General features: G+C 70.1%; 55 protein-coding genes and 1 pseudogene (2 of these 56 running past the window's edge). 34 read left to right on the top strand and 22 right to left on the bottom strand.

What is annotated here, in order from left to right:
• The 11 genes and pseudogenes from OXG55_16200 to OXG55_16150 form a co-directional block, all read left to right on the top strand.
• Positions 1 to 322, top strand: the final stretch of a protein-coding gene (locus OXG55_16200; GenBank protein ID MCY4104778.1) for an NADH-quinone oxidoreductase subunit J. It extends 341 nt beyond the left edge of the window; the window shows 322 of its 663 coding nt (coding positions 342-663); its start codon lies beyond the left edge, outside the window; its stop codon occupies positions 320 to 322.
• Between the two features lie 70 nt (positions 323 to 392).
• Positions 393 to 695 carry an NADH-quinone oxidoreductase subunit NuoK gene (gene nuoK, locus OXG55_16195; GenBank protein ID MCY4104777.1) on the top strand — a complete coding sequence of 101 codons (303 nt, stop codon included), beginning with the start codon at positions 393 to 395 and terminating at the stop codon, positions 693 to 695.
• Positions 696 to 707: 12 nt separating this feature from the next.
• Positions 708 to 2588, top strand: a complete 1881-nt coding sequence (gene nuoL, locus OXG55_16190) for an NADH-quinone oxidoreductase subunit L (GenBank protein ID MCY4104776.1) — start codon at positions 708 to 710, stop codon at positions 2586 to 2588.
• The gene (locus tag OXG55_16185; protein MCY4104775.1) at positions 2585 to 4135 is read left to right on the top strand and encodes an NADH-quinone oxidoreductase subunit M; all 1551 of its coding nucleotides are present in this window, start codon (positions 2585 to 2587) and stop codon (positions 4133 to 4135) included. Before nuoL ends, OXG55_16185 begins: the two co-directional genes overlap by 4 nt.
• Before the next feature lie 31 nt (positions 4136 to 4166).
• Positions 4167 to 5633: an NADH-quinone oxidoreductase subunit N gene (locus OXG55_16180; protein MCY4104774.1), complete on the top strand. Its 1467-nt coding sequence runs from the start codon at positions 4167 to 4169 to the stop codon at positions 5631 to 5633.
• A gap of 274 nt (positions 5634 to 5907) precedes the next feature.
• Positions 5908 to 7359 carry a sugar ABC transporter substrate-binding protein gene (locus OXG55_16175; GenBank protein ID MCY4104773.1) on the top strand — a complete coding sequence of 484 codons (1452 nt, stop codon included), beginning with the start codon at positions 5908 to 5910 and terminating at the stop codon, positions 7357 to 7359.
• An 88-nt stretch (positions 7360 to 7447) separates the two neighbouring features.
• Positions 7448 to 8350 (top strand): sugar ABC transporter permease, encoded by a 903-nt coding sequence (locus OXG55_16170; protein ID MCY4104772.1) that lies wholly within the window; start codon positions 7448 to 7450, stop codon positions 8348 to 8350.
• A gap of 98 nt (positions 8351 to 8448) precedes the next feature.
• Positions 8449 to 9273 (top strand): carbohydrate ABC transporter permease, encoded by an 825-nt coding sequence (locus OXG55_16165; GenBank protein MCY4104771.1) that lies wholly within the window; start codon positions 8449 to 8451, stop codon positions 9271 to 9273.
• 5 nt (positions 9274 to 9278) lie between these two features.
• Positions 9279 to 10022, top strand: a pseudogene (locus OXG55_16160) (ABC transporter ATP-binding protein).
• Positions 10020 to 10397 (top strand): TOBE domain-containing protein, encoded by a 378-nt coding sequence (locus OXG55_16155; protein ID MCY4104770.1) that lies wholly within the window; start codon positions 10020 to 10022, stop codon positions 10395 to 10397. The pseudogene OXG55_16160 and the gene OXG55_16155 overlap by 3 nt, the downstream one beginning before the upstream one ends.
• The gene (locus OXG55_16150; protein MCY4104769.1) at positions 10394 to 11218 is read left to right on the top strand and encodes an IclR family transcriptional regulator; all 825 of its coding nucleotides are present in this window, start codon (positions 10394 to 10396) and stop codon (positions 11216 to 11218) included. Before OXG55_16155 ends, OXG55_16150 begins: the two co-directional genes overlap by 4 nt.
• A gap of 46 nt (positions 11219 to 11264) precedes the next feature.
• On the opposite strand, the gene OXG55_16145 is transcribed toward OXG55_16150, so the two are convergent.
• A complete protein-coding gene (locus OXG55_16145; protein ID MCY4104768.1) occupies positions 11265 to 11654 on the bottom strand; it encodes a type II toxin-antitoxin system VapC family toxin in 390 nt (129 codons plus the stop codon).
• Positions 11638 to 11910 (bottom strand): type II toxin-antitoxin system Phd/YefM family antitoxin, encoded by a 273-nt coding sequence (locus tag OXG55_16140; GenBank protein ID MCY4104767.1) that lies wholly within the window; start codon positions 11908 to 11910, stop codon positions 11638 to 11640. The genes OXG55_16145 and OXG55_16140 overlap by 17 nt, the downstream gene beginning before the upstream one ends.
• 348 nt (positions 11911 to 12258) lie before the next feature.
• Here OXG55_16140 and OXG55_16135 point away from each other — a divergent pair, with 348 nt between their 5' ends.
• From OXG55_16135 to OXG55_16040, 20 genes are all read left to right on the top strand, one after another.
• Positions 12259 to 12906: a GPP34 family phosphoprotein gene (locus tag OXG55_16135; GenBank protein ID MCY4104766.1), complete on the top strand. Its 648-nt coding sequence runs from the start codon at positions 12259 to 12261 to the stop codon at positions 12904 to 12906.
• Between the two features lie 59 nt (positions 12907 to 12965).
• On the top strand, positions 12966 to 16793 hold the full coding sequence (locus OXG55_16130; GenBank protein MCY4104765.1) for a PPC domain-containing protein: 3828 nt from the start codon (positions 12966 to 12968) through the stop codon (positions 16791 to 16793).
• A gap of 227 nt (positions 16794 to 17020) precedes the next feature.
• Positions 17021 to 17575, top strand: a complete 555-nt coding sequence (locus tag OXG55_16125) for a MerR family transcriptional regulator (GenBank protein MCY4104764.1) — start codon at positions 17021 to 17023, stop codon at positions 17573 to 17575.
• A 91-nt stretch (positions 17576 to 17666) separates the two neighbouring features.
• Complete coding sequence (locus OXG55_16120) at positions 17667 to 18191, top strand: VOC family protein (GenBank protein ID MCY4104763.1); 525 nt, start codon at positions 17667 to 17669, stop codon at positions 18189 to 18191.
• A gap of 86 nt (positions 18192 to 18277) precedes the next feature.
• Positions 18278 to 18841: a pyridoxamine 5'-phosphate oxidase family protein gene (locus OXG55_16115; GenBank protein MCY4104762.1), complete on the top strand. Its 564-nt coding sequence runs from the start codon at positions 18278 to 18280 to the stop codon at positions 18839 to 18841.
• Between the two features lie 182 nt (positions 18842 to 19023).
• Positions 19024 to 19383, top strand: coding sequence for a clan AA aspartic protease (locus OXG55_16110; protein MCY4104761.1), 360 nt, complete (start codon positions 19024 to 19026; stop codon positions 19381 to 19383).
• Between the two features lie 76 nt (positions 19384 to 19459).
• Complete coding sequence (locus tag OXG55_16105; protein MCY4104760.1) at positions 19460 to 20824, top strand: TrpB-like pyridoxal phosphate-dependent enzyme; 1365 nt, start codon at positions 19460 to 19462, stop codon at positions 20822 to 20824.
• A 167-nt stretch (positions 20825 to 20991) separates the two neighbouring features.
• Positions 20992 to 21357 (top strand): NADH-quinone oxidoreductase subunit A, encoded by a 366-nt coding sequence (ndhC, locus tag OXG55_16100; protein ID MCY4104759.1) that lies wholly within the window; start codon positions 20992 to 20994, stop codon positions 21355 to 21357.
• 50 nt (positions 21358 to 21407) lie between these two features.
• On the top strand, positions 21408 to 21884 hold the full coding sequence (gene nuoB / locus OXG55_16095) for an NADH-quinone oxidoreductase subunit NuoB (protein MCY4104758.1): 477 nt from the start codon (positions 21408 to 21410) through the stop codon (positions 21882 to 21884).
• Positions 21885 to 21903: 19 nt separating this feature from the next.
• Positions 21904 to 22593 carry an NADH-quinone oxidoreductase subunit C gene (locus tag OXG55_16090; GenBank protein MCY4104757.1) on the top strand — a complete coding sequence of 230 codons (690 nt, stop codon included), beginning with the start codon at positions 21904 to 21906 and terminating at the stop codon, positions 22591 to 22593.
• Positions 22590 to 23759 carry an NADH-quinone oxidoreductase subunit D 1 gene (locus tag OXG55_16085; protein MCY4104756.1) on the top strand — a complete coding sequence of 390 codons (1170 nt, stop codon included), beginning with the start codon at positions 22590 to 22592 and terminating at the stop codon, positions 23757 to 23759. The genes OXG55_16090 and OXG55_16085 overlap by 4 nt, the downstream gene beginning before the upstream one ends.
• Positions 23756 to 24790: an NADH-quinone oxidoreductase subunit H gene (locus tag OXG55_16080; protein ID MCY4104755.1), complete on the top strand. Its 1035-nt coding sequence runs from the start codon at positions 23756 to 23758 to the stop codon at positions 24788 to 24790. Before OXG55_16085 ends, OXG55_16080 begins: the two co-directional genes overlap by 4 nt.
• An 18-nt stretch (positions 24791 to 24808) precedes the next feature.
• A complete protein-coding gene (locus tag OXG55_16075; protein MCY4104754.1) occupies positions 24809 to 25378 on the top strand; it encodes a 4Fe-4S binding protein in 570 nt (189 codons plus the stop codon).
• Positions 25375 to 25884, top strand: coding sequence for an NADH-quinone oxidoreductase subunit J (locus OXG55_16070; GenBank protein MCY4104753.1), 510 nt, complete (start codon positions 25375 to 25377; stop codon positions 25882 to 25884). The genes OXG55_16075 and OXG55_16070 overlap by 4 nt, the downstream gene beginning before the upstream one ends.
• A gap of 4 nt (positions 25885 to 25888) precedes the next feature.
• Positions 25889 to 26188: an NADH-quinone oxidoreductase subunit NuoK gene (nuoK, locus tag OXG55_16065; GenBank protein ID MCY4104752.1), complete on the top strand. Its 300-nt coding sequence runs from the start codon at positions 25889 to 25891 to the stop codon at positions 26186 to 26188.
• 16 nt (positions 26189 to 26204) lie between these two features.
• Positions 26205 to 28370, top strand: a complete 2166-nt coding sequence (locus OXG55_16060; GenBank protein ID MCY4104751.1) for an NADH-quinone oxidoreductase subunit L — start codon at positions 26205 to 26207, stop codon at positions 28368 to 28370.
• Between the two features lie 16 nt (positions 28371 to 28386).
• The gene (locus OXG55_16055; GenBank protein MCY4104750.1) at positions 28387 to 30033 is read left to right on the top strand and encodes an NADH-quinone oxidoreductase subunit M; all 1647 of its coding nucleotides are present in this window, start codon (positions 28387 to 28389) and stop codon (positions 30031 to 30033) included.
• Complete coding sequence (locus OXG55_16050; GenBank protein MCY4104749.1) at positions 30030 to 31586, top strand: NADH-quinone oxidoreductase subunit N; 1557 nt, start codon at positions 30030 to 30032, stop codon at positions 31584 to 31586. Before OXG55_16055 ends, OXG55_16050 begins: the two co-directional genes overlap by 4 nt.
• Positions 31587 to 31692: 106 nt before the next feature.
• Positions 31693 to 31923, top strand: coding sequence for a hypothetical protein (locus OXG55_16045; protein ID MCY4104748.1), 231 nt, complete (start codon positions 31693 to 31695; stop codon positions 31921 to 31923).
• Complete coding sequence (locus tag OXG55_16040) at positions 31920 to 32348, top strand: type II toxin-antitoxin system VapC family toxin (GenBank protein MCY4104747.1); 429 nt, start codon at positions 31920 to 31922, stop codon at positions 32346 to 32348. The genes OXG55_16045 and OXG55_16040 overlap by 4 nt, the downstream gene beginning before the upstream one ends.
• 148 nt (positions 32349 to 32496) lie before the next feature.
• On the opposite strand, the gene OXG55_16035 is transcribed toward OXG55_16040, so the two are convergent.
• The 6 genes from OXG55_16035 to OXG55_16010 form a co-directional block, all read right to left on the bottom strand.
• Positions 32497 to 32805 carry a type II toxin-antitoxin system PemK/MazF family toxin gene (locus OXG55_16035; GenBank protein MCY4104746.1) on the bottom strand — a complete coding sequence of 103 codons (309 nt, stop codon included), beginning with the start codon at positions 32803 to 32805 and terminating at the stop codon, positions 32497 to 32499.
• Entirely contained in the window at positions 32802 to 33011 is a 210-nt protein-coding gene (locus tag OXG55_16030) for a type II toxin-antitoxin system CcdA family antitoxin (GenBank protein ID MCY4104745.1), read from the bottom strand. The genes OXG55_16035 and OXG55_16030 overlap by 4 nt, the downstream gene beginning before the upstream one ends.
• Positions 33012 to 33038: 27 nt before the next feature.
• A complete protein-coding gene (locus OXG55_16025) occupies positions 33039 to 34529 on the bottom strand; it encodes a histidine kinase N-terminal domain-containing protein (protein ID MCY4104744.1) in 1491 nt (496 codons plus the stop codon).
• A 167-nt stretch (positions 34530 to 34696) separates the two neighbouring features.
• Positions 34697 to 35986, bottom strand: a complete 1290-nt coding sequence (locus OXG55_16020; protein MCY4104743.1) for a DUF4143 domain-containing protein — start codon at positions 35984 to 35986, stop codon at positions 34697 to 34699.
• 215 nt (positions 35987 to 36201) lie between these two features.
• Positions 36202 to 37197: an aromatic ring-hydroxylating dioxygenase subunit alpha gene (locus tag OXG55_16015; GenBank protein ID MCY4104742.1), complete on the bottom strand. Its 996-nt coding sequence runs from the start codon at positions 37195 to 37197 to the stop codon at positions 36202 to 36204.
• A 14-nt stretch (positions 37198 to 37211) separates the two neighbouring features.
• Complete coding sequence (locus tag OXG55_16010; GenBank protein MCY4104741.1) at positions 37212 to 38192, bottom strand: aromatic ring-hydroxylating dioxygenase subunit alpha; 981 nt, start codon at positions 38190 to 38192, stop codon at positions 37212 to 37214.
• Between the two features lie 298 nt (positions 38193 to 38490).
• On the opposite strand from OXG55_16010, the gene OXG55_16005 reads away from it, so the two are divergent.
• The 3 genes from OXG55_16005 (at position 38491) to OXG55_15995 (ending at position 39978) form a co-directional block, all read left to right on the top strand.
• A complete protein-coding gene (locus OXG55_16005; GenBank protein ID MCY4104740.1) occupies positions 38491 to 39237 on the top strand; it encodes an SDR family NAD(P)-dependent oxidoreductase in 747 nt (248 codons plus the stop codon).
• A 112-nt stretch (positions 39238 to 39349) separates the two neighbouring features.
• Complete coding sequence (locus OXG55_16000; protein MCY4104739.1) at positions 39350 to 39583, top strand: antitoxin; 234 nt, start codon at positions 39350 to 39352, stop codon at positions 39581 to 39583.
• Positions 39580 to 39978: a type II toxin-antitoxin system VapC family toxin gene (locus OXG55_15995; GenBank protein ID MCY4104738.1), complete on the top strand. Its 399-nt coding sequence runs from the start codon at positions 39580 to 39582 to the stop codon at positions 39976 to 39978. The genes OXG55_16000 and OXG55_15995 overlap by 4 nt, the downstream gene beginning before the upstream one ends.
• A gap of 139 nt (positions 39979 to 40117) precedes the next feature.
• Here the strand turns inward: OXG55_15995 and OXG55_15990 are convergent, their stop codons facing one another.
• From OXG55_15990 to OXG55_15925, 14 genes are all read right to left on the bottom strand, one after another.
• The gene (locus tag OXG55_15990; protein ID MCY4104737.1) at positions 40118 to 41338 is read right to left on the bottom strand and encodes a helicase-related protein; all 1221 of its coding nucleotides are present in this window, start codon (positions 41336 to 41338) and stop codon (positions 40118 to 40120) included.
• A complete protein-coding gene (locus tag OXG55_15985) occupies positions 41338 to 43320 on the bottom strand; it encodes an SNF2-related protein (protein MCY4104736.1) in 1983 nt (660 codons plus the stop codon). The genes OXG55_15990 and OXG55_15985 overlap by 1 nt, the downstream gene beginning before the upstream one ends.
• 119 nt (positions 43321 to 43439) lie before the next feature.
• A complete protein-coding gene (locus tag OXG55_15980; GenBank protein ID MCY4104735.1) occupies positions 43440 to 46523 on the bottom strand; it encodes a DUF1156 domain-containing protein in 3084 nt (1027 codons plus the stop codon).
• A gap of 3 nt (positions 46524 to 46526) precedes the next feature.
• Positions 46527 to 46952, bottom strand: coding sequence for a hypothetical protein (locus OXG55_15975; GenBank protein MCY4104734.1), 426 nt, complete (start codon positions 46950 to 46952; stop codon positions 46527 to 46529).
• Positions 46953 to 46977: 25 nt separating this feature from the next.
• A complete protein-coding gene (locus OXG55_15970; protein ID MCY4104733.1) occupies positions 46978 to 48297 on the bottom strand; it encodes a hypothetical protein in 1320 nt (439 codons plus the stop codon).
• Positions 48243 to 50279, bottom strand: coding sequence for a DUF499 domain-containing protein (locus tag OXG55_15965; protein MCY4104732.1), 2037 nt, complete (start codon positions 50277 to 50279; stop codon positions 48243 to 48245). Before OXG55_15965 ends, OXG55_15970 begins: the two co-directional genes overlap by 55 nt.
• A 107-nt stretch (positions 50280 to 50386) precedes the next feature.
• A complete protein-coding gene (locus OXG55_15960) occupies positions 50387 to 51772 on the bottom strand; it encodes a hypothetical protein (GenBank protein ID MCY4104731.1) in 1386 nt (461 codons plus the stop codon).
• A 218-nt stretch (positions 51773 to 51990) separates the two neighbouring features.
• Positions 51991 to 53034, bottom strand: a complete 1044-nt coding sequence (cobT, locus tag OXG55_15955; GenBank protein MCY4104730.1) for a nicotinate-nucleotide--dimethylbenzimidazole phosphoribosyltransferase — start codon at positions 53032 to 53034, stop codon at positions 51991 to 51993.
• A complete protein-coding gene (gene cbiB, locus OXG55_15950; protein MCY4104729.1) occupies positions 53031 to 53963 on the bottom strand; it encodes an adenosylcobinamide-phosphate synthase CbiB in 933 nt (310 codons plus the stop codon). Before cbiB ends, cobT begins: the two co-directional genes overlap by 4 nt.
• 115 nt (positions 53964 to 54078) lie before the next feature.
• Entirely contained in the window at positions 54079 to 54777 is a 699-nt protein-coding gene (locus OXG55_15945) for an adenosylcobinamide-GDP ribazoletransferase (GenBank protein ID MCY4104728.1), read from the bottom strand.
• Complete coding sequence (locus tag OXG55_15940) at positions 54771 to 55292, bottom strand: bifunctional adenosylcobinamide kinase/adenosylcobinamide-phosphate guanylyltransferase (GenBank protein ID MCY4104727.1); 522 nt, start codon at positions 55290 to 55292, stop codon at positions 54771 to 54773. Before OXG55_15940 ends, OXG55_15945 begins: the two co-directional genes overlap by 7 nt.
• A complete protein-coding gene (locus tag OXG55_15935) occupies positions 55289 to 55975 on the bottom strand; it encodes an adenosylcobinamide amidohydrolase (protein MCY4104726.1) in 687 nt (228 codons plus the stop codon). Before OXG55_15935 ends, OXG55_15940 begins: the two co-directional genes overlap by 4 nt.
• A 112-nt stretch (positions 55976 to 56087) precedes the next feature.
• Positions 56088 to 56663 carry a cob(I)yrinic acid a,c-diamide adenosyltransferase gene (cobO, locus tag OXG55_15930; GenBank protein ID MCY4104725.1) on the bottom strand — a complete coding sequence of 192 codons (576 nt, stop codon included), beginning with the start codon at positions 56661 to 56663 and terminating at the stop codon, positions 56088 to 56090.
• Positions 56660 to 56745, bottom strand: partial view of an ABC transporter ATP-binding protein gene (locus OXG55_15925; GenBank protein MCY4104724.1) — the 3' portion only. Its footprint extends 736 nt past the window's final position; 86 of the gene's 822 nt are visible here — the last part of the coding sequence; its start codon lies beyond the right edge, outside the window; it ends in the stop codon at positions 56660 to 56662. Before OXG55_15925 ends, cobO begins: the two co-directional genes overlap by 4 nt.

Below are 56745 nucleotides of genomic sequence, written 5' to 3'. Positions count from 1 at the left end.
CTCCGGCGGCTTCGGCGGCGAGGGGGTGGCCACCGGGCAGCCGGCCGCGGTGGCGCCTGAGTTCGACAGCTGTACCGGCGTTCCCAAGGCCCTGGAGGACTCCGCGCCGCTGGTCGCGGCCTGTGACGGCCCCGAGCCCATCTCCAATATCCGCCAGGTGGCCTGGTGGGTGTTCACCGACTACGTCTGGGCCTTCCAGCTGACCGGTCTGCTGCTCACCGTGGCCGTTGTGGGTGCGGTGGTCTTGGCGCGCCAGCGCGGCGGTTCCGGAGGCGAGGGCGACGAGTCCGTGCCCGACACGGCTCCCGAGGCGGTCGGGTGATGGCCCCCCGGAGGCACGGTCCTGATGGCCCCGGAGGCACGGTCCTGATGGCCCCGGAGGCACGATCCTGATGGTCGCTACGGGCTGGTACCTGGCGCTGGCCGCGGTGGTCTTCGCGCTCGGCGCCGTGGGGCTGCTGGTGCGGCGCAACCCGCTGATCATGTTCATGTGCGTCGAGCTCATGCTCAACGCCGTCAACCTGACCTTCGTGGCGTTCGGCCGCGACCTGGCCGACCTGGGCGGCCAGGTGTCGGTGTTCTTCGTGCTCGTGGTGGCGGCGGCCGAGGTGGTGGTGGGGCTGGCCATCGTCGTGGCGATCATGCGCCGCCGCGCCGGTGCCACCGCCGACGACGTGTCGATCCTGCGCGGCTGAGGCGGGTCGGCGATGGCTTTGGCTGAACTGGTCTGGCTGGTGCTGCTGGCGCCGCTGCTGGGCGTCGTGGTGCTGGCGGCCGGGGGCCGGCGCCTGGGGGAGCCCCGGGCCGGCTGGCTGGGCACCGCCGCGGTGGGGGCGTCCTTCGTGGCCTCGCTGCTGGTGCTGGCCGGGCTGCTGAGCCTCGACTCGCACCACCGCGCCGTGGAGGTGAGCCTGTTCAGCTGGGTGCCGGCGGGCAACCTGGCGGTGGACGCCGCCTTCCTGGTGGACCCCCTGTCGGTGACCATGATCCTCTTCGTCACCGGCGTGAGCGCCCTCATCCACCTCTATTCCATCGGCTACATGCACGGCGACGAGAACTACTCGCGCTTCTTCCTGTACCTCAACCTGTTCGTCTTCTCGATGCTCATGCTGGTGCTGGGCAACAACATGCTGGTGACGTTCCTGGGCTGGGAGGGCGTGGGCGCCTGCTCGTATCTGCTGATCTCGTTCTGGTTCGGCGACGAGGCCAACGCCGTGGCCGGCAAGAAGGCGTTCATCACCAACCGGGTGGGCGACTTCGGGTTCCTCCTGGCGATGTTCTTCGCCTTCGGTGCCTACGGCACCCTCGACTACGCCGGCATCCTCTCGGGCCACGCCGCCCAGAGCACCGCCACGGCGATCCTGCTGTGCCTCATGCTCGGCGCGGCCGGCAAGTCGGCGCAGTTCCCGCTCTACGTTTGGCTGCCCGACGCCATGGCCGGCCCCACCCCGGTCTCGGCACTCATCCACGCCGCCACCATGGTCACCTCGGGGGTGTACCTGCTGGTGCGGTTCAACCCGCTCTTCGAGCAGGCCTCGCCGTGGGTGAGCGAGATCGTCGCCGCTGTCGGGTTGGCAACCGCGGCGGTTGCGGCCACCATCGCCCTGGCCGCCAAGGACATCAAGAAGGTGTTGGCCTACTCCACCATCAGCCAGCTCGGCTTCATGTTCGTGGCGGTGGGCGTGGGCGCCTGGACGGCCGCCATCTTCCACATGGTCACCCACGCCTTCTTCAAGGCACTGCTGTTCCTCGGTGCCGGCTCGGTCATCCACGGGATGGCCGGCGAGCAGGACATCCGCCGCTACGGCGGGCTGGCGCGCGCCATGCCCTACACGGCCACCACGTTCGCGGTGGGCACTTTCGCCATCGCCGGCGTGCCCCCGCTGGCGGGGTTCTGGTCCAAGGACGAGATCCTGGCGCACACCTGGGGGGCCAACAAGCTGCTCTGGGCGCTGCTGTTGCTGGCGGCGGTGCTGACGGCCTTCTACATGACCAGGCTGCTGATTCTCACCTTCGGCGGCAGCCCCCGCTGGCCCGACGGCGTCACGCCGCACGAGTCGCCGCTGCTGATGCGCCTGCCGCTGCTGGCCCTGGCCGGCCTGGCCGCCACCGCCGGGGTGCTGAACCTGCCGTTCACCCATGACACCGAGTTCCTCGGCCAGTGGCTCGAACCGGTCTTCGCCGGGGCGCACGCCGAGGCGCTGGGCTACGCCGGGGGCACCAAGTGGGTGCTGGGCGGTATCGCGATCCTGGCCGCCGCCGGCGGCATCTGGGCGGCCGTCTCGGTCTACGCCCGCCGCCGGGTGCCGGCGGAGAAGGTGGAGCGCCGGCTCTTCGCCGAGGCCTGGGGGTTCGACGAGGCGATCGGCGCCTTCATGGGCGGTCCCGGGCGCCGCACCTTCGACGCCGCGGCCCGCTTCGACGCCGCCGTGGTGGACGGTGCGGTGAACCGGGTCGGCTCCGCGGTGCGCCGCACCGGTGAGCGCCTCCGGGCCACCCAGAGCGGCCTCGTGCGCCGCTACGCCCTGGGTGTGGCGGCCGGTGCGGTGGTGTTGCTGGCCTACTTCGCCAGCAGGGTGTGGCTGTGACCCTGGCGGCCGCCTCCACGCAGGCATTCCCCGTACTGGGGATGCTGGTGGTGCTGCCGTTGCTGGGCGCCGCCGCGGTGCTGCTGCTGCCCCGCAGCCGGGTCGAGTTGGTGCGCCCGGTGGCGGTGCTGTTCATGTCGGCCGCCGCCGCGGTGGCGGGCTGGATCATCGCCTCCTACCCGGTCGGCTCGGGGGGCTTCGAGATGATCGTGGATCAGACCTGGGTGGCCGCCTGGGGGATCAGCTGGAAGCTGGGCGTCGACGGCATCTCGCTGTTCCTGCTGGCCCTGACGGCTCTGCTGTTCCCGCTGGGGGCCCTGGCGGTGGACCCGGGCCACGACCACAAGGCCTACTACGTGTGGCTGCTGCTGCTGGAGTTCGGCTGCCTGGGAGTCTTCTCGGCGCTGGACCTGCTGCTCTTCTTCCTCTTCTTCGAGGTCGTGCTGGTGCCGATGTACTTCCTCATCGGCCAGTGGGGCCACGGCAACGCCCGCTACTCGGCGGTCAAGTTCTTCCTGTTCACGATGTTCGGCTCGGCGCTCATGCTGGTGGGCATCCTGGCCACGGCGTTCCTGCACGCCTCGGCGACCGGCGGCCCGCTCACCTTCGACGTCATCGAGATCGCCCAGGCCCAGTCCCTGGCCACCACCACGGCCCGCTGGATCTTCCTGGCGTTCGCCCTGGGCTTCGCCGTGAAAGTGCCGCTCATCCCGGTGCACACCTGGCTGCCCGACGCCCACACCGACGCCCCCACGGCGGGCTCGGTGATCCTGGCCGGGGTGCTGCTGAAGCTCGGCACCTACGGGTTCGTGCGCTTCGGGCTGTACCTGTTCCCCGAGGCCTCGCGCTTCTTCGCCCCGCTGATGATCACCCTCGGCGTCGTGGGCATCCTCTACGGGGCCGCGGTCGCCACCATGCAGACCGACCTCAAGCGGCTCATCGCCTACTCCTCGGTGGCGCACTTGGGCTTCATCATCCTGGGCATCTTCGCTCTCAACACCGAGGGTCTCAGCGGCGGGCTGCTGCAGATGGTGAACCACGGTCTCTCCACCGGCGCCCTGTTCCTGCTGGTGGGCTACATCTACGAGCGGCGCCGCACCCGCGCCATCGCCGAGCTGGGTGGCCTGGCGCGGCCCGCGCCGGTGCTGGCGCTGACCTTCATGGTGGTCATGCTCTCCTCGGTGGGGCTCCCGGGGTTGAACGGCTTCGTGGGCGAGTTCCTGGTGCTGCTGGGGGCCTTCGAGGCGCACCGCTGGTGGGCGGTGCTGGCAACCGCCGGGGTGATCCTGGCGGCCGTCTACCTGCTGTGGGCCTACCAGCGGGTCTTCCACGGCCCCGCCGCCGGGGAGAACGCCAAGATGGCCGACCTGCGTTGGCGGGAGGGCCTCGTCATGGCGCCGCTGCTGGCGCTCATCATCTTCCTGGGGGTATACCCCCGGCCGGTGCTCGATCGCATGGAACCCTCGGTGGACGTCCTCGTCGCCCATGTGGAGGCGCACCGCAGCCCGGGCGCGGTGGACACCGCCGAACCCGAGGCGGCGCCGTGAGCGCCGCCGGCCTCGAGAGGACGGCGCGCTGATGCCGCAGGTGGACTGGCCGGCCCTGCTGCCGCAGTACTTCCTCGGAGGCGGCGGCTTGGTCCTGCTGACCCTCGGGTCGCTGCTGCGCCGCCGCCTGCCGGCGTGGTTCGCCCCGGTCGGTGCCGCGGGGGCCGCCTTGGGGGCGCTCGGCGGGGTGATCTGGTTGTGGATCAGGGTGCAGGACCCGGCGAGGGGCGCGTTCACGACCATCGCCGGCACCATCGGCATCGACGGGTTCTCGGTGTTCCTCAGCGGCGTCGTCGCCATCTCGGTGCTGCTGGCCGCCGTCCTGGCGTCGGGCACGCTGCGCCGGGCGGGCCTGCCCGTCGACGAGTTCTGCGTGCTGCTGCTGCTGTCGGGGGCCGGCGGCGTCACGATGGCCTCGGCCAACGACCTCATCGTGCTGTTCCTCGGCCTGGAGGTGCTGTCCATCGCCGCCTACGTGCTGGCGGCGCTGGACCTGCGGCGCGGTGCCTCGCAGGAGGCCGGCCTGAAGTACTTCGTGCTGGGCGCCTTCGCGTCGGCGTTCTTCCTGTACGGCGTGGCGCTGCTGTACGGCGCCACCGGCTCCACCAAGCTCGGACTCGTGGCGGAGTTCCTGGCTGGCGGCGGCCCGGAGTCCGACGCCCTGCTGCTCGGCGGTATGGCGCTGCTGCTCGTGGGGCTCTTCTTCAAGGTGGCGGCCGTGCCGTTCCACGCCTGGACGCCCGACGTCTACGAGGGAGCGCCGCCGGTGGCGGTGGCCTACATGTCCGCCGGCGTGAAGGCCGCGGGCTTCGCCGCCCTGCTGCGGGTGTTCAACGCCGCCCTCGGCGCCAACGCCGCCGACTGGCAACCCATCGTCTACGCCATCGCCGCCCTGACGGTGCTGGCCGGCGCCACGCTGGCGGTGGTGCAGTCCGACGTGCGGCGGCTGCTGGCCTATTCGTCGATCAGCCACGCCGGGTTCATCCTGGTGGGCATGGAGGCGGCCACCGAGGCGGGCGTCGCCGGTTCGCTCTTCTACCTGGGCGTCTACGCCTTCCTGGCGCTCGGCAGCTTCGCGGTGGTCACGATCATCGGCTACGGCGCCGACGGCCGCCAGAGCCTCGACGCCTACGACGGCCTGGCGAAGCGCTCCCCCACCCTGGCCGCGGCGTTCACGGTGCTGCTGCTGGCACAGGCCGGCGTGCCGTTCACCACGGGGTTCTGGGCCAAGCTGGAGGTGATCGGCGCCTCGGTGGAGGCTCGCTCCTACTGGCTGGCGGGCATGGCGATGCTGGGCGCGGTGGTGGCCGCCTTCCTGTACCTGCGACTCGTGGTGCGGATGTACCTCACGGCGCCCGCTGAGCAGGGGCGACCCGCCGTCTCCCGCTCGGCCGGCTTCGTCGTCGCCGTGTGCGCGGCGGTGACGGTCGTCTTCGGCGTCCTCCCCGGCCCGCTCGTCGAACTCACCAACGACGCCACGATCCGCCTCGGCGGCTGAGCGCGGGCCCGGACCGAGCGATCGGTGCGGCGGTAGGAGACTGCTGAGCAATGCTGCCGACGTTCCGACACGTCATTCCGGCACAGCCGGAATCCAGGACTCTCGCCACCCGACCGGCATTGCCCGTGGATTGCTCAGCACACTCCTACGGGACAAAGGCGGCCAACTTCTGGACCGGGGCTGTTCATCCTCCTATAATGCATATACTGCACAGCTAGTGCATATATCGCACACCATCGAGATAACTCGATGGGACGATGGGAAGGAGAACCCGATGAGACGAGGTCGGAACAACCACTCAGTGCCGAGGAGGCGCTGCGCCTCGCCGGCGCGATACGTGCTGTCGGTGCTGCTGGCGTGTCTTCTGGTGGCCGCCGCCTGCGGCGACGACGACGAGACCGCGGAACCTCCACCGCCGCCGCCACCCCCGGCCGAGCAGCCGGCGGAACCTCCGCCTGCCCCTCCGGAGCCGAGCCCAGCCCCGGCTGCCGACCCCCAGCCGGCGCCCGAGCCCGCCGCGGCCGAGCCGGCCCCCGCCGCCTCGACGCTCTCGGGCGAGATCTGGATGATCAAGGGACCGCACTCGCCGCGTGAGGCCGAGCTGGAGCAGGAGATCATCGACGCCTTCAATGCCGATGTGGCGCCGGACGTGGACGTGGAGTTCACCACCTACGACTGGCCCAACCATGTGGCCGAACTGACAACCCTGTTCGCGGGTGGGTCTCCTCCCGACGTCCAATACCTGGTGGACCTGATCTACCCTTCTTTCGCCGAGCAGGGCCTGCTGCATGACATGACCGACCTGGTGAACGACCCGGCGTGGGCCGATGAACGGGCCGCCATCGAGCCGTTCGCCTGGGACCTCGCCGAACAGCAGGGCGGCACCTGGGGTGTGCCCGTGCTCGGGGCGGTCTACAACATCTTCATCAACAAGACGTTGCTGGAGGAGGCGGGCGTGCTGGAGACCTGGGACGACTCCTACGAGTCGATGCTGGAGGCGGCGCGGGCTCTCACCACCGACGACGTGTACGGATGGGCCGCCCGGACCTCCGCGGCGGACTTCGCCTGGTGGGACTGGTACCCGTACATGCACAACGCCGGGGGTGACGTGCTCTCGGAGGACGGCGCCTCGTGCGGCCTCGTCGGCAGCGACGTCACCGACGCCATGCAGTTCCTCATCGACATCCACACCGCCGGCGTGTCACCGCCGGCCGGGTCGCTGGACAACCAGGGCCTCTACGACCTGTTCAAGGCCGGGCGCATCGCCATCCTGCATCACGAGACCCCCAACATCCCGGACCTGCTGGCCGACCCGCCCGACTTCGAGTGGGACGTGGCCTTCGCCCCGCCGGGACCGCAGGGACACACCGTGATGGGCAACTTCGGCATCCTGTCCATCGCCGAGGCGAGCGACAACAAGGAGGCCGCCTGGGAGTTCATCAAGCATTGGGCCTCGGCGCCCCAGGTCGGTCAGTTCGCCGAGCAGGTGAGCCTGCAAGTGGTCCGCAGCGACATCCTGGACGACTTGTTCGCCGACAATCCGCCCATGCAGAAGGTGCAGAGCCAGTTGGTGCCCCGGGTGCAGGGCGTGCAGCCGCATCCGCAGATCCTGGAGGCGCTCCAGAGCGCCTGGCCCGTGGCCGAGGACGCGTTCCGCGGGAACCTGGACGGCCGGGAGGCCATCGACGGCATGTGCGACGCCATCGACGCTGTCCTGAGCGGCTAGGCGACGGCGACACTGCGACGTGACCCGCGGCCGACAGTCGGGCTTCCGCAAATCGACGGATTCTCCCCCCGGGGATTCGCCGACCAGGATGCGCCTGTCGGCCGCGGAGCACGAACGCCACCGCCGCCGCTACCGCCGCCGGCGCACCCTCACCGCCTACGGCTTCCTTGCCCCCAACCTGGTTGCCTTCGCGCTCTTCCTGGCCGTGCCCGTGGGGTGGCTGCTGTTCTCCACGTTCCGCACCGGCGGCGTGCTGGGACCGGCGACCTACGTGGGCCTCGACAACTGGAGTGAGACGTTCGCGAGCCCGCTGGTCCGCACCAGCATCATCAACACTCTCGTGTACAGCGCCATGGCCATTCCGGCCGTGTTCATCATCGCGATGGTGTTCGCGCTGGCCCTGCGGACCGTTCCGCGGGGCAAGGCGCCGATCCGGGTGGCGCTGTACGTCCCCACCCTGCAGCCCGCCGTCGTCTCGGCTCTGATCTTCACCTTCGTCCTGCACCCCGACTTCGGGATCATCAACTTCATGGTGCGAGCCTTCGGCGCCAGCCCGATCAACTTCCTGGGCGACACATCGCTGGCGCTCCCCACCATCGCCGGAATCGAGGTGTGGCGCGGCATCGGCTTCTGGACGATCCTCTTCCTGGCAGGCCTGCTGGCTCAGCCCACCGACCTCCACCATGCCGCGGAACTCGACGGCGCCGGCGCCGCGCGCAGGTTCTTCAGGCTCACCCTGCCGCTGCTGCGCCCGACGTTCTACTTCGCGGTCATCTTCGCGACGATCGTGAACCTGCAACTCTTCGACTCGGTGTACGCGCTGACCGACGGAGGACCTGTCAACAGCACCATCACCGTGTCGCTGTACGTCTACCGCAGCCTGTTCTCCTTCGGTGAGATCGGCTTCGGGGCGACGCTGTCGTTCATTCTGGTGCTCACGGTTCTGGCGCTGACCGCCGTGCAGACGCGCCTCCTGCGGGAGCGCCACTGATGCCGACCCGCCCGGACCGCCCCGGCCGGACCGCGCTCGCCGCCCGACCGCACCGACCGCACCGACCGCACCGACCGCGCCGCGCCCGCAGAGGCGTCATGGCGCCGAGGCGCTCCACACTGGCCTCGGCCTACGGGATACTCCTCGCAGGCACAGCCGTCTCCCTGGTGCCCTTCCTGTACCTCGTGTCCACCTCGCTGAAGGACACGAACTCGCTGTTCAGCTACCCGCCGGACTGGATTCCGAGCCCCCTGTTCTGGGGGAACTTCACCGCACTGCTCCAGGACCACCCTTACATCCGCTGGACTGTCAACACCCTCGTGGTCTCGGGGGTCGTGACGCTGCTGAAGCTGCTCTTCGATTCGATGGCCGGTTACGCGCTGGCCAAGATGGACTTCACCGGCAAACGGGGAGTCACCCTGGTGCTGTTGCTCTCGGTGGCCATTCCCGTCTCGGCGCTGATAATCCCGCTGTTCTTCGTGGTGCGCCACCTCGGCCTGCTGAACACCTACTGGGCGCTGATCCTGCCCCCGTTGGCGAACCCGTTGGGCATCTTCATGGCGCGCAGTTTCGTGGCCGGCATCCCCGATGACCTGGAGGCCTCGGCCCGGCTGGACGGCGCCTCGGAGCTGACCATCTACCGCAGGATCGTTCTGCCGCTGATCCGACCCGGCCTGGTCGTCTTGGGCATGTTCATCTTCATGCTGCAGTACACCTCGTTCCTGTGGCCCCTGGTCGCCGTTCAGGACACCGACCTACAGGTGCTGACCGTCGGCATATCCGGGCTGCAGAGCGCCTTCCTGCAGGACTGGGGCCTGCTGTCCGCGGGAATGCTGCTGGCCGCCGTGCCCATCACGATCATCTTCCTCACCGTTCAGAGGACGTTCATCGTCAACGACCTCTCCGGCGCGCTGAAGGAGTGACCTCCATGGGAACCGCCGGCCGGCCCCCAGCGGTCGAACTGATCGAAGTGGCGAAGAGCTTCGGCGTCACCGAGGTCATCCGGCCGATGGACCTCACGGTCCGTCCCGGCGAGTTCGTTGTCCTGCTGGGACCGTCGGGCTGCGGCAAGAGCACCGTGCTGAAGATGATCGCCGGGCTCGAGGACGCCTCCGACGGGGAGATCTACGTCGACGGGCACCTCGTCAACTATGTGCGGCCGCGGGACCGCAACGTGGCGATGGTGTTTCAGAACTATGCGCTCTACCCGCACATGACGGTGCGCGAGAACATCGCCTTCCCCCTCGCTCAGGGCCGCACACCGAGGCCGGGCCGCGCTGAACGGGCGAGGTTGGTGGACGAGGCGGCGGGCATCGTGGCGCTCAAGCCGTTCCTGGACCGCAAGCCGGCGCAACTCAGCGGCGGCCAGCGACAGCGGGTGGCTCTCGCCCGTGCCATCGTGCGCCGGCCCGCGGTGTTCCTCATGGATGAGCCGCTGTCGAACCTGGACGCCATCCTGCGCGCCGAGATGCGCATCAGCCTCCTGGACGTTCACCGGCGGGTGGGACGGGCCACGGTCTACGTGACCCACGACCAGACCGAGGCGATGACGATGGCCGACCGCGTCGTGGTGCTCCACGAGGGGGCGGTGCAGCAGGTCGGCACGCCGGAGGAGATCTACACCAGGCCCGCCAACTCTTTCGTGGCCCGATTCGTCGGCACGCCGCGCATGGCGCTGCACGAAGCCACCGTCACCGACTCCGGGGACGTGGCGCTGGGCGACGTGGCGTTCCGCCCGGATGCGCCGGTGGCTCTCGAGGCCGGCGAGCGGGTGGCCGTGGGCATACGCCCCAGCGGCGCACATGTGGCCGAACGGCTCCGCGGGCCGCATCTCCGCGGCCGGGTGACCCGTCGCGACTACCTTGGCGGCGACTGTTTCCTGGAGGTGGACATCTCAACGGAACATGCCATCGTTGTCAGGGCCGAACCGGAGGACGCGGTACACGTGGGCGACGTCGTGAACGTGGAGATCCGTCCGGGGGCGGCCCACCTCTTCGGTGCCTCGGGGGAGCGCGCAGGCGGCCTGAGCCTCCTCGGGCCGCCATGAGTGAGACTGTTAGGCGGGCGCTGCGGGTTCTCGGGTTCCTGGGCGAGCGGCCTCGCAAGGTCGACGAGGTAGCCGAGTTCATGGGGCTGCACCGCACCACGGCCCTGCGCACCCTGCAGGTCCTCGAGGCCGAGCGCTTCGTGACACGCGACGAGGGCCACTCCTTCCGACTCGCCAGCGGGCTCTACTACCTGGCGAACCGGGCGCTCGAGAACACCGATCTGCGCACGGTCGCGGTGCCCCACATCACCGCGCTGAGCGCCGAGGTGCCCCACACTGTTCACTTGGCCGCCCTCGAGGCCCGCCGTGTCGTCTACATCGACAAGCGGGAGGCGGAGAACCGGGTGCGGATGTACTCGCGCATCGGCAACACAGCGCCGCTGTACTGCACGGGGGTGGCCAAGGCCATCCTGGCGTTCCTGCCGGTCGCGGTGCAGCGGGAGATCGCCGACGGGATCGATTACGTGCGACACACCGAAAAAACCATCACCACACCAGCGGGCCTGCTGGCCGAACTGGCCGCCGTGGCGCGGCGGGGCTACGCCACCGACCACCTCGAGCACGAGCCGTTCGTCAACTGCGTGGCGGCGCCCGTCTTCGAGACTTCGGGGGCGGTGATCGGGTCGGTCTCCATCACGGCCACGACCCTGGTGTGCGATTTCGAGGAGGTTCTGACCCTCGTTCCCCGCCTGATCGAGGCCACCGACGCCATCTCCGAGGAGTACGGCTGGAGCCCGCAGCCGCCCGCCGAGGAGGACGGACAGGAACCCGACCGGACACCGGAGAACTCAAGCGCCCGCCGACTGCAAGCCGCGCCCTGACCGCCGCCTCAGAGGGGTCGGGCGGCGACTGGATGCCTCGCCCTGCTCAGCTCCGTTCTACGGCCAGGATGGACCCCGGGTAACGCCCGAGCGTGGCGTCGGCGGTGAGCAACGTGAGGCCGGCGATCTGCGACTGGGCGACGAGGAGCCTGTCGAACGGGTCGGCGTGGATTCTCGGGAGGAGGTCCACCGCGGCCGCGTGCTGCCCGGTGACGGCCACCTCCTCGTAGCCAGCGTCGAGGAGCGCGTGGCGGAATTGCCGGGGATCGATGTCCAGCTTGCGGGCCTTCAGCGCCACCTCCCAGATGGACACAGCGCTGAAGAAGAGGCGATTGGAGTGGTCCTCGATGAGCCGCCGGGCGTCGCAGGGCAGGACGTCCGGATGGTCGGCGTCGGCGGCCCAGATCAGGATCTGGGTGTCAATCAGGATCCGCATCAGGGCTGATCGGCTCAGCGAGCAGCAGCCCGGCGATCTCGTCGTCCAACTCCGTGTGCTCGGCGGGCGACACCGACCGGATTCCCGGGTAGAACCCCGTACGGCTCGGCGTCGGCGGCGTGACCGGCTCGTTCAATGGCATGACCTTCACCAGCGGTGCCCCTGACCTGGCGATCACGAACGGCGCGCCGTCAGCCGCTTCCCGAACCAGCCTCGACAGGTGCGTCTTAGCTTCATGGATGTTCACGATCTTCATAGTGGGCTCCGCGTGGTCTTGGGCGGGCGGTAGCGTCGGCACCGGAAGAGTTGAGTCGACGCAGTGGACTAAGTCTATCTCATAGAATCCTCGGTTGGGTGCTGAGCAGATCTATCGATACCTGCCTTTACCAGGACGAGCACGGCAGCTGGCACTCCGTCGCCCGGCTCGTCGGATTCTTGGTCGACCACCTGATCGATCGCAGCGCCGACTACGAACGGTTCCTCCAAGCGGTCCGCAGATTCCCCGAGCGGTGGGGATCGGACAGATGGCAGGACGATGCCGTGATCGGGGCCGGCGCCGGCGGGTGCGGTAGATTCTCGTTGCCGCCCACCGAAAGGGACGCATATGGTTGGACTCGTCGAGGAGATCACGCTCCTCCTGCTGCGCGACGAGGGCGGGGCGTTCGTGCGCGTCCCCACTTGGTCGCTGCGCTACTCCATCGCCGGCGGGGTCCTCATGGAGCTGGCGGACGCCAACCGCATCGACACCGACCTCGAGCACCTGTTCCTGGTGGACGACACGCCGACCGGTGACGAGCTCCTGGATCCGACGCTGGCGGAGATCGCCGCCGGGGAGCGCCAGAACACGCGGTTCTGGATCGAGCACGTCGCCGAAGGTGCCGACGGCATCCGGGAGGCGGCACTCGGCGGTCTGGTCGCCAAGGGCATCCTGACCGAGCGGGAGGAACGCGTCCTTTGGCTGTTCAAGACCCGGCGCTACCCCGCCGCGGAGGGCAGCGTCCGCCAGGCGGTGAAGCTGCGCCTCATGGAGGTGCTGCTCAGCGACGACATCCCCGACCCGCGCGACGTGATGCTGATCTGCCTGGCCGACGCCTGCGGCATCTTCCGGGTCCTGCTGTCGGGGAAGGAACTGGCCAGCCTGGTGCCCCGCATCGAGCAGGTCACGAGGCTCGACCTCATCGGCCAGACCATGGTGCGGGCCATCGACGACGTCCGCATGGCCGTGGCCGCCGCAACCGCCGGCCATCTGTAGCGCATCGCCAGCCACCCGTCGAGGCCCGCGACACCTCAGGGCGAAGTCGGGAGGGCGAGATGAGGATATGCCGACTGCTGGCTGTATCACTGGTGCTGGCTCTGGTGCTGGGGGCGCCCGGGACCGCTCACGCCTATGACCCACCGGACGACGGGGAAACCGGGGATCTCGCGACGCCCGAGCCGCCCCCGCGTTATGCGGTGATCCTGACCGTCGACGCCGACCCGTACGAGGCGCGGATCGACGAGTTGTACGAGGTGGACTGGTACCGCTTCACGGCCGTTGCGGGACAGGACTACTGGATCCTCGCCGACACCAGCAGAGGGGGCTCCTGGATCGACGTCGACATCGTGCTGTCGCTGCACGACGCCACCGGGGCGGCGGTCGAGGTGGCGGCGGAGAACCACCTCAACGAACTCCGATGGCTACTGCTGACCGGCGCCGAGGCCGGGACGTACTACTTGCGGGTAGGCACCGATCCCAACCCGACCGACCGCGTCGGCGCCTACGGGATTGAGGTCCGCGCTATCGACGACGATCACGGCAACTCCGCGGCGGAGGCGACGGAGATCCACCTCGCCGCCGTGGAGTACACCGGCAGGATGGACTACGAGGACGACCAGGACTGGCTCGCCTTCGACGCCCGGGCAGGTGACATCTACCGGGTCACGGCCACAGGCGCTGACGATGTCCATCTGTACTCGGTCCGGTCGTCCGGCGGCGGCATCGAGGTGGAGCGGCTCGAACGCTGGGGCACGTTCCGCGGCGTCTACGGACTCGATTCCCGGCCGTGGCGCTTCGCCGAGGCGGGACGGTACGCGGTCTCCGTCCGGGACGAAGTCGGCCGTCAGAGTTATCCCGGCGATTACACGCTCACGTTCGAGCGGCTCCGCGACGACCACTCCAACACCCCCGAGGACACTAAGGCGCTGGCCGTGGGACGCGAGACGGCGGCCGTCCTCGACTACCGCGGCGACGAGGACTGGTTCCATGTCCAGCTGGTCGACGGGGACCGGTACATGCTGGAGGTCAGCTCGCCCGGGGACGGCGTGCCGGACCTGGAGGTCGTGGTCTACGGGACCGACAGCGCCACTTACGGGGACAGCTATGCGCTGAACGGGCATTCACTGTCCTATCCCGACGCAAGCCGGCTGCTCTGGACGGCGATCGGCACGGGTCGCCATCGCGTCCAGGTGCGTGACACGGCGCGTTGGGACAGCACGATCCATCCGGTCGGCTACGGCATCACGGTGAGCCGCCGTGCGCCGGACGACCATGCCGACCAGCGGGACGGCTCGACGCCGCTCCGTCCTGGCGTGTGGCTGGAGGGAACCCTGGACGCCCTCGGGGACGAGGACTGGTACCGGTTCTCCGCCGCGGCCGGGGTCCCCTACACCGTCGAGTACGAACTCCGGGCGGAGGGTTCGGAGGACTTCGGTCCCCCTGAAGACTTCTTCCACGGCAACGACGTCGCCGTCTACTTCATCGACGACAGCTGGGGCTTCAGCGGTGCCGCGGGTTACGCCTTCACCACCGCGGGCGAACAGCATGTCCTGGTCACGACCGCCGAGTGGGCGGACGGGCGGCAGTGGGAATACCGCCTGCGGCTCGTCGAGCACGAGCGGGTCGACTACGGCGACGACAGGCGAAGCGCCGGGGCTCTCGCCATCGGGGAGACGGTCGTCGGCTCGGCGACCAGTGCCGACCCGGACTGGTTCCACTTCGAGGCGCCGGAGTCCGGCATCTACGCCATCACGTCAACGCGTTCGGGGTCCGCTGTGTTCGATGTCACCGTCCTGGATGACAGCACCGAGCTACCGACGCCGATCCCCGGCTTCGGGTTGTCCACGCAGGGGGCGGTGGTGGCAAGCGACTTCTTCTCGGTGCCGTCGGCGGGACGGTACTGGATCCGGATCACAGCCAAGTGGGCGGCGCCGTTCGTCTACCGGCTGAGTATGGAGCGGCAGGCCATCGAGGCGGACGACCATGCTGACGAGACCGCCGGTGCCACGCCGGTTCCGCTGGCGCCACCGGAACCGGGACAGGAGCCGCGCGAGGAGAGAGCGGGCACCACCACGGAGACCACCACGACGGAGGGTCCGGCCGGCGTCACCTACGGGCAGGCCGTCGGCCGCTTGGAGAGCTACGGGGACGTCGACATGTTCGCGCTCGAACTCCGGCGAGGCGTCAAGTACCGGATCGTGCCCAGCGCCACCAGGCCCGCCCCGCCGGGTACCCGCTATCCCGGCTACAACCGCGAGGTGGCCGTCAGCCTTTGGGACGGCGACAGGCGCGTGGGCAGCAGGCAGAGTTGGGGTCCGCTGATCGAGTACCTGCCGACAGTCACGGGCACGTACCACGTGCGTGTGGCCTACGGCGAGGGCGGTCCGTTCCTGGAGCCCCGCCCCTACAGCTTCGAGGTGCAAGTCCTTCCCCAGGACGAGGAACCCGACCTTCGCGAGGACGCCGTGCCCGTTCCCGCCGGAGCAGGCATCAGCGGCAGTCTCGAGAATCGCGCGGACCTGGACTGGTTCAGGTTCAGCGCGAGTCGGGGGCAGACGTGGATCCTGCAATCGCCGACCGAGGGATGGGGCTGCGTGGAGATCTATGACATCGCCGGGGAGGTTCGGTTCCTGGAGGACTGCAACAGCGACCGCCTCGTCTGGACCGCCCCCGCCGGCAACTACGCCATCAAGATCTTCGTGGAGTCGCCCTACGGGTGGAGTGCTCCTGGCGTGGAGTACGACCTCGCCCTGTCGATCGCCCCGCCGGACGATCACGGCAACAGTCGGGCCGATCCGTCGGCACTGGTCGCCGGAGAGCCGCAGGCCGGCAAGATGGACTACGTCGGGGATACCGACGTTTTCCGTCTCGACGCGGCCGAGGGCGATTTCTGGGTCATCGACATGACGACGTCCTACTACGCCACCTTCTACGAGACGGAGTTCGTGCCGAGCGATCTGGAGTCGGCCGTACCGGCGACGTGGGACCGGCTCAGAGTCGGCGGTGTCCTCGTCGCCCCGACCGATGGCCACTGGTTGATTTCGGTCGGTGGGGACAGGGCCAGCGGGGACTACACAATCTCCGCCTCCCGGACCGAGCTGACCGATGACTACGGCAGCAACCGGGCGTCAGCTCACACGCTCGAGGCACCGCTGTCCGACCCCGAGTGCGACAACCCGCCGGACGGCGCTGACTGCTCGGGCAGCACCCTCGTAGAGGGGACGATCGACCATCGCTACGACGTCGACTACTTCAGGGTGCCGCTCGAAGCCGGAACGAAGTACGAGATCAGCGTTCGCAGCGAGTCGGACCAGGTGATCTTCGCGCTGCTCAGCGAGACGTTCTGCGCCGTCGAGGGGCCCGGCGTGTGGGAGAAGACCTACGACACCTGGGTGCTCGAGCGCAGCGAGGACTACTGGGTGCGCGTCGCCTCCGGCAGGTCTCCGAGCGACGAACCCGAGACCTACACCCTCGTGATCACCGCGCGCGGCGACGACTTCCTGACCCTCGAGGAGCGTGCGACGGAACTCCAGCCGAACGTCGTCCACGAGGTGGGGCCCGACGGCGACGGCGGGAACAACCTTTACCGGGTGCACTTCGACCATCCGAGATACGTGATTGAGGTGACCGGCGGCCCCGAAGCCTGGGGGACCTCATCCGATGAGCAGTTCGGCGGCGATTATGTGGATGAGGGCGATCGCTACCTCTACCGGATCCCCTCTAATCCGCCGGTCGAATACGCGTTCAGGGTAAGAGGTGGAGCGGGCCGCCCGTACACGGTCGTGGCGCGCGAACGGGTCCCTGCTGACGAGAACCTCGAATGGTGGAACCTCCACATGCAGCCGGAGTTCCCGCCCGGCTATTGCAACCCGGCCAGCGGGTAGCCGAGCCGGGGCTCGGCCGGTCCTCGGGGATCGCGCAGCGGCGCACAACGCGAGTCCGCGTGCCCCCGCCAGCGCGTCAGACCCCGGCGCGGTGCGCCTCGAGCAGCAGGCTCCAGAAGTGGTGGACGCCGTGCTCGCAGGGGCCGAGATGAGCCCGGCTGTGTCACAGGGGGTTCTTATGATTCAGTGAACAGTTCATTGTCATGACACAACAAAAGGGGGATGACATGCATGCCGATCGGCCGGGCGGGGTGGACGTGGGGTTCAGCGCGAAGGAGGCGGCGGACATCTGCGGCCTCACGCTCGAGCAGCTCGAGGAGTGGGAGAACGCCGGCATGGCCAATCCCAGCCTGCCCGGTCCGCCCGGCCTGCGGCGACGCAGGTACTCCTATGAGGATCTTTTGGCGCTGGACATCGCGAGGTTCCTGCTCGAGTGGGGTGCGCCGCCGGAGCAGGTACGGGAGGCGGCCAGCCGGATCCGCGTCAGCTTGACGGACAGCCCCCGGGACACCTGCATGACCGTGTTGGACGGCAAGCTCTTGGTGTTCGCGAACCGCGACGAGGCCCGCTGCTTCGTCGAGTCCGATCCCGATGGTGGTGTGTATGTGGTGGACGCCACCCAGATCTCCGACGACCTCGACAGCGAGATCCGCGCCGTTTGCCCGGACTACTTCGAGCCCGAGCCGTGGCAGGATGCCTGCCACCGCTATGAGACGGAGGCTCAGGTGGAGCGGCTCCGGGAGTTCCTCGACACCGTCCAGGCCGACGACTTCGAGTTCTGATGGTTGGGGCCGCCTCGGGGCGGGCATTTCGCCCCGAACGGCGGCAAACTGGCACCCAGCGTTGCTCAGCTGTGTCGTGGGGTTCGAGGCTGTGGGACATCCGCTCGGGGAGATCGTTCAGGTGGCCTATGCGGTGAACGACGTGACCGTCGGGGCGCGGCGCTGGGCCGAGCGGTTCGGGGCGGGGCCGTTCTTCGTGCGTCATCACATCCCGATGCACGACTCCATGCACCGGGGGCGCCCGGCGCACTTCGACCACAGCAACGCCTGCGGTCAGTGGGGTCCGATCATGGTCGAGCTGATCCAGGACCACGGCACCGGTCCGTCGGTGGTCCGTGACATGTACGCACCCGGCGAGGAGGGACTGCATCACGTGGCCTGCTTCGTGGACGACCTCGACGCCGCCGTCGCCGGCTATGTCGCACTGGGCTACGAGGTCGCCGGGACGGGCAATGCCTACGGACTGACGAGGGTCTGCTACATCGACACGATTGTCGAGCGCGGCCACCTGACCGAGCTGTACGTGCCGACCGGACGCCTGCGGGAGTTCTACAGGACGGTCGCCGAGGCAGCACAGGGCTGGGACGGCAGCGACCCTGTGCGCCTGCGGGAGTGAGGACATCTCGTCGATGCGGATGGGATGCGCGTGTCGACGTGCCCGCCGGCCGCGGGCGCCGATGGTTGGATTGTGAGAGGTGTGAGATGGCCGAGCGTGGGGAAGGAACGACTCGCGGCGCCCCGACTGAAGCCCACTACGAGGACCTGGCCGACTGGGGGCTGGACGCGGCCGACGAGGAGGCCATGCTGGCCGCCCAGACCGAGTGCACCTTCATCTGGGCCAACCGCGAGGGCTGGCCGGTGGGCGTCATCATGAGCTTCATCTGGCGGCGCGGCCGCTTCTGGCTCACCGCCGGCGGCCAGCGCGCCCGCATCGCCGCGGTGCGCCGCGACCCGCGGGTCTGCATCGTCGTCACCAGCACCGGCGCCGCAGGCGTGCCCGATCGCCGCACGGTCACCTACAAGGGCACCTGCCACCTGCACGACGACGCCGACACCAAGGCCTGGTTCTATCCCGAACTGGCCGCTGCCCTGCACCCGGATCCGGAACGAGCCCGGCACTTCGCTCGCTTCCTGGACTCGCCCAACCGGGTGATCCTCGAGGTCGAGCCCACCCAGCGAATCGGCTTCGACGGCACCAAGCAGAACGCCGCCACAACAGCCTGGGCCGAAGCCGCCCGAGTCGCCGAACGCCGGACGACCGCCTGAATCCGAGCCTCGCCATGATCGATAACTAGTATTGCGTAGTTTCAATGAATATAATCTGTTGCTGTGTTGACAAGTCAGGGGATTGGATCTAGGGTGAACAGCGGCTGGCAATCTGCTGGTCGGAGCCCGGTGTCAGATGTCGCCAGCGGCGTTGACCTGCTCCAAGACTAGGAGGTCAGACGATGGGCCAGACGCATGTGATGGTGAAGGTGCGGAATCTTCTGGAGCGGGACCGCTGCTGGGAGGGCAGGTTCTTGGTCGACACAGGTGCCACCGACAGCCTGGTGCCGCGCCGCTGCCTGGAGGAGATCGGGGTGCAATCCGAGGAGCGGCGGACCTACAGGCTGGCCGATGGCAGCAAGGCCACCTTCGACACGGCATTCGCGGTGCTCGAGTTCATGGACAACGCCGCGCCGATGCGGGTCATTTTCGGCGACGACGGAGCCGAGCCGCTGCTGGGCGTGATCGCGCTGGAGTCGGGCGGGATCACCGTGGACCCGGAGAAAGGAGAACTGACGCAGCGCGCGGTGCTGAGGCTGTAGCGGGCGGCTAGCGGGTCAGCCTGTCGGCGTCCTCCCCCGCAGGCAGCCGCCGCGCCCACGGCCTACTGTTGCGCCTATGGCTGAACGCATCAAGACACTCCTGCCCGAAGAGCAGATGCCCGCCCAGTGGTACAACGTGATCCCGGACCTGCCGGCGCCGCCCCCGCCGCCGCTGCATCCGGCCACGATGGAGCCGATCGGCCCCGACGCCCTCGCCCCGCTGTTCCCGATGGCCCTCATCCTCCAGGAGGTCAGCGGCGACAGCCACATAGACATCCCGGACCCCATCCAGCAGGTGTACCGGCTGTGGCGCCCCACGCCGCTGATCCGCGCCCGGCGCCTCGAGCAGGCCCTCGGCACCCCGGCCCGCATCTACTTCAAGTACGAGGGCGTCAGCCCCGTCGGGTCGCACAAGCCCAACACGGCGGTCCCCCAGGCCTTCTACAACGCCGAGTCGGGAATCACCAAGCTCACCACCGAGACCGGCGCCGGCCAGTGGGGCTGCGCGCTGGCGTTCGCCTGCCAGATGTTCGACCTGCGCTGCGAGGTGTGGCAGGTGCGCGCCTCCTACGACCAGAAGCCCTACCGGCGCTCGATGATGGAGGTGTTCGGCGCCACGGTGCACCCCAGCCCGTCGACGGCCACCGAGACGGGCCGCAAGCTGCTGGAGGCCGAGCCCGACAACCCCGGCAGCCTCGGCATCGCCATCAGCGAGGCCATCGAGGTGGCCGCCCAGGATCCCCAGGCGCACTACTCCCTGGGCAGCGTGCTGAACCACGTGCTGCTGCACCAGACCGTGATCGGCGAGGAGGCCCTGCTGCAGCTCGCCGAACTGGGCGAGATCCCCGATCTGATCGTGGGCTGCACCGGCGGTGGCTCCAACTTCGCCGGCCTCTCGTTCCCGTTCCTGCGCGAGAAGCTGGCCGGCAACATGGCGCCGGTCATCCGCTGCGTCGAGCCGGCGGCCTGCCCGTCGTTCACCAGGGGCGTCTACGCCTACGACTTCGGCGACATGGCGGGGTTCACCCCGCTCATCAAGATGTACACCCTGGGCCACTCCTTCGTGCCGGCGCCCATCCACGCCGGCGGCCTGCGCTACCACGGCATGTCACCGCTGCTCTCGCACATCTACGACCTCGGCCTCGTGGAGGCCGAGGCCAAGGCGCAGTCCGAGTGCTTCGAGGCGGGCACGCTGTTCGCGCGCTGCGAGGGCATCGTCCCGGCGCCCGAGCCCACCCACGCCCTGGCCTCGGCGGTCGCCGAAGCCCGGCGCTGCGCCGAGACCGGCGAGGAGAAGGTCATCCTCACCGCGCTGTGCGGCCACGGCCTGCTGGACCTGTCGGCCTACGACTCCTACTTGTCGGGCCAGCTGCAGGACTACAGCTACCCGGCCGAGGCGGTCGAGGCCGCCATGGCCGGCATCCCCGGGGCTGCCGGCTGACAGGGGCGGATCGGGTCTCGACCGACCGAGTGCAAGCCGGGCGTGACGGGCGCGGCGGCTTGCTTCGAGCACCCCGGCACGGGCGACGGCAGGAGGCTCCGGACCCGGCACCTGCGGAGTCTCCGGAGCCGCCGAGGCGCCACCGGCGGTAGATAGGCTCTGGCTCTGTGTCGGACTTCCTGCGCAGCTACCTGACGGTCGGTTTCTTCGCCGTCCTGGCGGTGCTGATGGTGGCGCTCATGCTGGGCGTCGGCTCCGTGCTGCGCCCCGACCGGCCGCAGCGCCAGAAGTACGTGACCTACGAGAGCGGCGTGGATCCGGTCGGGGAGGGCTGGTCGCAGAGCACCCTCCGCTACTACCTGTTCGCCCTGCTCTTCGTGATGTTCGACGTGGAGGCCGTGTTCATCTTCCCGTGGGCCACCCGGCTGGAGGTCTACGGGGTCTTCGGGCTCGTCGAGATGGCGATCTTCATCTTCATCCTGGCGCTGGGCCTGTTCTACGCCTGGCGCAAACGCGTCCTGAGATGGGTCTGACCGGTCTCACCGGAGGTCGCGGCTAGATGGGCCTCGTCGAGAGCGGCAAGATGCCCGCGCCCCTCACCAAGCTGCTCAGCATCGGCCGCAAGTACTCGCTCTGGGTCTACCAGTGGGGCCTGGCCTGCTGCGCCATCGAGATGGGCGCCGCGTTCGGCTCGCCCCGCTACGACGTGATGCGCCTCGGCGTGATCCCGTTCCCCGCCAGCCCCCGCCAGGCCGACTTGGTGGTGGTCTCCGGCACCGTCACCGACAAGATGGTGCCGTCGATCCTGCGCCTCTACGAGCAGATGCCCGACCCGAAGTACGTCATCTCGATGGGCTCCTGCGCCAACTGCGGCGGCCCCTACTGGGACTCCTACTCGGTCACCAAGGGCATCGACCAGATCATCCCGGTGGACGTCTACGTGCCCGGCTGCCCGCCCCGCCCCGAGGCCCTGCTGGAGGGCATCGTCCTGTTGCAGGAGCGCATCGCCAACGAGGACATGGCGGCGCGCTGGACGGGCGATCCGATCGTCGTCGACTAGCGCAACGGGGCCCCTGGACGTGAGCGACACCGACATGAGTGCTCCCGACGCGAACGGGACGGACGGCGAGGCCGCCGATCCCCGCCATACCGCCGCCGTCGCCACCCTCACCGAGGTGCTGGGCGAGGCGGTGCTGGCGCACCACTCCGAGCGCGGTGAGCTGTGGGTACGGGTTCACCACGAGGCGTGGCAGCAGGCCGGCTACGCGCTGCGCGACGACCTGGGCTGCCGCTGGTTCGACTTCCTCTCGGCCATCGACTGGCTGCCCTCCCCGTTCGGGCGTGACATGGACGCCGAGCAGGACTGGCCCACCACCGGACCGCCGGCCCGTGACACGACCCTCGAACACGGCGTGACCGGCGGCGACACCCGCCTGCAGATCATCGCCCGGGTGCAGGCCGTCGAGGACAACCCCGGTGGCCAGAACCTGTCGGTGACCCTCAAAGCCGACCTGCCCAACGAGAACCCGGCCACCGAGACGTGGATCCCGGTGTACGCCGGCGCCAACTGGCACGAGCGCGAGGCCTGGGAAATGTTCGGCATCGCCTTCGTCGGCCATCCTGACCTGCGCCACATCTACCTGCCGGGCGAGTTCGAGGGCCACCCGCTGCGCAAGGACTTCCCCCTGCTGGCGCGCCGCGTGAAGCCCTGGCCCGGCCTCGTGGACGTGGAGGACATGCCCGCAGCCGCTGAAGAGGCGCCCTCATGACCGTCACCGAGCGCGAGCAGCGGGCCTTCATCGCCGCCGCCGCGGCCGACGCCCGCGTCAACGTGGAGCTCGAGACCGAGGGCATGACCCTCAACATCGGCCCGCAGCACCCGGCCACCCACGGCACCCTGCGCATCGTGGCCCGCCTCGACGGCGAGCAGGTGGTGGCGGCCGAGCCGGTCATGGGCTACATGCACCGGGGCTACGAGAAGCTGGCCGAGGTGCGCACCTACCCGCAGGTCACCACCCTCATCAACCGCATCGACTGGCTGGGCAGCTTCGCCAACGAGGTGCCGTTCATCCTGGCCGCCGAGCAGCTCATGGAGGTGGAGGCACCGCCCCGGGCCGCCTGGATCCGCACCATCCTCTTCGAGCTGTCCCGGCTGGCGAACATCTCGCTGTTCCTCGGCGACATGGGCGTCCAGCTCGGCGCCATCACGCCGGTGTTCTTCGCCTTCCGGGACCGGGAGTTCGTGCTCAACCAGATCGAGGCGGTCACCGGCGGGCGCTTCCACCCCAACTTCGACCGCATCGGCGGCCTCAAGGACGACCTGCCCAAGGGCTGGATCGAAGAGACCCGCGGCGTCATGGTCAAGATGCGCAACTTCTGCGACGAGCTCGAGGACCTGCTGATGGGCAACGAGATCTTCGAGGCCCGGACCCGCGGCGTGGGCGTCATCCCCGCCGACGTCGCCCTGTCGTACGGGCTCTCGGGGGCCAACCTGCGCGCCTCGGGCGTGGACTGGGACATGCGCCGCGACAACCCCTGCGGCCTGGTCCACGACCAGCTGGACTGGAAGGTCTGGACGCACCCCGACGGCGACTCCTTCGCCCGCTACTGGGTGCGCCTGCAGGAGACCCGCGAGGCCACCTGGATGGTGGAGCAGCTGCTGGACGGCCTGCCCACCGGGCCGGTGATGGCCAAGGTGCCTGTGATCATCAAGGTGCCTGCCGGGGAGGCCTACGTGGCGACTGAGAACCCGCTGGGCGTCATGGGTTACTACGTGGTCAGCAAGGGCGACCTGGGGCCGTTCCGGGTGAAGATCCGCTCCGCCTCGTTCAACAACATCTCGGTGACACCCTGGGTCATGCGGGGCGTCTACGTGCCCGACGTGATCACCATCCTGGCCAGCCTCTACTTCATCCTGGGCGACATCGACCGGTGATCTGGACCCTCGCCCTCGAGCTGGCCTACTGGCAGCAGACCGCCATCAAGCTGGTGGTGGTGGCGCTGGTCATCCCGACCGCGGCGCTCATCCTGGGCTACGTGTTCCTGATGAAGATGATGAGCTTCATGCAGAGCCGGCTGGGGCCCATGGAGGCCGGCCCCTACGGCACCCTGCAGCTGCTGGCCGACGGCGTGAAGTTCCTGCAGAAGGAGGACGTGTTCCCGCGCCGGGCCGACCGCTACGTGTTCGCCCTGGCGCCGGTGGTGGTGCTGGTGTCCACGTTCCTGCTTTTCGTGGTCCTGCCGGTGGGCCCCGACGCGGTCGTGAGCGGCCTCGACGCGGGCCTCTTCTTCGCCCTGGCGGTGGCGTCCCTGTCGGTGATCGGCGTACTCATGGCCGGCTGGGGCTCGGCCAACAAGTACGCCCTCATGGGCGGCATGCGCGCCGCCGGGCAGCTCATCGCCTACGAGCTGCCGCTGGTGCTGGCGGCCATCGGCGTGGTCATCCAGGCCGGCACGCTCGACCTCAACAAGATCGTGCTGGCCCAGGCCAACGGCGAACTGTTCGGCTGGGGCGGCATGGGCTTCCCCTACATCCTCACCCAGTTCGTGGGCTTCGCCATCTTCCTGGTGGCGGTGCAGGCCGAGCTGACCCAGCCGCCCTTCGACATGCCGGTGGCCGAGTCCGAGATCGTCGGGGGCTACCAGGTGGAGTACACCGGGTTCCGGTTCCTGTTCTTCTTCATGGCCGAGTTCGGCACGGCGTTCGCCTTCGCCGGGATCGCCTCGGTGCTGTTCCTCGGCGGCTGGTACGTGCCGGGCCTGGATCCCACGTCGGGCTGGTTCAACCTCATCGGACCGTTCGTGATGTTCATCAAGATCATGGCCGTCTCGGCGCTCATCTTCTGGTTCCGCTTCACGTTCCCGCGGCTGCGTGAGGACCAGCTCCAGAAGCTGGCCTGGAAGGTGCTCATCCCGCTGGCGCTGCTGAACATCGTGGTGACCGGCGTGCTGAAGGTCCTGGTCTGAGGAGAGGGAGGGCGGATCATGCGAGGCCTGGGAATGCTCAAGGGGATGGGGGTGACCGGTCGCACGATGCTGCGCACGCTGTTCCCCGACGGGCTCCGCAAGCCCGTCCCGGCACCCTCGCGGGGGGCGCACACCGTGCAGTACCCGCACGTCAAGGAGGCGCCGGTGACCCGGGCCCGCGGCGTCATCGGCCTGCACCACGACAACTGCACCGTGTGCATGCTGTGCGCCCGGGAGTGCCCCGACTGGTGCATCTACATCGAGGGTCACAAGGAGCTGGCCCCGCCGCGGCGTCCCGGCGGCAAGCCCCGCCAGCGCGCCAAGATCGACCGCTTCGACATCGACTACGCGCTGTGCATGTACTGCGGCATCTGCGTGGAGGTGTGCCCCTTCGACGCCCTGTTCTGGAGCCCCGAGTACGAGTACTCCGAGCCCCGCATCGCCGATCTGCTGCACGACGCCGACCGGCTGGCCGACTGGATGGAGACCGTGCCGCCCTTCGAGACCTACGAGCCGGGCGCCAACGTCAAGCAGCCCAAGCTGCCCGAGCCGTCCCAGCACCGGGCCCCCCGGAGCGCCAACCCGTGACCGTCCTCGGCGTCCTCGTCGCCCAGAACATCGCCTTCGGGGTGATCGCCGCCATCATGATGTTCGCGGCGATCCGTCTCGTCACCACCCGCAACGTGGTGCACGCGGCGCTGTTCCTGGTGGTGGTGCTGGGCGGCGTGGCCGCCCTGTTCCTGCTGATGGGCGCCGAGTTCGTGGGGATCACCCAGATCCTGGTCTACATCGGCGCCGTCGTGGTGCTGTTCCTGTTCGGCATCATGCTGACCCGCACCCGCATCGGCGACGAGGAGGGCACCGACCACGCCAAACGCCTGCCCGCAGTGCTGGCGGCCGCACTGGTGGCCACCGTCACCATCTACGCCGTGGTGACCGGATTCGGCGACGCGGAATTGCCCGCCGACACCCGCACCACCACCGCCGAGGTGGCCGACTCCATCTTCAGCACCTACATCGTCCCGTTCGAAGCCGTCTCGGTGCTGCTGCTGGCGGCTCTCATCGGCGCCATCGTCATCGCCCGGAGGAACTGAAGCTGTGCTGCTGAACCAGTTCCTGATCCTCAGCGCCGTGCTGTTCGCCATCGGTGTCTACGGGGTGCTGGCGCGCCGCAACGGGGTGCTGGTGCTGATGTCGATCGAGCTCATCCTCAACGCCGTGAACATCAACCTGGTGGCGTTCGGCAGCTACGTCTCCAGCATCTCCGGCGAGGTGTTCGCCCTCTTCATCATCACCGTGGCCGCCGCCGAGGTGGGTGTCGGCCTGGCGATCCTCCTGCTGCTGTATCGCAACCGCCAGAGCGTCGACCTCAGCGAGGCCGACCTGATGAAGGGCTAGGAGGGGCTGCAGGGTCGTGTCGGGTCCGAACCTTCAGGGGCTGAGCGTGCTGGCGGCCGAGGGCACCGCCGAGATCGTCCACGTCTCCGGGTGGTTCCTGTCCAACGCCTGGATCATCCCGGCCGTCCCGGCGGCCGGCTTCTTCGCCATCCTGTTCTTCGGCAAGCGCCTGCCGCGGGGCGGCTCGGAGCTGGGCATCATCGCCGTGGGGGCTTCCCTGGTGCTGGCGCTGTGCACCGTGGGGCAGTGGATCAGCACGGTGAACGGTGCCGGTGGGGCTGCCGTCGAGCCCGTGGTGAACCGCTGGACCTGGTGGGTGGCCGGCGGCGTGGACTTCACCATCGGCACCCTGGTGGACGGCCTGGCGGTGGCGCTGCTGTTCGTGGTGACCACCATCTCGCTGCTGGTGCACATCTACTCCACCGACTACGTGGCCGGGGACGTCCGCTACACGCACTTCTTCGCCTTCCTGTCGCTGTTCACCGCCGCGATGCTGTTCTTCGTCCTGGCCGAGAACACCATCCAGATGATCGTGGGCTGGGAGCTGGTGGGTGTCTGCTCGTTCGTGCTGATCGGCCACTGGTGGGAGGAGAAACCCAACTCCGACGCCGCCCTGAAGGCCTTCCTGACCAACCGGGTCGGCGACATCGGCCTGCTGGTCGGCGTCAGCGTGCTGTTCTTCGCCGCCGGGGGCACGTTCTCGATCCTGGAGATCAACACCAGGGCCGTCGATGGCGAGATCGGCCACACCCTGCTGCTGATCTCGGCGCTGTGCCTGCTGGCGGCGGTCATCAGCAAGTCCGGCCAGTTCTTCCTGCACACCTGGCTGCCAGACGCCATGGCCGGACCCACGCCGGTCTCGGCGCTGATCCACGCCGCCACCATGGTCGTGGCCGGCGTCTACCTGGTGGCCCGCCTCTACGGGGTGTTCTTCGAGGGCATGGTCATCGCCGGGTCGTCCATCAACGCCCTGGCGCTCATCGGCGGGCTCACAACCCTGGTGGGCGCCTCGCTGGCCTTCGTGCAGAACGACATCAAGCGCGTGCTGGCCTACTCCACGATCAGCCAGTTGGGCTACATGGTCATGGCGCTGGGGGTGGGCGCCTGGACCGCGGCGATCTTCCACCTCTTCACGCACGCCTTCTTCAAGGCCTGCCTGTTCCTGGGTTCGGGCTCGGTCAGCCACGCGGTGCACAGCTTCGACATGAAGAAGGACATGGGCGGGCTGCGCAAGCACATGCCCCACACCTACCGCACCTTCCTGATCGCCTCGCTCGCACTGGCGGGGTTGCCGCCGCTGGCGGGGTTCTGGTCCAAGGACGAGATCCTGGCGGGCACCGGTGGCTGGGGCGTCTTCGGCGGCACCGGCGGCAACGGCGCCTACACCTCCATGCTGGTCATGGGCATGATCACTGCGGCCCTCACCGCCGCCTACATGACGCGCTGCATCTATCTCACGTTCTTCGGCAGCTACCGCGGCCACGGGCACCCGCACGAGTCGGGCCGGCGCATCACCGTGCCGCTGTGGATCCTGGCGGTCTTCGCCGTGGGCGCCGGCTGGACGAACCTGCCGAAGGGCTTCCAGATCGTGCCCAAGAGCTGGACCGAGCAGTTCGGCCACTACGTCGAGCCGCCGGTGTCCGCCCACTTCTACTTCCCGGCCATCGCCCACGCCACGCCCAGTTGGACCCTCGCCGCCTTCTCGACGCTCGTCGTGCTGGTGGGCGCGGTCGCCTCGGTGGCCTACTACCGGCGGGTGGACCGGCGGGCGAGAGCCGGCGGAGCGGCCACGGAGTTGGTCGACGGCCCCACGAGCCGCTGGACCGTGGCCCGGCTGGGTCACACGCTGCTGGTGCAGAAGTACTACCTCGACCATCTCTACACCGGCGTCGTGGCCAAGGGCACGGCCGGCCCCGTCGCCCAGGGCGCCTACTGGTTCAACCAGCACGGCATCGACGAGGCAGTCAACCAGGCCGGGCGCAAGGCGCTGGCGGCCGGACACGTCGTCTACGACAAGATCGACCAGAAGGTCATCGACGGTGTGGTGAACACCACCGGCACAGCCAGCCACGGCGCCGGCGAGGAGCTTCGACGGATGCAGACAGGGAAGGTGCAGCAGTACGCCGGTGTCATGTTCGTGGCGTCGGTGATCCTTGCGGCCGCCCTGATCCTGGTGCTGTGACCTCGAGAGGAGACCGATGGACGCATTTCTGAACGGATGGGGGCTGACGCTGGTCACCTTCGTCCCACTCGTGGGAGCGGTGCTGGTGATGGCGCTGCCCTCCGGCCGGGAGCTGTGGGTGAAGGCCGCCGCGCTGGGCAGCTCTCTGGTGACGGCGCTGTTCGCCGTCTTCCTGTTGGCCCGCTTCAGCGTCTCCCGGGCCGGCGAGCTGCAGTACGTGGTGGACCGGTCGTGGATCGACGTGATCAACAGCCGCTACATCATGGGGATCGACGGCATCTCGCTGCCGCTGCTGCTGCTGACGGCGCTCATCGTGCCGCTGTGCATCGTGTACTCCTTCGGGCACTTCCCCGAGCCGCGCAACCCGAAGGCCTTCCTGGCGCTGCTGCTGGTGCTGGAGACCGGCATGATCGGCACCTTCGTCGCCCAGGACCTCATCCTCTTCTTCGTGTTCTTCGAGGTCGTGCTGCTGCCGATGTACTTCATGATCGGCGTGTGGGGCGGCGAGAACCGGCGCTACGCCGCCATCAAGTTCTTCCTCTACACCCTGTTCGGCTCGGCGCTGATGCTGGTGAGCTTCCTTGCCATGTTCTTCCTGGCCGACGGCACGCTGGCCGGCCTGGACGTGGCCCGCACCTTCGACATGCGGGCGCTCTCGGGCGGCGCCACCGCGGCCATCGCCCGCACCAGCCAGCTGTGGATCTTCGCCGGCATGTTCTTGGGCTTCGGCATCAAGGTTCCGATGTTCCCGTTCCACACCTGGCTGCCCGACGCCCATACCGAGGCGCCCACGGTGGGTTCGGTGATCCTGGCGGCGGTGCTGTTGAAGCTCGGCACCTACGGCTTCGTGCGCGTGGCCGTGCCGATGCTGCCCGAGGCGGCGGCGGCGTGGGCGCCGGTGATCGGGCTGCTGGCGGTGATCGGCATCATCTACGGCGCCCTGGGGTGCCTCGCCCAGCGCGACATGAAACGCCTCATCGCCTTCAGTTCGGTCGCGCACATGGGCTTCGTGATGCTCGGCATCGCCACGCTCACGCCCTTCGGGATCAACGCCGCGGTGTTCGGCATGGTGGCCCACGGCCTGATCACCGGGATGCTGTTCTTCCTGGCCGGGTCGGTGAAGGACCGCTACCACACCATGGAGATGTCGCGGCTGGGCGGCCTCCTGCAGCAGGCCCCGCGCATGGGCTGGATCCTGGGCTTCTGCGTCATGGCCTCTCTGGGTCTGCCCGGCCTGGCGGGGTTCTGGGGCGAGTTCCCGGCCATCCTGGCGTCCTACAACCCCGCCGAGATCCTGAACGAGGCGGTGTTCCGGTCCTACATGGTGATCGCCGCCATCGGCACGGTGCTGGCGGCTGGCTACCTGCTGTGGATGCTGCAGAAGACGGCCTTCGGCAACGCCCGTGAGGAGTTCGCCGACTCGCCCGACGTCACCGACGCCACGCCGCGTGAGTACCTGGCCTGGGCCCCGCTGCTGGTGCTGATCGTGGTGCTGGGGTTCTTCCCCCGGCTGCTGCACGAGGCCACCGACCCCGCGGTGCGGGAGTCGCTCCAGGTCGAGGCGGTGAACGGATACCCCGGCGACTGCCTGGAGGTGGCGCGGGGTGAGGAGTGCTTCGAGCGGCTGCGCCGCGTCTCGGAGCAAGCCGGGAGCGGCCGGTGACCCTCGGCGCGCTCGCCGCCCCCCTGGGGGTTCTGGGGTTCGTTCGCCCGCACCTGGACTGGCACGCGCTCGCCCCGGAGCTGACACTGCTCGGCGTCGGCGCGCTGCTGACCTGCCTGGACATCGCCATGGCCGAGCGGGGTCGGGCGTTCACCTCGGCGCTGGCGGGTCTGGGGCTGCTGGGGGTCCTGGTCCCGATCATCACCCTGGCCGTCGCCGGGGTGGCGTCGGAGCCGCGGGTCATGTTCGACGGCGCCTACGTGGTGGACGGCTACGCCCTGATCCTGAAGGCCCTGTTCGTGGTCTCGGGCTACGTGGTGGTGCTGCTGTCCATGAACTACGTCGCCGAGGGCGACTACTGGGAGAACGAGTACTACGGCCTTGTGCTGGCGTCGCTGCTGGGCATGGTGGTGATGGCCTCGGCGCGGGACCTCATCAGCATCTTCGTGGCGCTGGAGCTGCTGTCGATCCCCGCCTACCTGCTGGCCGCCTGGCGCAAGCGCGACCTGCGCAGCAACGAGGCCGGCCTGAAGTACTTCCTCATGGGGGTGTTCGCCTCGGCCATCATGCTCTACGGCATGTCGCTGCTGTTCGGCGCTTCGGGGTCGACGGTGCTGGCCGACATCGCCGCCGCCGCGCCGCTGGATCGGGGCGCCGACGCCGTGCCGAGCGCCGCCATCACCGTGGGCGTGATCTTCGTGCTGGTGGGCTTCGCCTTCAAGGTGTCGGCGTTCCCGTTCCACACCTGGGCGCCCGACACCTACGAGGGCGCGCCCACGCCGATCACCGCCTTCCTGTCGGTGGCCTCCAAGGCGGCCGGTTTCGTGGCGCTCGGCTCGCTGGTGTTCGTGGGGTTCTGGGAGCGCGACGACGTGTACGGCCCGGCCCTGTGGTTCCTGGCGGCGGCCTCCATGACCGCCGGCAACCTCATGGCGCTGCGGCAGAAGAACATCGTGCGACTCATGGCCTACTCGGGCATCGCCCAGGCCGGGTTCATGCTGGCACCGCTCGCCGTCGCCGGGGTGAGCACCTCGGTGGCCGACGAGGCCGTCTCGGCGGTGCTCACCTACCTGGTCATCTACGCGGCCATGAACCTGGGTGTCTTCGCCGTCATCATGACCGTGGCCCGCCGCACCGGCACCGGTGACGTGGCGTCGTACAACGGCCTGTTCAGGGTGTCGCCGGGGATGGCCGTGGTGATGACGGTCTTCCTGGCCTCGTTGGCGGGGGTGCCCCCGGCCGGCGGCTGGTACGCCAAGTTCGCCGTCTTCGGTGCGCTGGTGTCGGCGGACAACCCGGCGGGCTACGTGCTGGCCGGCTTCGCGGCGGTGAACGCCGTGATCGCGGTGGGCTACTACGGCAAGATCGCCGCCCGCATGTGGTTCGAGAAGCCCGCCCCGGAGTTGGGCGACGCGGGGCGCATCCCGGTGCCGTTCTCGCTGCGCTCGGCGCTGGCACTGACGGTGGGGGCGACCCTTGCTTTCGGCATCGTGCCCGCAACCGTCACCCACTTCACCGACGTCTCACTGCTCGCCGTCGCCGCAGCCGGCTAGCCTGCCAGGGTTGTCGGCACCGGATGCCGCCTGCGCGCGCCCTGCGCGTTGAACTGTCTCCGGCTGACGATCTTTCATGTAAGGCACATGTGATAATGTGGATCACATGACAAAGATGATTCAGATCCGGAACGTTCCCGATTCCGTGCATCGAGAGGCGAAGGTGCGGGCGGCGCGTGCCGGCATGAGCCTCTCGGACTACCTTCTGCGGGAGTTGGAGCAGGCCCTTTCGGTGCCGCCGATCGATGTGGTGCTTGCTCGAGTCGCGGGGCGTGGTCAGCCGGCTCTGTCGGAGTCACCGGCCGAGGTGGTGCGGGCCGAGCGAGAATCGAGGTGATCGTTGCTGACGCCTCGGTGGTCGCAGAGTTGCTCCTGCGAGCCGGCGGTCCGGCGGGCCGGTCGCTCGCGGACCGGTTGGCCGGCCGGGAAGCGGTCTGCGCTCCGCATCTCGTAGACGCCGAAGTCGGCCAGGTGCTCCGACGGTACGCGTTGCGAGGGGAGATATCTACGGCCCGCGCAACCTCAGCGCTCGAGGATCTGGCGGACCTGCCGATCCGGCGGTTCCCGCACACGGAGCTATTGCCCCGGGCCTTCGCGTTGCGATCCAACGTGACCGTCTACGACGGGATCTATCTGGCACTGGCGGAGGCACTCGACGCGCCGCTTGTGTCTTGCGATGCAGCGCTGGCGCAGGTTCCCGGGTGCAGCGCCGCGGTGGAGATCCTGCCGGTCGCCTCTCGGGCGGCCGAGCCTTCGGCATGACTCCGGAGTTCTGGCTGAACCTGCAGCGGATGTGCGACTTCGACGTCGCCCGCGCCAAGACGATCCGGCGATCTCTGCGGCGAGCACCCTTGCGGCGGCGATCCCCGAGTCGGGGTCCGCCTCGCGCCGTTGGCGCCCTGGCGGCGATTCAACAGCCCACGGCGTGGCTGATGGCTCGGCAGACTCGCGCCATGGTCTGGTCGTCTACCTCTCCGCAAGCTTGCTGGAGCGATGATCGCCGGATCGTGTAGAGGCCGTCGCAGTTGATGACCGACTCGTTCGGGAGGCCCCCCGATTCGGCGTCGATCGGCACCTCCACGGAGAGTCCTCGCGCGTTGGTTGTTATCTCAGCGACGGTCACCAGCTCCCGCAGCGCGACGACCTCGGTCCGAGTGAGAAGCAGTACCGGCCTTCGCTTCGAGGCGATTTCGGCCCACCACACTTCGCCCCGGTTCACGCGTCGCTCCACGCTTGCGCCTGGTCCCAGAAGTCGTCCGGTTGCTCGGGGTTGCGGCGGTACGCCTCCCGGTCGGCCTCTGCGAGGGCTTTCTTGATCGACGCGGCGACGCCCGCGCGAGCTGCGGAGGAGATGTTGATCCTCAGGTCGCGGGCCTGCTCGGCCATTGCTCTGTCGAGGGTGATGGTGGTGCGAATTGTTGCCATATCTATATGATAGCAGTTAGCGGTGCGCTATTCGCTGTCATCCGCCCGAAGTGGGGCGGTGAGTTCGACGGTGGTGCCGCCGGGCGCGGACCGGTGCACGAGACTTCCGCCCAGGTCGTTCTCCACGAGCGTGCGGACCAGCGTGAGACCCAGACCCTCCTCCAGTTCGCCGTCGGGCATGCCGCAGCCGTTGTCGGTGACCGACACCTGAAGCTGGGAGTTCTCCCGCCCGATCCGGACCACTATCTCGCTGCCGTCGGCGGCGGTTGCCGCGGCGCCGCCGAAACCGTGGTCGACGGCGTTCTGCACCAGTTCGTTCAGCACGATGGCCATCGTGGTCATCACCTCGCTGGGCAGGGGACCGATCGCACCTTCCACCTTGATCGAGATCGGTGCGTTCGGCGGTGCCAGCGACTCCCGCAGCAGCGAGGAGAGCGAGGTCACGACACTCTCGAACGTGGTGCTGTCGCCGTCGGGCCCGCTGAGGATCTCGTGCACCGCGGCGATCAGGCGGATGCGGCGGGCCGACTCGGACAGCGCCTCCTTGGCCTCGGGGCTCTCCAACCAGCGGCTCTGCAGGCTGAGCAGCGAGGAGACCGTCTGCAGGTTGTTCTTCACGCGGTGATGCACCTCGGCGAGGGCGGCGTTCTTGGTGATCAGCAACCGGTCCACCCGGCGCAGTTCGGTGATGTCCCGCACCAGCACCAGGACGCCGGTGAGTGTGTCCTCCTGGATCAGGGGCAGGCAGCGCACCACCACGCTGTGGCCGCTCCGCTCGATCTCCTCGGTCTGCGGCAGTGACGCCGACACCGTGAGCCGCAGCGCCCGCGGTTCGATCCCCACCTGCGCAAGCCGGCGACCGGTCGGGTCGCCGTTGATGCCGAGGCGCCGCAGCGCCGAATGGGCATTGGGCGTGAGGTACTCCACCCGCTGCCAGGCGTCCAGCAGGATGACGCCGTCGCCCACCCGCGGCGGGTGGTCGTGGTCCCCGGGCCCGGCGGCGTACGGGTAGGCACCGTCGGCGATCATGCCCGCCAGTCGGCGGAACAGGCCGAAGTAGGTGTTCTCCAGCCGCCCCCAGACCCGGTCGCTGGCCGAGGGGAACTCCCGAAGCAGCACCGCGACGGTGCGGCCGGCGAAGTTCACGGGAACGGCCAGCGACTGCACCCATTGCTGCTGGTCGGCGAGGTAGGCGCCGCCGTTGGCGCTCACGCCGGTGCGCAGCGCCAGCGCCGCCAACGGTCGCTCGGCCGCCGCGACCACCCCGCCGAGCAGGTCGTCGGGATGCACCGTCTGGCTGGTGATGGGGCGGCTGTGGGCGGTGACGACGAAGTGCGGTCCTGCGCCGTCGTCACCGGTGCCGGCGCGGCCGCCGGTGTCGGCCGGGAGCAGCACGAGGATGTCGGCGAAGCTGATGTCGGCGAGCAGCGCGGTGGTGGCGCCCAGCCGGTCGTAGTGGACCCGCTCGGCGTCGTTCAGAACCTCGAGTGCCGCGCCCAGGACGTCGTCGTCGCTCATCGCCTTCGATGGTACCGGCGGCCCCCGCGGCGACTCGGGCGCTGCTTCACATCGGAGGCCTCCTGCTTCAGCCGCCGCGCCGCGCCGTCGCCAGGCGGCGGGAACCCCAGGCGCCGGAGAGAGGGGCACGCGTCGCCGGCTCGAGCGCGGGCCGGTGGGCCAGCCGGTCACCGGGCGGCGGCCCACAGCACGTCGATCGGGAGAGCCCGGAGGCGGTCCCCCATCGAGAGGCCGCCGGTGCCGGTGTGCAGCAGGACGCCTGCCCGGAAAGCACCCGGCTCGGTGGCGTCGAGTCGATCCCGGAGGTGGGCCAAGTGGCGCAGATCTTTGCCCCGCGGCGAGGATGTGGCCTTGACCTCGATGGCGACGACGGCGCCGTCGCGGCGTTCGAGGATCAGGTCCACCTCGCGTCGGGCGTTGTCGCGGTAGTGATGCGGGGCGATCCGGGGCCTCACGGGAGCCGACTGGCGGACCACCTCACCTACCACGAAGGTCTCCAGCAGGCGTCCGGTGATCGTCGAGGTGGGTGGGCGCAGTGCTGCGGGACCGACCCCGGCCAGCGCTGCCGCCAGCCCGCTGTCGGCGAGGTGAAGCTTGGGTCGGCGCACCACGCGCGCAGCCCGGTTGCGTGTCCACGCCGGGAGGTCGTAGATCAGGAACACGGTTCGCAGCCAACCCAGGTACGACTCCACGGTCGCCCGGTCGGCGCCGAGGCGTTGCGACCAATCCGACACGTTGACCTCGCCCGCGGTGTTCGCCGCCGCCAGCCGAAGCAGTGCCGACAGGAGCCCGGCCCGGCGGATGTCGCCGAGCGCCACGATGTCGCGCCCGATGACTGTTTCCACGTAGTCGTCGAACCACGCGGCCCTGGCTCGGGGCCCCCGGCGCAGCGCTTCGGGATAGCCGCCCGCGCAGATCATCTCCAGGTAGTCGTTACGCTCGGCTCCGGCGCCGCCCAGCGTTTCCAGGCGCCCTTCGAACCAGTTTTCGAGAGCACCGGGCCCCTCGCCCGGATTGAGGTGGTCTGGCGGCCCGATGCCGGCCAACTCAGCCCGCGAGAGCGGCAAGAGCCGCAACAGCGCCGCCCTCCCGGCCAGGGACTCGCTGATGGTCGGCACGGTGAGGAAATTGGTGGAGCCGGTCAGGAGAAAGCGGCCGGAGGTGTTGTCGGTGTCGGTCGCCATCTTGATCGCGGCCACTAGGCGCTGGCCCGCAACCTGGATCTCGTCGATGACCAGCGGGTACCGGTAGCCGCGCACAAAGGCGTGCGGGTCGCTCAGAGCCGCGTCAAGAGTCCCGGCGTCGTCGAGCGTGAGGTAGGTGCCGTCTCGTTCGGACGCCACCGAGCGGGCCAGAGTGGTCTTTCCGCTCTGACGGGCGCCATGCAGCACAACCACCCGGGAGTGCCCCAAGGCCTCGTTGAGCGCATGGCGCAGGTGCCGAGGAAAGTGTGCCACGGCATCAGGCTAACCGGTCCCGCACCTCTAATCCACATTCGGAGTAACTATTGATCCGCATTTCGAGCAGCCTCTACTCTGCATTCGGGGTATCCACTGATCCACATTCGGCGCACGCTTGTGGTTGGCGGGACCAGGTGCCGAGCCGCCCGGCCACCCCGGGCGATTTGCGGAGATCGGGGGGATCGCGGCGGTCCTGCCGGACCCCGCCCCGATCAAGACGCTGCGCTGTCGGCGAGGTCTCGTAGCAGCCTGCGGTAGACCATCGAGGCGCCGTCGGCCACCTTGAGGTGCAGTTCCTCGCGGAGGTCCAGCGGCAGCTCGGGCGGGTCCTGGGACTCGACCACGACGCGGTCCTGCTCCAGGACCTCGGCGAAGCCGGACGACCAGTACTGGTCGGGAATCTCGAAGGAATGGTTGCGCGACAGCCAGCCGAGGATGAGCGTCTCGGCCCGGTCGATGGGGGAGGCGATGAACGACACGGTCGTGACGTCGCCGATCTTGGACTCGGCGTCGGAGTCGCTCTGCTCGGTCCAGGTGATCCCGCCGCTGGTCGCCACCACCACCTTGCGGTCGTGCAGCGTGAAGGGGAGGTGCAGGAAGTACTCGCGGATCAGCGCGCTGTCGTTGTAGGCGTAGGTCATGCCGTCGTCGGTGATCGTCACGTCGTAGTCCTTGATGAAGGGCCCGTCGGCGAGCTCGGTGAACCCCGCGTGCACGAAGTTGAAGTGGGCGAAGTCGATGACGTTCTCGGTCATCCGGCCCGCGGAGGTCTGCCAGTGCCAGGCCCCCACCAGGAGGACGCGCCAGTCCGGGTCGTTCCAGTCGTCGTCGGGCCATGGCTGCAGTTCGGCCACCGGCTCGTCGAGGGCCACCCAGACCGCGTCGAAGCGCTCCTGCACCCGGTAGCGCTGCACCCGGGCCTGGCTGGGGATGATGCCGTCGGGCCCCAGCGCGGGGATGAACGACACCGTGCCGGTGCGGTCGTACTGCCAGCCGTGGTACGGGCACATGAGCCGGCCGTCGCGGATGCACCCGGCCGACAGGGTCGCACCCCGGTGCACGCACTTGTCGCGCAGCGCCACCAAGCCCTCGCCGTCGCGGTACAGCACGATGTTCTCGCCCAGTAGGCGGACCTGCTGCGGCTCGGCGGTGACGTCGCTCGCCACCGCCACCGGGTGCCAGTAGTGCCTCAGTGCCTCGTCCAGCATGTTCCTTCCTCCGGCTAGGTGTGGGTGGCCACTAGTTCTCGCATCAGCCTGCGGTAGACGATCGAGGCGCCGTCGGCCACCTTGAGGTGGAGTTCCGCCCGCGGGTCCAGCGGCAACTCGAGCGGGTCCTGGTCCTCGACGACCATGCGGTCCTGCTCCATGATCTCGTCGAAGCCGACCGCGAAGTCCTCGTCGGGGACGTCGAGGGCGTGATTGCGGGACAGGTAGACGAAGATCAACGTCTCGGTCCGGTCGGTGGGCGAGGCGACCGAGGAGATGGTGGTGATATCGCCGGCGCGGGAGTCGCCCTGCTCCGACCAGGTGATCCCGCCGGTGGCCGCCACCACCGACTTGCGGTCGTGCAGTGTGAAGGGGAGGTGCAGGGTGTACTCCCGTACCAGCACGCTGTCGTCGTAGGCGTAGGTCATGCCGTCGCCGGTGAGCTCGATCTCGAAAGGTTTGATGAAGGGCCCGTCGGCCAGCTCGGTGAACCCGGCGTGCACGAAGTTGAAGTGGGCGAAGTCGGCGGCGTTCTCCATCATCCGGCCGGCAGAGGCCTGCCAGCGCCAGGTGCCCACCATGAACACGCGCCGGTCCGGGTCGTTCCAGTCGTCGTCGGGCCAGGGCGGAGGGTCGGCCACCGGCTCCTCGAGGGCCACCCAGACCGCGCCGTACTGCTCGCGGACGCGATGGCGCTGCACCCGGGCCTGGCTGGGGATGTTGCCGCCGGGCCCCAGCGCGGGGATGAAGGTCACCGTGCCGGTGCGGTCGTACTGCCAGCCGTGGTAGGGGCACATGAGTTCCCCGTCGCGGATGCACCCGGCCGACAGGGTCGCACCCCGGTGCACGCACTTGTCGGCCAGCGCGATCGGGCCGTCGGCATCGCGGTACAGCACGATGGGCTCGCCCAGCAGGCGTACCTGCTGCGGTTCGGCCGTAACGTCGCTGGAGACGGCCACCGGGTGCCAGTAGTGCCGCAATGCCCGATCCAGCATGGTTGCCTCCCCTCCGACGCTGCATCCTCGGCGATCCCGCGCGCTCTGCGGCGCCGCATCGCAGTCCTCGACCGCGGGTCTCAACATTAGGCGGGTTGTGGATCGGCGTGAATCCGTGAGGCGATCCTCCAGGCTTGTCACGCCGGCACGCCCGCCGCCGGCACCGTCGTGCCGATGCGTGTCGCACCGCGGGGGCGCCGGGTTCCCGCTGCCGGGTTCCTGCTTCGGGAGGGCGCCGATTCCGGCGGGCTACCGTGTCCCGCGGGAGCTGGCAGGCGAGACGGCAGAGGAGGCCAGGGTGGCTGAGCGGCGGGTGGCTGTGGTGACCGGTGGCGGCACCGGCATCGGAGCGGCGAGCGCTCTGGAGTTGAGCGCCGGAGGCTGGGCAGTGGCGGTGTGCGGGCGGCGGGCCGAGTTGCTGCAGCAGGTGGTGGCGCAGTGCAGCGGCGAGACCTTGGCGGTGACCGCCGACGTCTCGCTGCCCGGCGACGTGGAGCGCCTTTTCGACGCCGTCACCGAGCGCTTCGGTCGGGTGGACGTGCTCTTCAACAACGCCGGCGCCGGTTCCAGGCCGGTGCCGGTGGACGAGTTGCCGGTGGAGGACTGGCTGCGGGTCGTCGGTGTGAACCTCACCGGCAGCTGGCTGTGCGCCCGGGCGGCATTCGCCCGCATGAAGCGCCAGGATCCCCCGGGCGGACGCATCATCAACAACGGCTCGCTCTCGGCGCACGCGCCCCGGCCGTACTCGTCGCCCTACACCGCCACCAAGCACGCCGTCACGGGCCTCACCAAGGCGCTGTCGCTGGAGGGCCGCGCCCACGGCATTTGTGTCGGGCAGATCGACATCGGCAACGCCCGCACGCCGATGGCCGCCCGGATGGAGGCCGGCGTGCCGCAGGCCGACGGCTCGGTGCGCCCCGAGCCGCTCATGGACGTCGCCGACGTGGCCCGGGCCGTGCGTTACATGGCCGAACTGCCCCCGGACGCAAACGTCCTGCAGATGACGGTGATGGCCAACAGCATGCCGTTCGTGGGCCGCGGCTGACCGAGTGCCGCCCGCGGACACCTCAAGAGGTGCCGGCGCTCGGTTCGGAGGCCACTCGTGGAGCCATCGTCGCTTCAGCGCTGAATTAGCGTTGTAGCGCTACGATGGGTGAATGGCCACGATTCAGATCAGGGACGTCTCCGAGGACGCCTACGAGGTGATTCGCCGCCGGGCTCGGGCCGCGGGGATGTCGATTCAGGGGTACATGCGCGGCGAGGTGGAGCGACTGGCCGCCGCGCCGGACCGTGCCGAGCTGTTCCACCGAGTACGCGAGCATGTGGCACGCCACGGCATCGCCGTCGACACCGACCAACTGCTGTCCGACATCGCCGCCGATCGGTTGTGACCCCGCTCGTCGTCGACGCCTCGGCCCTCGTGAAGGCCGTGACCGAGGACTCGGGGCAGGGGTCCGGGGCGCTGGATCTCATGGAGGGGCGGAGTCTGCACGCCCCGCACCTCTTGGACGCCGAGTTGGGATCGGCGCTGCGGCGAATGGTCCTGCGCGGGAAACTGGCCGCCGAGGTCGCCGCCGGTGCCCGCCGTATGGGGGAGGCGCTGGTGGAGGTGCGCCACCCCCATGCCGGGCCGCTGTGTGAGGCCGCTTGGCGGCTCCGGGACAGCGTCGGGTTCTACGACGGGCTCTACGTGGCGCTCGCCGCGGCGCTCGACTGCGAACTGCTGACCGCGGATCGTCGCCTGGCCCGCGCCGAGGCGCCCGGTGCCCGAGTGCACGTCGTCTGAGCGCCGCTGGTCTCCGAGCGGGAACACGAACGGCCGATGCCGCGGCGCTCGTCGTCGAGGCCCGCTGGAACGTCGACCGGCGAGGAGGATCAGCAGGGGTGGGGGGCGGTCTCTTGGAGCAGGCGCTCCAAGAGACCACCTACCGCGGCGAGTACGACGCCGGATCCGCCGGGTGGGGGGCGATCTCTTGGAGCAGGCGCTCCAAGAGGGGGCTGCCCCAGGTGAGTAGTTGGAGGCCGGTGATGTCCTGGTAGGCGCGGGGGTCGAAGGTGACGGCGTGGGTCCGGCCGTCCACGGTCAAGAGCCAGGCGTCGTCCACGTCGGGGTGCGGCTCGAAGCGGTGCTGCAGTACGTCGCTGCCGCGCAGAGTGCCGCCGAGTTGATCCAGGGTCATTTCCGGTTGGAGGCCGGTGTCGTGGCGGGGGACGGCGTCGAGGTCGTGTAGCCCCACGGGGGCGCCGCGGAGCCCGTCGATGATGCCCCCGAGTTCGGCGGCGGCCTCGCTGACTGCTGCCTCGGTGGCGGCGAGGTCGGCGCAGCGGCGCATTGCGGCGCGCTGGATGACCGACTCGGCAGCGGCCAGCACCGGCTGCGCGTTGCCGACGACGTGGCTGAACCAGTCGTGGCTTTCTCGGATGCGGCGGTAGATGTCGTCCTCCACGGTGCCCTCGTAGAAGAGGTTGGTGACGTACACGTCGGGGCGCCCGCCGATGCGGTCCACCCTGCCGATGCGCTGCTCGACGCGCATGAAGTTCCAGGGCAGGTCGAAGTTGATGAGCCTGTCGCAGGTCTGCAGGTTGAGGCCCTCGGACATCGAGTCGGTGCCGATGAGGATGCGAACCTCCTCGCCGGCCCGGAACAGCTCCTTCACCTGCTCCTTGTCGAGGGGTTGCCAGGTGCCGGCGTCGTCGTTCCAGCGTTCGCCCCGCCCGCCGAAATAGCAGATCAGTTGGCGGCCGAAGGTGGCGAGCAGACGCTCACGCAGGTAGTCCAGCGTGTCGAAGTACTGGGTACACACGATGAGCGTGCGATGCCCGCCGTTGAGGCTTTCGGCGATGAGCTGTCGCAGGCGCTCCATCTTCGGCTCGTCGGGCGGCAGGTCGTCGAGGGCGGAGATGAAGTCGTCCAGCTCGGCGATCTCCGCCCGCAGCGCCGCGCCTCCGCCGGGTGCGCCGTCGGGTGCGCCGTCGTCGGCGGCCGGCAGGTCGTCGAGGGCCTGTTGTCCTTCCAGGGTGTGCCGGTCGTCGGTGTCCAGCAGGGCCGCAGCCCCCCGCCCGCCGGCGAGGGCGTCCCGGCGGCGTTGCAGCGAGCAGCGCACGGCCCGGAAGCTGGAGGTGAGGCGGCGGCGGTAGACGGTCATTATGAACCCCAGCGGCGCCGAGGCCCCCCGGCTGCCAGGTAGGCGTCGTAGTGGCGTCCGATGTAGTCGTCGATGCGGTCGTAGAGGGGCCGGGCCTCCCCGAGGCTCAGGAACTCGTCGTGTACGTGGCGGTCGGGGATGACCGTGGCGGCGTCCAGCAGGCCGTTCCGCCGGTAGGCCTTCAGCGTCGCGCGGGTGGTGCGGAACACCCGGCGGCGCACCGGGGTGTTGGCCCGCAGCCACTCGTCCCACAGCGGGCGCTGCTCGGTGGGGATGGCGGCCCGCTCCGAGCGCAGCAGGCCGAAGCGGGCGAAGCTCTCCAGGCGACCGGCGGAGGCCCAGTCGAGCCGCTGCTTGATCTCGCCCCAGGCGTCGCTGTTGATCCCCCCGGCGGCCACCTGGGCGCTCAGCATCTCCTTCAGGTAGCTCCAGTCCCTAGAGGTGAACGGGTCCTGCAGCTCCCTGAAGTAGCGGTCCAGGGCGTGCGGCCCGTCGCTCCAGCCCGGCGGCAGCCCGCAGAGCTCCAGCAGGTCCCACAGGTCGGCGCTGCCGGACTGCAGCGGGGTGGCCGTGGCCAGCAGCAGCGCCTGGCACATGTCGCCGCGCACCAGTGCCTGTAGCAGCGCCAGCAGGTTGTTGGGGCTGCCGCCGGTGGCGGTGCCGCGGCGGCGGGCGTGGTGGGCCTCGTCGCAGAACACCAGGTCCCAGCCCGGCCCCCCCAGCAGGTTGGCGCGCTCGCCGGCGCGCCGCGCCAGGTGCGAGGAGGCCAGCAGCACCGGTGCGGCCCGCCAGCGGTCCGCGCCGCCGCCCACCGGCTCGCTGGCGCCGTCGGGGTGGTGCAAGCGGCGGCCGTCGAGGTACGGCACCCGGAGCAGGAACTTCTCGGCCAGCTCCTCCTGCCACTGCGTCAGCAGCGAGGCCGGCACCAGCAGCAGGGCGGTTCGGATGCGCCCCGACAGCAGCAGCTCGCGCAGCACCAGGCCGGTTTCGATGGTCTTGCCGAGCCCCACCTCGTCGGCCAGCAGGTACGAGCGGGGCCAGTCGTCGGTGATGCGCCGGGCGATGGCGAGTTGGTGCGGCCACGGCTGAAGCCCCGCCGAGGCCAGGCCCACGCCGGTGCGGGTACCGGGCGCGGCCCGGACAGCCTCGGCCAGTGCCCGGTCGCCCGGCGACGGTTCGGGAGCGGGCGGCGGCTCCAGCGGGTCGCGGGCTGCCGGCGTGTAGTCGTCGTCGGGAAGCAGGTCCAGCAGCCGGGCCTGCGCGGCCTCGGGCAGCGGCACGCTGCGCCAGCCGCTGGCGTCGTTGCCACCCAGACGGTCGCCGCGCCAGAGCCGCTCGAAGTCGTCCGCGTGCGGCTGGCCGTAGTCGTGCCAGGTCGAAGGCTTCCACGAGCAGTACACCGTGAAGCGCTCGAAGTTGCCCTGCCAGCCCGAGGCGGACTCGTTGATGCTGCCGCCGAAGGCCACGCGGTCGCCGGCCGCGTCGGTCAGCACGCCCCACTTGGGGTGGAAGTAGCGCTGCGCCTCGTGCGAGGCGGCAGGCAGCAGGTTGCCGCGGCGGTCGCACGGAAGCCCCACTCGGATCGACAGCCGGCCCCGCCGCACCAGCCAGGCGATCACCTCCAAGCGGTGCCGGGCCACGATGTCCTCGGCAGGGGCGCCGCCGAGATCGTCGCCGGCCAGCAGGCAGCGCTCCAGGGTCTCCTCGAGGCTGCCCTGACCCTGCAGCGCCGCGCAGTCGGCAGGGCTCAGCCGGGTGCCCACCAGCAGGCGCACCGTGCCGTCGTTGGCGATGAAGCGGGCCAGTCCCGCCGCCGCGGTGGCGAACGCCGAAGACATGAAGTAGCCCGCCACCCGGTCGTAGCGCACCGCCCGGCGCAGCACCGGCACGTAGAACCGCCCCAGCGGGTCGCCGGTGGAGTCGTAGCCGGTGTCGAGGTGCAGGCCCCGGAAACCGTCGCCGCTCAGACCTTCTGGGCTCACCGGCAACTCAGGAACCGGGCCGCGGGTGTACGACGCGCCGGTGGGCCGGACCGAACCGGCGGAACTGACTCGCCGCGAGTCCGGCTTCATGGGTGCCGCCGGCCCCCCGACGGCCTACGTCAGGGTGTCGAGACATATTCGAACACGGTCTGCTTCTCCACCAGTTCGGTGACATCGTCCGAGGGCACCTCGATGTTGGGGAAGTAGGCGCTCACCAGTCGGTCCAGCAGTTCGGCCTCGGGGATGTTCCAGCCGCCGCGGGTGCGCGAGCGGGGGACCGCTCGGACGAGGGCCTGCAGGCACGTCTCGAAGCGGTGGTCGCCGCCGAGGCCGCGGCTTTCGAGCCAGCGCTTGGCGGCGCCCGGGCCGTCCTCGGAGGTGATCCAGAGCGCGGTGTGTACCGCGTCGAGCAGCACGCCGAACGACGCGGCCTCAGGTTCCACCCCGCCAGGTGCCCCCGCTCGCCGTCGCAGCCTCCGCCGCGGCTCCAGCAGTTCCACGGTGCCCTTGCTGGCGGCCAGCACCCGGTGGCGTTCCAACTCGCGGATCTCCAGGCCGCCGGTGGCCAGCGCCAACCGGCGGGCCTCGTCGAAGGGGAACTTGCGGGCGCCGAAGGTGCTCCAGGCGATGACGGCGAAATCGGTCATCGGGTCGAAGTCGATCTCGCGCCCCGCCAGCGCGCCCCGCAGGCGGCGGGTCACCTCGGCGCGGGCCACGTCCAGGGCCTCCTCGGGCCGCAGCAGCCGGGAGGCGCCGTCTGCGTCGGCCTCAGCGGCATATACGGGCCAGTGCTTCGACAGCTCCGACAGGGCCGGGCCGTAGGTGCTCAACAGCAGGTCCACGCCGCTGAGGCCCGCGGCGTAGGAGCGCTCGAGGGCAGCCGCCGCGGCAGCGCGGATGTCGGGCTCGATGTCGTCGAGGTACACCCGGTCGCCGCTTGCCCGCGCCGGGCGGGGGCGGCAGGCCAGGAAGATGGTCGATTTGACGGCGTTCTGGCGGGCGATGTGCAGCGACTGCTCGCTCTCGGTGTGTACCGGCCACGAGGCACCGATGCTGAAGCCCGCCTGCAGTAGGGCGGCGCCCAGGCTGTCCCAGGCCTCGGCGCGCTTGTGGGTGAACATCACGACCATGGCCCCGTCGGGCCGCAGCACTCGGCGGCACTCGCTGAAGATGGCCGCCATCTTGTTGGTGTAGTCGGTGTCGGCGAGACCCTTGGCGCGGCGGCCCGTGGCGGCGAAGCGGGCCACGTTGGCTACGGCCTCGTCGTGCTTGTTCGTGAACTCGGCAGCGAACAGCTCCGGCCATAGCCGGCCCAGGGTCCGTTTCTCCCACACGTAGAAGAAGTCGGAGAGTTCGGCGTACATCACGTTGTCGTAGTAGGGAGGATCAATGCACACCAGCGCCACGCTGCGGTCGGCCAGGTGCGCCAGGTTGCCCGCATTGGCGCAGGTGACGCTGACGGTCGCTGCGGCGGTCGACGGCACTCGTGCGGGTGAAGGGCCGCCCGGAAGGCCGTCGGGGCCGCCCTCCCTCGCTGGCCCGGCGTCGGGTTCGCCGGTCAGGGTCGGCCGGAACTCGGTGTCGCCTGCGGGGGCGGCGTCTGCCGCTGCGGCCGGGCGGCGGGAGTCGCCGGTCAGGGTTTGCCGCGGTTCGCTGTCGCCGCCGAGCAGCCGGGCGATCTCGCCGTAGGCGTCGAGGAGCTGCTTGAACGTCCAGGCGAACAGCTCGGTGCCCGCCTCGAACTCGGCGAAGGTGTTCTTGAAGGCATAGTTGTGGCTGTCGAACACCGAGCGGATTTTGTCCCGAGAAGCATCCCAACTCGCGAGTCGGGAGTCCCAGTTCAGTGCCTTTGCTTGCATCATGGCCAGCAGGGCGAGCACGGCGTCGGCCCGGTCCCGGTCGGCGATAACGGCCCGCACCTCGGGGATCAGCCGGCGGTACTCCTCGGTGAAGCTGCCGTGTACCAAGAGTTGCCGCGGCGTGAACATGTCCCGCCACCGCGGCATGCCGTAGTTGTGCGGCTCGCGGGTCTTGTTGCCGTCGGGGATGCGCTCGTTCGGCAGCACGTCGTCGCGTTCCCAGGTCGGGAGCAGGCGCTGCAGTTCCGCCTCGGCGGCGGCCAGTGCCTCGAGGTCCACCTCGGTGGGCGCCCGGAAGCCGCGGCCCTTCGGTGTGCGTATCGCCACGGCGTACAGCACCTCGCCCATCCGCCCCGCCTGCGCCTCGGCCTTGATGTAGCCGGAGTCGATGGCGAGGCCGTCCCACGGCGACACCCCCTTGCCGCGGTTCCAGGTGGCCTCGCCCTTGGGGTCGAAGTCGATGTCGCCGCCCGCGGTGATCTCGAACTCGGGCCCCTCCAACTCCCGCCCGTCTCGCCAGGTGACCAGCCGCACCGCCACGGGCGCCTTGTCGCGCCGCAACGACCAGTCACCCACGAGCGGCACCAACGTCCCCGTGCGAGGACATACAACCGTCCGGGCGAAGATGTAGGTGGCGGCTTTCTCGCCGTCCAGCGAGGGGAAGAACCGCTCAAGGCGTTGTCGTAGCCTCCTCACGATCAGTTCTCCCCAATGGCGCAGGTCGGGCAGCAACTCGGGGCCGAAGCGGTCGGGGAGTTCCACTCCGGCGCGGACCACGGCAGCGGCCACAGGGTTGAGGTCGTTTGCTGTCGTTGGCAGCCGTGAGCGTGTTGCCGAAAACGGGATGGAGCCACCGCCGGCAGTTGGGTCAAGCACCGCTGGCAGGACGCCCCAGGTGACGCTCAAGACCTCGTGAACCAGCCTCAGATGATCGACTTCGGGGTTGTTCTTGTACGCCTGCTTGTAGGTGTAGGGATTCGGAATCCGACGACCGGACGCCTTGGCCGCGCGCATCAGGCGATCTGCAGTTACTGGGTCGCCGAGGATGCCGCATAGTTCCAGGAACCACTTGCGGTAGGCCTCCTCGGTGGCCAGTTCGGCTCGGCCCGGGAATCGTCGGGCTAACTCGGTACTCCAGGCGGGCAGCAGGCCGGCCAGCACCGCGCCCGTGCTGGCCACCAGCGGGCGCCGTGCCCACCAGACGTGAAGGAAGTAGAGCGGCGGTAGTGCGCTGGCCGCGGCGCGCTCCCGCACCGACTCGATTCCCAGCTCGGCCACCGGCAGCCACTCCTCGATCAGCAGCCGCCTCGCCTCGCCGGGAATCCCTTGGTCCTCAGAACTCATCGGTCAGTCCTCGGCCAGCAGCAGCCGCAGGGCTCGCAGTGCTCGGGGGCCGCTGGGGCCGACGCAGCGGGCGTACCAGTAGAAGGCCTCCTCGGCGGCCATGGCGCCGAGTCCTGCGGCGATGGCGGTGCGCCGGTCGGCTCGGCGCACCGGTTCCAGGGCGGCCACCGCCAGGGCGAGTCGCACGCCGGGCTCGGCGGTGAGGTTGAACGGCCGCCGCCGGCGCGGCCCCACGGCGGCGGCCCCGTAACCGTCGGCACACACCGCGGCCAGCACGTCGCCCCGGTAGCGGACCGCCCGTACCGCGGGCACGTCCACCACCGGTATGGCCCGCCCGCCGGTGGTCTCGCGCACCTCGAAGCCCCAGTCGTCGCCGCCGCCGCTCGGCCGCAGCTCGAAGCGCCGCTCCGCGCTGCTCGGCACCGCCATCAGGCCCCTCCGGTCCGTGGCGGCACTATTCGGCGGCTTTCGGAGTCGGCCCGGGGGTCACGGCGGCGGCGTCGCTTCGGGCCAGGCGGGCGGCGATCAGCACGCGGCCGGGGTTGTTGGACTCCAGCGCGCTGCGGAGCTGCTGCCAGTCGGCCGAGCCGACGGTCATCCCCGCAGGCGGCGTGAGGCCGAGTTCGAGGCTTCCGCTCACGTCGCTGCCCGCCGCGGCGGCGGCCAGCATGACCTTCTCGACTTGCTGGTAGTCGCCGGCCGACCCCCGCAGTTCGGCCCGCAGGCCGCCGTCGAGGCCGCCGAAGGTGACTGAGATGCGCAGGCTCACCTCGCACTCGAAGCGGGGAAGCTGCGGGATGCAGTACCCGAGCTGTCGCAGATCCCTCGGCCCCTCGCCCCTGTCCGCAATGGCGGTCACCGTCAGCGAGGCCAGGGCGCCGCCACCGTGGTCGGCTATGCGGTCGGTCACTTGCTGCAGGGCCGTCCCCACGCTGCCGTCGCCCTCCGCGGTCGGCGTATCGGGCGCCGGCCCCGGCGAGATGCCCGCTTCGGAGGCCGCGGCCGCCGTCAGCGCCACGAGGTCGGCCAAGCGCCGCCGGCGGACCTCTTCGGGCAGCAGGGGCTTCGAGCCTCCGCCGGGGGGCCCTTCCACCACGACGAATCGCCCGCCGGCGGCCGCCTCGGCGGCCAACGCGGCCAGCAGTTCCTCCTCGGCGGGGGCCGGGGCGCCGGTGCCCGCAACGGCGTTCAGCAGGGCGGTGCCGTCGAGGCGACCCTGCGCCGAGTCGAGGGCGGCGGCCACGTGCGCCGCCGAGGTGGGCTTGCGCCCGAGGCCCAGAGCCTCGGCCCGCTCGAGGCTGTAGAGCCAGGCGTCGCCGGCGATGCGGACCGAAGCTGGCGGCTCCTCCGCGGTGTGGGTCTGGCGGCGCTGGGCGTCGTGGTAGACCCAGGTGCCGTTGCGCACCCCTGCGGTGATGGCGTCGTTCAGGGCCGTGGGGTTGATGGGGATGGGTTGGGTGTGGTCGCGCCACGGCGTCTCGGCCAGGGCGGCGGTTGTGATCTCCTCGCTGCGGTTGAAACCCGACGTGGCGGCCAGCCGGTCGGTGGGCGGCGCTGTGTCGGTGACCTTGCCGTGGGTCTTCAGAGCGTCGAGCACCACACCGGTCTGCAGACCCTTGACTTGGCCCTGGTCGCGCGGCGGCAGCTCGAAATGTCTGAGATCGTCGCCTCGGGGGTTCCGGGCCGGCCACCAGAGGTGGCGGTAGGCCCGGCAGACGGCTACCCGGGTGTCAAGCTTGGCGCTGCCGGCGAGCTTCCGGAGAGCGTCGACCACCGAGCGGTCGAAGCTCCCCAACCGCTCGGAGTCGTTGAGTATGCGGAATGCGGCAAGCTCGAAGCGCAGCAACTCCCGCATCCGTTCGGTGGCGTCCCCGTCGGCCAGCAGGGCGACCAGCGAGTTGCGGAATGTGCGATTTGCCTCGGTTGCGCCCGCGAAGCGGAAGATGTCCAAAACGCGGGGGGGGGGGGCGTGGGCGCGCTCGTATAGGTCACATCGACGTGGGAGAACACCGCGAGGCGAAGCGCGGCCTCGTCGGTCACGTCCGCGGGCGAAACGGGGGCGTGGACCACCTGAACGGGGCCATCGTTGCGGAAAATATCGCGGATCCGGCGATCCAGTTCCTCGGTCACGTCGCTGTTGCGCACGTTGGCCACCTCGGCGGCAATGATGCGGTTGGCGTTGGGTGCGATCTGCAGCCGCCAGCGCGCCCCGTCGGAGGTGAGGTGCCAGGCCCTCTGCGCGGTGGCGGCCAGCGCCTCGTCGACGGCGTCGGGGTCCTCGCCGGGGCGCAGCGTGCCCGCGTACACGTCGGGCAGCGACGCGCCCGGCGTGGGCTCGCCTGCCACGCTGTGCAGGAACACGGTGCGGCAGGCCCGGGTGGCCCGGCGGTCCTGCGGCCAGCGCTCGTTGTCCAGCGCGGCGGCGTGGCTCGAGGGCGAGGCGAAGTCGGCTGTAGCCGGGCCGTCGAGCGCCTCGCGCCCCACCGAGGAGGTGACCGAGGCGCGCACGGCCGCTGCCTCCAGCGGCAGGTCGCCCAGGTTGAGGATCGCCAGTTCGCTGGCACCGCCACCGCCCCAGAGGTGCTGCACCGACTCGGCCAGCATCTTGAGGGCGCCGCGGGCGCGCTGGAAGCCCGGCAGCGGGCCGATGCGCTTGTCGAGGCAGTCGATCAGCGCCGGATGGAACGGGTAGGCGGCTTCGAGCCGCTGCGCGTAGCCGGCCGGGTCGTCGGTGGCGCCGCCTGCGGTGACGCCGCGGGCGGCTAGGTCGGCGTAGAGGTCGCGGTAGGCGCGGGCCGCCTCCGCCGCTGCAGAGCCGTCTACCTCCTCGAACAGCCGCCGCCGCAGGATGTGGCCTATCTCGTGGTCCTCGGCGGGCCGCCCCACCGCCCCCATGGGCCGGGCCATGACGTCGGCGGCCTCGGTGTGAAGCGTCCGCGCCGCCACGTCTGCCAGCGCCCGCTCCACGTCGGCGGTCTCCTTGCCGAACGCGGCCGTACCGGTGGCGAGCGTGAAGACGATGCGCACCGCCGGCGCAGCCGTGGCCGCCTCGAACAGCACCTTCAGGGCGTCGATGGTGGCGCCGGCCAGGCTGCGCACTGCCGCATCGCCCGATGAGCCGAGGCGGCGCAGGTACTGGGCCAACTCGTCGATGATGATGAGCGTGGGCGTCTCGGCGAAGATGTCGAGCCACACCTGCTTGCCGCAGCCGGTGCGGGCCTCGTCACAGGCGGCCATGCGGGCCCAGGCCTCGGGGCCGAGCTGGCGGGCGATCTCGCCCCACAGGGTCCAAGTCACGAGGCCGTCGGGGTCGCCAGCGCCGCTCACCCCCGCGATCGGGTCGAGGTGGTCACCCACCACCGCCGCGGCCTGACACGCCTGCGGCAGCAGGCCGGGATCCACGAATTCGGCCAGGTTCGCCGGCCGGGCGCCGGAGGCCAGGTGCCACAGGGCGATGAGACCGTGCGTTTTGCCGCCGCCGAAGCTGGTCTCGTAGCGGTAGACGGCATGCTCGGCGCTCGGCGCGACGCCCGGACGGCCCGAAAGCCGGGCGAACGTGCCGGCCAGCAGATCGCGCAGCCCCCGCGTCGGGAACGTCAACTCGAAGAAGCGCTCGGCATCGGCATACGTCTCGTAGCCCGCCGCCCCGTGCACGACCTGATCGAGTTGCGCGGCGAAATGCTTGTCCACCAGCCCGCCTGCCAGAACATCGGCTCGCGGCGTGCACGTTGCCCGTATCGATGCCAACTCGCTCATGCTCTCCGCACTACTCCCTGATCCAGGACGGACGTTGCCAACCCCGAGGTCGAATCGGCGCGAACTCTACACCTCGACTACGGACGCCTGACCGAGCTGCCGCTGGGCTACTGGTAGACGATGATGTCCGGCCGGGGGTCGAGCACTTGGATCTGCTCGGGGGTCAGGACCGGCGTGTCGTACCGGAGGAACACCTTGATGGCCGGCCGCTCCGAAGGCTCGGGTACCGCGAACAGGTCGTAGTGCTGCAACTTGATGCCGATCCCCCCGAATCCGTCCATGTCGATCGACAGGTCGACCTCGAAGACGTCCACGATGTCGGCACGGTCGGTCACCATCCAGGGCGTGAACTGGTGCACCATGAGGATCTTCGGTGGGATGCCCTCGGTGGCCACGATGCTTGCCAGATAGCGCTGGACCTCGTTGATCTCGGCGCCGGTGACCCCGCCGATCGCCAGCCCCGGCCGGCGCTCCAAGCGCTTGGTGGCGAACTCGGGGTCGATGGCCACGTGCACGAACGGCTCCCGCAGGAACGGCTCCAGCTTCCTCACCTCGGTGAGCGGGTCACTCCAGCCGATCTGCTCGTCGAGAAACACGTGCATGCCGCGCTCGCGGGCCAACTCCACGTACTCGGAGATGAGTTCGGGAGGCATCCGGGAGATCCAGGTGCCGTCGGGGGTGGGATGGGCCTGGGCCACGCCGGTGATCAGGTGGAACGCGGGGATCACCTCGCGGTCGCCGTTCAACCGGTCGTAGTCGGCCGCGAACTCGGCTGCCTGATCGGCCACCTGCTCGGGGCTGCCGCGGCCCAGGATCCCCATCGGCGGGGTATTGGGGTACCCGTACAAGGTGACGAGCTGGGCACGCTCCAGCACCGAGTTGTACGTCGGCACCAGAGCGTTCACCGGCGACGACGACAGCCAGCGGTCCGCCTCGGCGGCGGCGGGCAGGAAGCGGCGCCGCGGCAGCAGGCGCGGGCCCCAGGTGCCGTCCCCCGTCGAGCGCAGTTGCACGGCCACCTCGACGGCCCCGCCGGCCAGGTGCCGCGCCGCGACCCGCAGCACGACGTCGTCGATCCGCAGCGGCGCGGTCACCAGCCACCGCCCGGCCACCGCCTGGGCGGGCAGGAAGCGGCGCCGCGGCAGCAGGCGCTCCCCGCAGGCGCCGCCCGGCGAACTCGGCTGCACGGCCACCTCGATCCGCCCGTCGGCGAGGCGCTGCGCCGTCACGCAACCCTCGAACGCGCCGGCCGGCGCCGGGGGCGGGACCTCCTCCGGAACCTGCTCCTCGGTGTCCTCCGGGATCTCTCCGGCGGCGTCTTCGGGGGTGTCTTCGGGGGTGTCTTCGGGGGTGTCTTCGGGGGTGTCCTCGGGGGTGTCCTCCGGGATCTCCGTGGCGTCGTCCAGAAGCCCCTCCGGTCCCCCGGTCTGCGCCGCTGCCTGGCCCCATCCCGCGACCACCACGACCATCAGCAGCGCGGCCCCGACGGCCACGTACCGTCCCCAAGGACTCCTCCGCGAATCCCGGCGATGCCGCGGGGCCCGTTGGGGAGGCCGGTTCACGGGACCGCAGCCTATGCAACCGCAACGGGACTGAAGTGGAACCACTCCACGAGCTACGAATAGTAATAGCACCTATTGAAAGATTGAATTAGTGCATGGCCAGCAGATCGGCGGGGCGCGGGCCCGCGGCGATCTGAGGCACGTCCGGTCTACGCCGCGGGTCCCTCGGTGGGCAGTTCCGCCATCTGCCCCAGAGCTGCTGCGGCCGCCCTCACCAGCGGGAAGGCGAGGCAGGCGCCCGTTCCCTCGCCGAGGCGGAGATCGAGGTCCAGGAGCGGCCGCAGCCCCAGATGTTCCAGGGCTATGGCCGCCGCGGGCTCGGCGGAGAGATGCCCGGCGATGGCATGGCGTGCCGTGCCGGGGCTCAGCAGGTCGGCCGCGCAGAGCGCCGAGCAGGCGATGGCGCCGTCGACGATGAAGGGTGTGCGACGCCCGGTAGCGGTGATATAGAAGCCGGCGAGGGCGGCGATCTCCAGTCCGCCGAGGCGGGCGAGCAATTCCAGCGGGTCGGCACACCCCTCGGTCTGCCGCATGGCGGCGGCGATCAGTCGCTGCTTGTGCTCCCGGCCGAGAGCCGGGATGCCGGCACCCGAGCCCATGACGTCCTCGGCGGCTCGCCCGCAGGCGACGCCGATGAGCGCAGCGGCGGCTGTCGTGTTGCCGATTCCCATGTCTCCCCCGATGAGGCAGTCGGCGCCGGATTCGACGAGTTCGCCGGCGATACGACTTCCCACCTCCACAGCGGCAGCGGCCTCGGTGACGGTCATGGCCGGGCCGCGGGCGATGCTGGCGGTGCCGGGGCGTACCCGCTCGTGGCGCACGTTCACCAGATGCTCCAGAGGAGACGCCACACCGACGTCCACCACGGTGAGCGACGCCCCGACGGTGCCGGCGAGCACGCAGATCGCGGCGCCGCCTGCGCTCATGGTCTCCACCATCGCCGCGGTGACCGCTGACGGCCAGGCGCTCGCCCCGTCCGCGACGACGCCGTGGTCACCGGCGAATACCGCCACGGCCGGGGCCGACGGCACCGGTGGGGGGCAGCGGCCGGCCACCCCTGCGAGATGGACGGCCAGATCCTCCAGGCGTCCGAGTGCGCCGGGCGGCTCCGCCCGGGTGGCCCAACGCCGGCGAGCCGCCTCCATGGCCCCGGCGTCCAGCGGTGGCACCGCGGGAAACAGAGCGGCGCTCACGGGCCGAGTCTCCCCGCACTCGGTGCTCGCCGGCCGGCACCCAGCAGCCAGGCGAGCCCCAGCACGGCCAGCAGCACTCGCTCGACGCGGTCGGCGATGTCGACGGCACGGGGCACGTCGGCGGGAGTGGGGCGTGGACCGGTCCCCAGCGGGGCGCGGTTCTCGAGGATCGGGCCGTAACGCAGCGGACCGCCGAGTTCCCGGCCGAGGGCACCGGCCACGGCCGCCTCGGCGACCCCCGCGTTCGGCGACGGGTGGGCCGGAGCGTCACGGCGCACCGCGGCGAGGACCTCCCGCGCTCGCTCGGGGACGACGGCGGCGACCAGCGCGGCGAAGATCCTGGCCGGCACGTAGTTGGCGAGGTCGTCGAGGCGGGCGGCCGCCCAGCCGAACCTGCGGTAGTGCTCGTTGCGGTGGCCGACCATGGCGTCCATCGTGTTGATCGCCCGGTAGGCGAGGACGCCGGGCGCACCGGACACAACCGCCCAGAAGGCGGGAGCGACCACGGCGTCGACGCTGTTCTCGGCCACTGACTCGATGACGGCGGCCGCCACGCCCGAGGTGCCCAGATCGCCGGGATTCCGCCCGACGAGCGCCGGGAGTTCCGCTCTGGCTCGCTCGAGATCCCCCCGCGCGGCGGCCTCGCCGACTCCGGCCGCGACACGTCGGAGTTCCCGTCCGGCAACGCTGAACGCCACGGCTGTTGTCACCGAGCGCAGCAGTCGGCCCGCCAGGATGCCCACCGCGACGCCCACGGCGGCGTATGCGATCCCGCGCCGCCGGCTGTCTGCCCAGATCCGCTCCTCGAGCCATTCCATGAGGTGCCCGAACCACGCCACCGGGTGCGCCTCGGCGGGCGGCTCCCCGGCGAGGCGGTCCAGTAGCAGGCCGGCCGCAACCGCCCCGCAGCGCCCGGCGAGCGCGCTCACGGGCGCAACCCCCAACCGCACCGGCTTCCCGGTGCTGGGCTCGAGGGGAGCCCGGGCTTGCCGGCGAGCGCGCGGCCACGAGGGTCGGCTCGGTCGCAGTCACCTGGCCGGCGGTTCACGGCGCGGCCACGAGGGTCAGCAATGCGGCCGTCTCGCTCAGCATGATCACCGCGCCGAGGATGTCTCCGGTGAATCCGCCGAGTCGCCGCTTGGCGAGGACGGCGATCCCGATGCAGGTCATGACGGCGGAGCCCGCCGCGATCGGACCGAGCGGGCCACTCACGAAGTAGAGCCCCACCGCCGCGGGCGCCGGCCACGCAAGCAACCAGCGCCCGGAACCGGCGCAGAACGCCTCGGCCAGCCCGCCGGGCCTGGCGTAGCCGACGAAGGCCGGCACTGTCGCGGCGAGGACGCGGCTCGTCGCCCAGACGCACACGAACGCCAGGAACTCGATCTCCCCCTCCGCGAGCAGCGCCCAGCGGGCCACGAGCACGACGCTGCCCGCAGCGAGGGCGAAGGCGCCGATCCCGGGCTCGGTCATCAACTCCAGGCGTCGGGCCCGGTCCACCTGCGCCCCCAGCCCGTCGGCCGAGTCGGCCAGGCCGTCCAGGTGCAGCGCTCCCGTCAGCAGCAGGTCCGCGGCCAGGACGACGGCAGCGGCAACGAGCGGCGGCCACAGCAGGTGGGCCCCCCAGTGGACGCCCCCGACGGCTGCCCCGATCCCGCCACCTACGACGGCGAACCACCGGAACGTGTGCCGACTCGGCGGAATCGGCCGCCCGAAGATCGTCAGGAACGACAGCGCGCTCAGCACGACCCGCCCTGCGGTGACGGCAACTCCAAGGCCCGACCGGCCACGACCAGCAGCACCGTGTCGGCGACTGCAGCGATCCGCTGGTTGAGTGCCCCGACGGCTTCCACGTAGCGCCGCCCCGCTTCGCTCGGCGGGTGCACGGCGAGGCCCACCTCCTCGGAGACCAGCACGGTCGGGGCATCTCGCTGCGCGACGGCTGCCAGCAGGTCGGCGGTCTCCTCTGCCACGTCGAAGCCTGGCTTCAGGGCGATCCAGGTGCCGAGCGAGTCCACCAGCGCCACGCCGTCGAGCCGCCGAAGATGGCCCGCCAGGTCGGCCGCAGCGGCGCACTCCACCGTCACCCAGTCGGCCGGGCGGCGCGTCCGGTGGGCGGCGATTCGTGCCAGATGGTCGGCGTCTCCAGGGTCCGGCACGGCGGTGGCCACGTACGTGACGGCGCCACCGAGGGATCCGGCGAGCTCCTCGGCCACGAGTGACTTGCCGGAGCTGGCTCCACCGAGCACCAGCGCGATCATGTCGCGAGTCCCTCTCGCACCGCCGCATGCACGCAGCGCGCGATTCGTTCTCCCCAAGGCGAGCGAGGGCCGGCGAAGTGCTCGGAGTGTCCTGTCGAGGACGGCCACGCCACCACGACCGCGTCGGTGGCGGTACCGGTGCCGTCGACGCCCGCCTCGACCAGCGCCTGGGTCTTGGCCTCCGTTGCCGTGATCACGGCGTTCACGGCCGCGCCCCCGGCCAGCGACACCGGGACCTGGATGACGAGATTGATAGTCCCGGGCGTCGGCGGGACGGCGGGCCCCGGGCCCGGCCGCGACCCCTCAGGAATCAGAACTTCGGCGGATCCGTTGCCGGCCTCAGGAGCCGCGGCCCAGGTGGGGTGGCTGACGCCGACGGTGGCGTGCACGGTGACGCCGCCGGCAGCGCTGCGAGCGGGTCGGTTCACGCTTGCGGCGGTGAAGAGCGCCACGCCCCGGCCCGGGAGGTCGAGCCCGGTGGCGACCTCGGCGGCGTGGCCGGCCAGGTCGGTGCGCCCGTAGCCCGAGTCCACGCCCACGTTGATCACCCAGCCGGGCCGGCTCGATCCGCCCCCCACAGCTGCAGAGGAGATCGCGCCGACGGTCGCCGGCCAGCGCCAGACCAGCACGCCACGCGGCGCCGCGTCCGCCACGCGCAGGACCGGCTCGACCGGCACTGTCATGGGTGCCCGCCGGCACTGTTGGCCGGTGCCGCAGTCGGGGAGTGTCGGGGGCCGCCGCGGCGGCCGGATCCGGCCGCCGCCGTGGCCGTGCCGCTCCCTGTGCCCGCCGCGCTCAGTAGTCGATCCCCTTCTTGGCCCGGATGCCGCCGTCGAAGGCGTGCTTCACGCTCACCATCTCGGTGACCGTGTCGGCTGCCTCGACGACCTCCGCCGCCATGTCGCGGCCGGTCAGGATCACGCTGACCTGCTCGGGGCGCCCGGCCAATGCCGCCGCCACCTCGTCTGCGGCGATCCATCCCCAGGTCATGGCGTAGCTGATCTCGTCCAGTACCACCAGCCGGTGGGTGCCGGCCGCCACCAGCCCTGCTGAGAACTCCCAAGCCGCCACCGCCTTCGCCTTGGTCTCGTCGAGGTCCTCGGAGTCCCAGGTGAAGCCGTCACCGGCCGAGTACCACTCCACGCCCAGGCCGCGGCAGGTCTTCTCCTCGCCGGTGTTCCAGTCGCCGCTCTTGAGGAACTGCACCACCGCCACCGGCCAACCCTGGGCGAGGGCCCGCAGGATCGTGCCGAACGCGGCCGTGGACTTGCCCTTGCCGTCGCCGGTGTTGACCAGCACCAGCGAGGGCGCCGAGCGCAGTTGGCGCTGCTCGTAGGGGCGGTCGGTAAGGGGGGCTTCGTCGCTGGTCACGGGAGGTGCTCCTGTCGCGTGCGGGGTGCAGGTAAGACGACGATCTCACCGGCCACGGTGTGGACGCTGAGCGGCGTGGCGT

The organism is bacterium (assembly GCA_026708055.1).
Lineage (GTDB): Bacteria > Actinomycetota > Acidimicrobiia > Acidimicrobiales > CATQHL01 > VXNF01.
This window is presented reverse-complemented; position numbering and strand designations above follow the sequence as displayed.

What these genes read in the sequence shown, in the direction of transcription:
- OXG55_16110 (MCY4104761.1), top strand. Translation starts at nt 19,024, where the DNA reads ATGGGCCAGACGCATGTGATGGTGAAGGTGCGGAATCTTCTGGAGCGG.
- OXG55_16170 (MCY4104772.1), top strand. Translation starts at nt 7,448, where the DNA reads ATGCGCCTGTCGGCCGCGGAGCACGAACGCCACCGCCGCCGCTACCGC.
- OXG55_16105 (MCY4104760.1), top strand. Translation starts at nt 19,460, where the DNA reads ATGGCTGAACGCATCAAGACACTCCTGCCCGAAGAGCAGATGCCCGCC.
- nuoK (MCY4104777.1), top strand. Translation starts at nt 393, where the DNA reads ATGGTCGCTACGGGCTGGTACCTGGCGCTGGCCGCGGTGGTCTTCGCG.
- OXG55_16165 (MCY4104771.1), top strand. Translation starts at nt 8,449, where the DNA reads ATGGCGCCGAGGCGCTCCACACTGGCCTCGGCCTACGGGATACTCCTC.
- OXG55_15975 (MCY4104734.1), bottom strand. Translation starts at nt 46,952, where the DNA reads ATGGCGGTGCCGAGCAGCGCGGAGCGGCGCTTCGAGCTGCGGCCGAGC.
- OXG55_15980 (MCY4104735.1), bottom strand. Translation starts at nt 46,523, where the DNA reads ATGAGTTCTGAGGACCAAGGGATTCCCGGCGAGGCGAGGCGGCTGCTG.
- OXG55_16180 (MCY4104774.1), top strand. Translation starts at nt 4,167, where the DNA reads ATGCCGCAGGTGGACTGGCCGGCCCTGCTGCCGCAGTACTTCCTCGGA.
- OXG55_16030 (MCY4104745.1), bottom strand. Translation starts at nt 33,011, where the DNA reads ATGGCAACAATTCGCACCACCATCACCCTCGACAGAGCAATGGCCGAG.
- OXG55_16015 (MCY4104742.1), bottom strand. Translation starts at nt 37,197, where the DNA reads ATGCTGGACGAGGCACTGAGGCACTACTGGCACCCGGTGGCGGTGGCG.
- OXG55_16055 (MCY4104750.1), top strand. Translation starts at nt 28,387, where the DNA reads ATGGACGCATTTCTGAACGGATGGGGGCTGACGCTGGTCACCTTCGTC.
- OXG55_16175 (MCY4104773.1), top strand. Translation starts at nt 5,908, where the DNA reads ATGAGACGAGGTCGGAACAACCACTCAGTGCCGAGGAGGCGCTGCGCC.
- OXG55_16140 (MCY4104767.1), bottom strand. Translation starts at nt 11,910, where the DNA reads ATGAAGATCGTGAACATCCATGAAGCTAAGACGCACCTGTCGAGGCTG.
- OXG55_16145 (MCY4104768.1), bottom strand. Translation starts at nt 11,654, where the DNA reads ATGCGGATCCTGATTGACACCCAGATCCTGATCTGGGCCGCCGACGCC.
- nuoB (MCY4104758.1), top strand. Translation starts at nt 21,408, where the DNA reads ATGCCCGCGCCCCTCACCAAGCTGCTCAGCATCGGCCGCAAGTACTCG.
- OXG55_16010 (MCY4104741.1), bottom strand. Translation starts at nt 38,192, where the DNA reads ATGCTGGATCGGGCATTGCGGCACTACTGGCACCCGGTGGCCGTCTCC.
- OXG55_15940 (MCY4104727.1), bottom strand. Translation starts at nt 55,292, where the DNA reads ATGATCGCGCTGGTGCTCGGTGGAGCCAGCTCCGGCAAGTCACTCGTG.
- OXG55_16000 (MCY4104739.1), top strand. Translation starts at nt 39,350, where the DNA reads ATGGCCACGATTCAGATCAGGGACGTCTCCGAGGACGCCTACGAGGTG.
- OXG55_16130 (MCY4104765.1), top strand. Translation starts at nt 12,966, where the DNA reads ATGAGGATATGCCGACTGCTGGCTGTATCACTGGTGCTGGCTCTGGTG.
- OXG55_16150 (MCY4104769.1), top strand. Translation starts at nt 10,394, where the DNA reads ATGAGTGAGACTGTTAGGCGGGCGCTGCGGGTTCTCGGGTTCCTGGGC.
- nuoL (MCY4104776.1), top strand. Translation starts at nt 708, where the DNA reads ATGGCTTTGGCTGAACTGGTCTGGCTGGTGCTGCTGGCGCCGCTGCTG.
- OXG55_15935 (MCY4104726.1), bottom strand. Translation starts at nt 55,975, where the DNA reads ATGACAGTGCCGGTCGAGCCGGTCCTGCGCGTGGCGGACGCGGCGCCG.
- OXG55_16045 (MCY4104748.1), top strand. Translation starts at nt 31,693, where the DNA reads ATGACAAAGATGATTCAGATCCGGAACGTTCCCGATTCCGTGCATCGA.
- OXG55_16115 (MCY4104762.1), top strand. Translation starts at nt 18,278, where the DNA reads ATGGCCGAGCGTGGGGAAGGAACGACTCGCGGCGCCCCGACTGAAGCC.
- OXG55_16135 (MCY4104766.1), top strand. Translation starts at nt 12,259, where the DNA reads ATGGTTGGACTCGTCGAGGAGATCACGCTCCTCCTGCTGCGCGACGAG.
- OXG55_16075 (MCY4104754.1), top strand. Translation starts at nt 24,809, where the DNA reads ATGCGAGGCCTGGGAATGCTCAAGGGGATGGGGGTGACCGGTCGCACG.
- OXG55_15965 (MCY4104732.1), bottom strand. Translation starts at nt 50,279, where the DNA reads ATGAGCGAGTTGGCATCGATACGGGCAACGTGCACGCCGCGAGCCGAT.
- OXG55_16155 (MCY4104770.1), top strand. Translation starts at nt 10,020, where the DNA reads ATGGCGCTGCACGAAGCCACCGTCACCGACTCCGGGGACGTGGCGCTG.
- OXG55_16125 (MCY4104764.1), top strand. Translation starts at nt 17,021, where the DNA reads ATGCATGCCGATCGGCCGGGCGGGGTGGACGTGGGGTTCAGCGCGAAG.
- OXG55_15990 (MCY4104737.1), bottom strand. Translation starts at nt 41,338, where the DNA reads ATGACCGTCTACCGCCGCCGCCTCACCTCCAGCTTCCGGGCCGTGCGC.
- OXG55_16085 (MCY4104756.1), top strand. Translation starts at nt 22,590, where the DNA reads ATGACCGTCACCGAGCGCGAGCAGCGGGCCTTCATCGCCGCCGCCGCG.
- OXG55_16025 (MCY4104744.1), bottom strand. Translation starts at nt 34,529, where the DNA reads ATGAGCGACGACGACGTCCTGGGCGCGGCACTCGAGGTTCTGAACGAC.